54 protein-coding genes (2 of these 54 only partly in view) are annotated in these 57,406 nt (G+C 63.3%); 22 read left to right on the forward strand and 32 right to left on the reverse strand.

Going from position 1 to position 57,406, the window contains the following annotated elements; all coding sequences use genetic code 11:
- A protein-coding gene (locus tag G533_RS0110595; RefSeq protein WP_027949927.1) for an efflux RND transporter periplasmic adaptor subunit crosses the window boundary here: on the reverse strand, positions 1-490 show its start. It extends 530 nt beyond the left edge of the window; 490 of the gene's 1,020 nt are visible here — the first part of the coding sequence; the start codon lies at positions 488-490; its stop codon lies beyond the left edge, outside the window.
- Positions 487-1,674 carry a TolC family protein gene (locus G533_RS0110600; RefSeq protein ID WP_027949928.1) on the reverse strand — a complete coding sequence of 396 codons (1,188 nt, stop codon included), beginning with the start codon at positions 1,672-1,674 and terminating at the stop codon, positions 487-489. Before G533_RS0110600 ends, G533_RS0110595 begins: the two co-directional genes overlap by 4 nt.
- 230 nt (positions 1,675-1,904) lie before the next feature.
- Here G533_RS0110600 and ilvD point away from each other — a divergent pair, with 230 nt between their 5' ends.
- The gene (gene ilvD, locus G533_RS0110605; RefSeq protein WP_027949929.1) at positions 1,905-3,749 is read left to right on the forward strand and encodes a dihydroxy-acid dehydratase; all 1,845 of its coding nucleotides are present in this window, start codon (positions 1,905-1,907) and stop codon (positions 3,747-3,749) included.
- Between the two features lie 166 nt (positions 3,750-3,915).
- On the opposite strand, the gene G533_RS0110610 is transcribed toward ilvD, so the two are convergent.
- The 6 genes from G533_RS0110610 to G533_RS0110635 form a co-directional block, all read right to left on the reverse strand.
- Positions 3,916-4,665, reverse strand: a complete 750-nt coding sequence (locus G533_RS0110610; RefSeq protein ID WP_035527624.1) for a cytochrome b/b6 domain-containing protein — start codon at positions 4,663-4,665, stop codon at positions 3,916-3,918.
- Between the two features lie 85 nt (positions 4,666-4,750).
- Positions 4,751-7,195: a penicillin acylase family protein gene (locus tag G533_RS21570; RefSeq protein WP_051230205.1), complete on the reverse strand. Its 2,445-nt coding sequence runs from the start codon at positions 7,193-7,195 to the stop codon at positions 4,751-4,753.
- Positions 7,196-7,206: 11 nt separating this feature from the next.
- A complete protein-coding gene (locus tag G533_RS21575; protein WP_051230206.1) occupies positions 7,207-8,109 on the reverse strand; it encodes a DUF6279 family lipoprotein in 903 nt (300 codons plus the stop codon).
- Positions 8,106-8,546 carry a VOC family protein gene (locus tag G533_RS0110625; protein WP_027949931.1) on the reverse strand — a complete coding sequence of 147 codons (441 nt, stop codon included), beginning with the start codon at positions 8,544-8,546 and terminating at the stop codon, positions 8,106-8,108. Before G533_RS0110625 ends, G533_RS21575 begins: the two co-directional genes overlap by 4 nt.
- 5 nt (positions 8,547-8,551) lie before the next feature.
- A complete protein-coding gene (locus tag G533_RS0110630) occupies positions 8,552-9,502 on the reverse strand; it encodes a pyridoxal-phosphate dependent enzyme (RefSeq protein WP_027949932.1) in 951 nt (316 codons plus the stop codon).
- Positions 9,503-9,521: 19 nt separating this feature from the next.
- Positions 9,522-10,205 carry a Frag1/DRAM/Sfk1 family protein gene (locus tag G533_RS0110635; RefSeq protein WP_035527627.1) on the reverse strand — a complete coding sequence of 228 codons (684 nt, stop codon included), beginning with the start codon at positions 10,203-10,205 and terminating at the stop codon, positions 9,522-9,524.
- Positions 10,206-10,269: 64 nt separating this feature from the next.
- Between G533_RS0110635 and G533_RS0110640 the strand changes: the two genes are divergently transcribed.
- Together G533_RS0110640 and cuyB are read left to right on the forward strand one after the other, a co-directional pair.
- Positions 10,270-11,616, forward strand: coding sequence for an alanine/glycine:cation symporter family protein (locus G533_RS0110640; RefSeq protein ID WP_027949934.1), 1,347 nt, complete (start codon positions 10,270-10,272; stop codon positions 11,614-11,616).
- A 12-nt stretch (positions 11,617-11,628) separates the two neighbouring features.
- Entirely contained in the window at positions 11,629-12,351 is a 723-nt protein-coding gene (gene cuyB, locus G533_RS0110645) for a cysteate racemase (RefSeq protein ID WP_027949935.1), read from the forward strand.
- Here cuyB and leuA read toward each other — a convergent pair.
- Entirely contained in the window at positions 12,333-14,006 is a 1,674-nt protein-coding gene (gene leuA, locus G533_RS0110650) for a 2-isopropylmalate synthase (RefSeq protein ID WP_027949936.1), read from the reverse strand. The genes cuyB and leuA overlap by 19 nt on opposite strands.
- Before the next feature lie 354 nt (positions 14,007-14,360).
- Here leuA and G533_RS0110655 point away from each other — a divergent pair, with 354 nt between their 5' ends.
- The 6 genes from G533_RS0110655 to G533_RS0110680 all read left to right on the forward strand — a co-directional run bounded on the left by G533_RS0110655 (position 14,361) and on the right by G533_RS0110680 (position 19,214).
- Entirely contained in the window at positions 14,361-14,840 is a 480-nt protein-coding gene (locus tag G533_RS0110655; protein WP_027949937.1) for an EVE domain-containing protein, read from the forward strand.
- Positions 14,837-15,325: an Lrp/AsnC family transcriptional regulator gene (locus tag G533_RS0110660; RefSeq protein WP_027949938.1), complete on the forward strand. Its 489-nt coding sequence runs from the start codon at positions 14,837-14,839 to the stop codon at positions 15,323-15,325. The genes G533_RS0110655 and G533_RS0110660 overlap by 4 nt, the downstream gene beginning before the upstream one ends.
- Before the next feature lie 112 nt (positions 15,326-15,437).
- Complete coding sequence (locus tag G533_RS21580; protein ID WP_051230207.1) at positions 15,438-16,220, forward strand: SDR family NAD(P)-dependent oxidoreductase; 783 nt, start codon at positions 15,438-15,440, stop codon at positions 16,218-16,220.
- 36 nt (positions 16,221-16,256) lie between these two features.
- Positions 16,257-17,495 (forward strand): multidrug effflux MFS transporter, encoded by a 1,239-nt coding sequence (locus G533_RS21585; RefSeq protein ID WP_051230208.1) that lies wholly within the window; start codon positions 16,257-16,259, stop codon positions 17,493-17,495.
- A gap of 56 nt (positions 17,496-17,551) precedes the next feature.
- On the forward strand, positions 17,552-18,559 hold the full coding sequence (locus tag G533_RS0110675; protein ID WP_027949939.1) for a cysteine synthase A: 1,008 nt from the start codon (positions 17,552-17,554) through the stop codon (positions 18,557-18,559).
- Positions 18,560-18,593: 34 nt separating this feature from the next.
- Positions 18,594-19,214, forward strand: coding sequence for an NADPH-dependent FMN reductase (locus G533_RS0110680; RefSeq protein ID WP_027949940.1), 621 nt, complete (start codon positions 18,594-18,596; stop codon positions 19,212-19,214).
- A 19-nt stretch (positions 19,215-19,233) separates the two neighbouring features.
- Here the strand turns inward: G533_RS0110680 and G533_RS23525 are convergent, their stop codons facing one another.
- The 4 genes from G533_RS23525 to G533_RS0110700 all read right to left on the reverse strand — a co-directional run bounded on the left by G533_RS23525 (position 19,234) and on the right by G533_RS0110700 (position 22,187).
- Entirely contained in the window at positions 19,234-20,427 is a 1,194-nt protein-coding gene (locus tag G533_RS23525) for a GGDEF domain-containing protein (RefSeq protein ID WP_144079854.1), read from the reverse strand.
- A 24-nt stretch (positions 20,428-20,451) separates the two neighbouring features.
- The gene (locus tag G533_RS0110690) at positions 20,452-21,111 is read right to left on the reverse strand and encodes a thiol:disulfide interchange protein DsbA/DsbL (protein ID WP_027949941.1); all 660 of its coding nucleotides are present in this window, start codon (positions 21,109-21,111) and stop codon (positions 20,452-20,454) included.
- A 111-nt stretch (positions 21,112-21,222) separates the two neighbouring features.
- Entirely contained in the window at positions 21,223-21,858 is a 636-nt protein-coding gene (locus tag G533_RS0110695) for a c-type cytochrome (RefSeq protein WP_027949942.1), read from the reverse strand.
- Positions 21,859-21,893: 35 nt separating this feature from the next.
- Positions 21,894-22,187, reverse strand: coding sequence for a c-type cytochrome (locus G533_RS0110700; protein WP_027949943.1), 294 nt, complete (start codon positions 22,185-22,187; stop codon positions 21,894-21,896).
- Between the two features lie 116 nt (positions 22,188-22,303).
- On the opposite strand from G533_RS0110700, the gene yihA reads away from it, so the two are divergent.
- Positions 22,304-22,984 (forward strand): ribosome biogenesis GTP-binding protein YihA/YsxC, encoded by a 681-nt coding sequence (gene yihA, locus G533_RS21595; protein WP_035527631.1) that lies wholly within the window; start codon positions 22,304-22,306, stop codon positions 22,982-22,984.
- 156 nt (positions 22,985-23,140) lie between these two features.
- Here yihA and polA read toward each other — a convergent pair whose 3' ends face one another.
- From polA to G533_RS0110730, 5 genes are read right to left on the reverse strand one after another with little or no spacing between them, the layout of a single operon-like run.
- On the reverse strand, positions 23,141-25,873 hold the full coding sequence (gene polA, locus G533_RS0110710; RefSeq protein ID WP_027949944.1) for a DNA polymerase I: 2,733 nt from the start codon (positions 25,871-25,873) through the stop codon (positions 23,141-23,143).
- Positions 25,874-25,894: 21 nt separating this feature from the next.
- On the reverse strand, positions 25,895-26,557 hold the full coding sequence (locus G533_RS0110715) for an SCO family protein (protein ID WP_027949945.1): 663 nt from the start codon (positions 26,555-26,557) through the stop codon (positions 25,895-25,897).
- 13 nt (positions 26,558-26,570) lie between these two features.
- On the reverse strand, positions 26,571-27,470 hold the full coding sequence (gene cyoE / locus G533_RS0110720) for a heme o synthase (protein ID WP_027949946.1): 900 nt from the start codon (positions 27,468-27,470) through the stop codon (positions 26,571-26,573).
- 9 nt (positions 27,471-27,479) lie between these two features.
- The gene (locus G533_RS0110725; protein ID WP_027949947.1) at positions 27,480-28,142 is read right to left on the reverse strand and encodes a redox-active disulfide-containing membrane protein; all 663 of its coding nucleotides are present in this window, start codon (positions 28,140-28,142) and stop codon (positions 27,480-27,482) included.
- Positions 28,143-28,145: 3 nt separating this feature from the next.
- Positions 28,146-28,895: an SURF1 family protein gene (locus G533_RS0110730; RefSeq protein WP_027949948.1), complete on the reverse strand. Its 750-nt coding sequence runs from the start codon at positions 28,893-28,895 to the stop codon at positions 28,146-28,148.
- A 92-nt stretch (positions 28,896-28,987) separates the two neighbouring features.
- Here G533_RS0110730 and G533_RS21600 point away from each other — a divergent pair, with 92 nt between their 5' ends.
- The gene (locus tag G533_RS21600) at positions 28,988-29,242 is read left to right on the forward strand and encodes a DUF2909 domain-containing protein (RefSeq protein ID WP_205622599.1); all 255 of its coding nucleotides are present in this window, start codon (positions 28,988-28,990) and stop codon (positions 29,240-29,242) included.
- A gap of 5 nt (positions 29,243-29,247) precedes the next feature.
- On the opposite strand, the gene G533_RS0110740 is transcribed toward G533_RS21600, so the two are convergent.
- From G533_RS0110740 to coxB, 4 genes are read right to left on the reverse strand one after another with little or no spacing between them, the layout of a single operon-like run.
- Positions 29,248-30,219 (reverse strand): cytochrome c oxidase subunit 3, encoded by a 972-nt coding sequence (locus G533_RS0110740; protein WP_027949949.1) that lies wholly within the window; start codon positions 30,217-30,219, stop codon positions 29,248-29,250.
- 44 nt (positions 30,220-30,263) lie between these two features.
- Entirely contained in the window at positions 30,264-30,824 is a 561-nt protein-coding gene (locus G533_RS0110745) for a cytochrome c oxidase assembly protein (protein WP_027949950.1), read from the reverse strand.
- 30 nt (positions 30,825-30,854) lie between these two features.
- A complete protein-coding gene (gene ctaD / locus G533_RS0110750; RefSeq protein WP_027949951.1) occupies positions 30,855-32,417 on the reverse strand; it encodes a cytochrome c oxidase subunit I in 1,563 nt (520 codons plus the stop codon).
- A gap of 15 nt (positions 32,418-32,432) precedes the next feature.
- Positions 32,433-33,536 (reverse strand): cytochrome c oxidase subunit II, encoded by a 1,104-nt coding sequence (gene coxB / locus G533_RS0110755; protein WP_240472418.1) that lies wholly within the window; start codon positions 33,534-33,536, stop codon positions 32,433-32,435.
- A gap of 371 nt (positions 33,537-33,907) precedes the next feature.
- Between coxB and G533_RS0110760 the strand changes: the two genes are divergently transcribed.
- Together G533_RS0110760 and G533_RS21605 are read left to right on the forward strand one after the other, a co-directional pair.
- On the forward strand, positions 33,908-35,233 hold the full coding sequence (locus G533_RS0110760) for an MATE family efflux transporter (RefSeq protein ID WP_027949953.1): 1,326 nt from the start codon (positions 33,908-33,910) through the stop codon (positions 35,231-35,233).
- Between the two features lie 64 nt (positions 35,234-35,297).
- Positions 35,298-36,521: a cytochrome P450 gene (locus tag G533_RS21605; RefSeq protein WP_051230210.1), complete on the forward strand. Its 1,224-nt coding sequence runs from the start codon at positions 35,298-35,300 to the stop codon at positions 36,519-36,521.
- A gap of 48 nt (positions 36,522-36,569) precedes the next feature.
- Here G533_RS21605 and cuyA read toward each other — a convergent pair whose 3' ends face one another.
- Entirely contained in the window at positions 36,570-37,580 is a 1,011-nt protein-coding gene (gene cuyA / locus G533_RS0110770; RefSeq protein WP_027949954.1) for a D-cysteate sulfo-lyase, read from the reverse strand.
- A gap of 227 nt (positions 37,581-37,807) precedes the next feature.
- Here cuyA and G533_RS21610 point away from each other — a divergent pair, with 227 nt between their 5' ends.
- Entirely contained in the window at positions 37,808-40,102 is a 2,295-nt protein-coding gene (locus G533_RS21610; protein WP_051230211.1) for a TonB-dependent receptor, read from the forward strand.
- A 16-nt stretch (positions 40,103-40,118) separates the two neighbouring features.
- On the opposite strand, the gene G533_RS0110780 is transcribed toward G533_RS21610, so the two are convergent.
- Entirely contained in the window at positions 40,119-40,379 is a 261-nt protein-coding gene (locus tag G533_RS0110780) for a YheV family putative zinc ribbon protein (RefSeq protein ID WP_027949955.1), read from the reverse strand.
- Positions 40,380-40,457: 78 nt separating this feature from the next.
- Here G533_RS0110780 and G533_RS0110785 point away from each other — a divergent pair, with 78 nt between their 5' ends.
- On the forward strand, positions 40,458-41,015 hold the full coding sequence (locus G533_RS0110785) for a gamma carbonic anhydrase family protein (RefSeq protein WP_035527638.1): 558 nt from the start codon (positions 40,458-40,460) through the stop codon (positions 41,013-41,015).
- Positions 41,016-41,055: 40 nt separating this feature from the next.
- Here the strand turns inward: G533_RS0110785 and aroE are convergent, their stop codons facing one another.
- From aroE to G533_RS0110810, 5 genes are all read right to left on the reverse strand, one after another.
- Positions 41,056-41,895: a shikimate dehydrogenase gene (gene aroE, locus G533_RS0110790; protein WP_027949957.1), complete on the reverse strand. Its 840-nt coding sequence runs from the start codon at positions 41,893-41,895 to the stop codon at positions 41,056-41,058.
- Positions 41,896-41,937: 42 nt separating this feature from the next.
- The gene (hemF, locus tag G533_RS0110795; RefSeq protein ID WP_027949958.1) at positions 41,938-42,843 is read right to left on the reverse strand and encodes an oxygen-dependent coproporphyrinogen oxidase; all 906 of its coding nucleotides are present in this window, start codon (positions 42,841-42,843) and stop codon (positions 41,938-41,940) included.
- A 75-nt stretch (positions 42,844-42,918) separates the two neighbouring features.
- Positions 42,919-43,476 (reverse strand): L-threonylcarbamoyladenylate synthase type 1 TsaC, encoded by a 558-nt coding sequence (gene tsaC / locus G533_RS0110800; protein ID WP_027949959.1) that lies wholly within the window; start codon positions 43,474-43,476, stop codon positions 42,919-42,921.
- Between the two features lie 32 nt (positions 43,477-43,508).
- The gene (gene dprA, locus G533_RS0110805; protein WP_027949960.1) at positions 43,509-44,651 is read right to left on the reverse strand and encodes a DNA-processing protein DprA; all 1,143 of its coding nucleotides are present in this window, start codon (positions 44,649-44,651) and stop codon (positions 43,509-43,511) included.
- Positions 44,652-44,725: 74 nt separating this feature from the next.
- The gene (locus G533_RS0110810; RefSeq protein WP_027949961.1) at positions 44,726-45,760 is read right to left on the reverse strand and encodes a LysM peptidoglycan-binding domain-containing protein; all 1,035 of its coding nucleotides are present in this window, start codon (positions 45,758-45,760) and stop codon (positions 44,726-44,728) included.
- 172 nt (positions 45,761-45,932) lie between these two features.
- Between G533_RS0110810 and def the strand changes: the two genes are divergently transcribed.
- From def to G533_RS0110835, 5 genes are all read left to right on the forward strand, one after another.
- Positions 45,933-46,439, forward strand: coding sequence for a peptide deformylase (gene def / locus G533_RS0110815; protein ID WP_027949962.1), 507 nt, complete (start codon positions 45,933-45,935; stop codon positions 46,437-46,439).
- A 1-nt stretch (position 46,440) separates the two neighbouring features.
- A complete protein-coding gene (gene fmt, locus G533_RS0110820; RefSeq protein WP_027949963.1) occupies positions 46,441-47,415 on the forward strand; it encodes a methionyl-tRNA formyltransferase in 975 nt (324 codons plus the stop codon).
- Positions 47,415-48,713, forward strand: a complete 1,299-nt coding sequence (gene rsmB, locus G533_RS0110825; RefSeq protein ID WP_035527642.1) for a 16S rRNA (cytosine(967)-C(5))-methyltransferase RsmB — start codon at positions 47,415-47,417, stop codon at positions 48,711-48,713. Before fmt ends, rsmB begins: the two co-directional genes overlap by 1 nt.
- A gap of 85 nt (positions 48,714-48,798) precedes the next feature.
- On the forward strand, positions 48,799-50,175 hold the full coding sequence (trkA, locus tag G533_RS0110830; RefSeq protein ID WP_027949965.1) for a Trk system potassium transporter TrkA: 1,377 nt from the start codon (positions 48,799-48,801) through the stop codon (positions 50,173-50,175).
- 10 nt (positions 50,176-50,185) lie between these two features.
- A complete protein-coding gene (locus G533_RS0110835; RefSeq protein ID WP_027949966.1) occupies positions 50,186-51,634 on the forward strand; it encodes a TrkH family potassium uptake protein in 1,449 nt (482 codons plus the stop codon).
- A 12-nt stretch (positions 51,635-51,646) separates the two neighbouring features.
- On the opposite strand, the gene G533_RS0110840 is transcribed toward G533_RS0110835, so the two are convergent.
- From G533_RS0110840 to djlA, 3 genes are all read right to left on the reverse strand, one after another.
- The gene (locus G533_RS0110840) at positions 51,647-52,411 is read right to left on the reverse strand and encodes a hypothetical protein (RefSeq protein ID WP_027949967.1); all 765 of its coding nucleotides are present in this window, start codon (positions 52,409-52,411) and stop codon (positions 51,647-51,649) included.
- Complete coding sequence (locus tag G533_RS0110845) at positions 52,408-53,499, reverse strand: endonuclease/exonuclease/phosphatase family protein (protein ID WP_027949968.1); 1,092 nt, start codon at positions 53,497-53,499, stop codon at positions 52,408-52,410. The genes G533_RS0110840 and G533_RS0110845 overlap by 4 nt, the downstream gene beginning before the upstream one ends.
- Before the next feature lie 64 nt (positions 53,500-53,563).
- A complete protein-coding gene (djlA, locus tag G533_RS0110850; RefSeq protein WP_027949969.1) occupies positions 53,564-54,346 on the reverse strand; it encodes a co-chaperone DjlA in 783 nt (260 codons plus the stop codon).
- Positions 54,347-54,470: 124 nt separating this feature from the next.
- Between djlA and glyQ the strand changes: the two genes are divergently transcribed.
- Positions 54,471-55,415 carry a glycine--tRNA ligase subunit alpha gene (gene glyQ / locus G533_RS0110855; RefSeq protein WP_027949970.1) on the forward strand — a complete coding sequence of 315 codons (945 nt, stop codon included), beginning with the start codon at positions 54,471-54,473 and terminating at the stop codon, positions 55,413-55,415.
- On the forward strand, positions 55,412-57,406 hold the 5' portion of the coding sequence (gene glyS, locus G533_RS0110860) for a glycine--tRNA ligase subunit beta (protein ID WP_027949971.1). Its footprint extends 93 nt past the window's final position; the window shows 1,995 of its 2,088 coding nt (coding positions 1-1,995); its start codon is at positions 55,412-55,414; its stop codon lies off the right edge, out of view. The genes glyQ and glyS overlap by 4 nt, the downstream gene beginning before the upstream one ends.

The raw sequence follows: 57,406 nt of genomic DNA on the forward strand, positions 1-57,406 counted from the left end.
CGTCGTCTTGCGGAGGGTCCACCAACTCCATGAAGTGGCGCATGTGCTCGTATTCCAGCTGCAGCGCCAGATAGGTGTCAACGATGGCAACCCACTGCTCCTCCGCCAGCGCCTGTTGCTCATAGGAAGCCCGGTTACGCTCATAGCGCGCCTCGGCACTGCGGTAGCGCCGGTCCATGGCCTCGAACTCGAGCAGGAAGTGGTGAATCTCCGGCCCTTCCAGCACGACGAAGGGCTGCCCGGCCACAACCTGCTCGCCATTGCGTACCAGATAGCGCGCTCGTCGCACGTCCCGCGGCAGCTGAATACTGTACTGGCTGCCCGTGCGATGCATCACCTGCGCCCGTATAGCAGGCCCCGGCACTTCTGTGACGCCGGTCACGGGCGTATAGGCGAGCTGCAGTTCCCCCAAGGCCGACAGCGGCACATCGCTGCTGTAGGCCGCCAGCGGCAACCACAAGACGAGCAGCATCCAAACCGGTCTGATCATAAAGCTAATCCCGCTGTTTGCCGCAGTCGTGCGGCATTATGCTGTATTTCGGCGTCTATCAGGGCCGCTTCGCTGCGTCGCTCAAGCACCTCCAGCAGACGCCGGATAACCAGCTCCACTTCCATTTCGCTGCTGGAGCGCAACGTCAGCAGCTGCGCCTCGATACGCTGGCCGATACGCGCAGACTGCAGCAGCAGTTCACGGCGTTCGCGCAGCCGCTGAGCCTCGGCTGAGAGCGTTATCCACTGCGTGCGAATGCCGGTGCGCAGGCTGTCCCGCTGCAGGCTGAAATCGCGACTGAGCGATGCGCGCTGAACTTCACTGGCTCGGTTGCTGACCTCGATAAAGGTCAACGGCAGGTCGACAGCCACACCGTATTGATTCTCTGTGGGCCCCGGCCCATTCAGGCTGCGCGCTGTCAGCGCCAGGTTCCAATCCGCCGCCGCCGGGTCCGTTAACGCGATGAGTGCCTGCTGCTGATCGCGGCCCAGTTCCAGCAAGGCCAGCTGCGGGTGCTGAGAGTAGTCGGGCTCGGCGGGCAGGGATGCGGTTTCCGCTATCTGCTTGGGTACCGCCGGCAAACCCGTGAGGGCTGAAAAGCCGGCCTGAGCGGCACGTCTCCTGGCCACGCCGTCGGCCACCCTCAGTTCGGCATCGAGCCTTTCCTGCGTGAGCAACAACGCGGCGTAGCCCGGTATGGCGCCGGCGTCCGCCTGCAACGCGGCGCGCTGCTCCAGCTCCAGTATCAGCGCCGCGCGCGCACGCGATTGCTCCAACTGCAGCGTCGCCAACCGATGTTCCCACACCGCATCGCGAATCAACCCGGAAAAAAACCATGCTCGATAACGCTGCTGCACCTGTTGCAGGCTCTGCTGCAACGCCCCGAGATCCGCGTCGACATCGCGGCGCCGGGATGATTTGAACGGCAGGTTCAATGCGATTTCGGTTTCATCCGTGCCCAGTCGCTGGTCACTTTGCAAGCGGCTGGCAGACAGCGACGGCAGCGCCGCCAACACTCCATCATCACCCACGTCCGCGTCCGCCACCTCGGCGCCATACCCGTGATAGCTCAGCGTCGTGCGCAGCACCTCGTTCAATTCGAGGTCGCTGGCGAGCTGTGCCTGGGCAGGTACTGCACACCCCAGGCCACAGCAAACGAGGATAACCGTTACACCCTGACGCATGCCTCCCCGCCTCACAAATCGACCCTTCTTGTGCTCCATTCAAACACCTCTGCGGGGAAACATCCTTGCGGCATATCATGATCTCCGCTGCCCCGGTACCCACCATGTTTACGAAAACGCCCCGCGAACGCAATGCACACTGTCCCCGACAAGGCGATTTTTGTTATTCTGGCGCGCTTGCCAGCGCTGCTTCGGCGGCACACCTGTTGACTGAATCCACCGAGGCCCCCATGCCCGATTACCGCTCGAAAACCTCCACCCACGGCCGCAACATGGCGGGTGCCCGCGCACTGTGGCGCGCCACCGGCATGCAGGACGGTGACTTCGGCAAGCCCATCATTGCCGTGGTGAACTCCTTCACCCAGTTCGTGCCCGGCCATGTGCACCTGAAAGACCTGGGGCAACTGGTAGCCCGGGAAATTGAAGCGGCGGGCGGCGTAGCCAAGGAATTCAACACCATTGCGGTGGATGACGGTATTGCCATGGGCCACGACGGCATGCTCTACAGCCTGCCCAGCCGCGACATCATCTCCGATTCCGTGGAATATATGGTCAACGCGCACTGCGCGGATGCCATGGTGTGCATTTCCAATTGCGACAAAATCACTCCCGGCATGCTGAACGCGGCCATGCGGCTCAATATTCCCGTGGTGTTCGTGTCCGGCGGCCCCATGGAGGCGGGCAAGACCAAGCTCTCGGAACACAAGCTGGACCTCGTTGACGCCATGGTGATCGCCGCTGACAGCGATGCCAGCGATGAGCAAGTGGCCGAATACGAGCGCTCCGCCTGCCCCACCTGTGGCTCCTGCTCCGGCATGTTCACGGCAAACTCCATGAATTGCCTGACCGAAGCGCTGGGGCTCAGCCTGCCAGGCAACGGCTCTACGCTGGCCACACACGCCGACCGCGAGCAGCTGTTCCTGCGTGCGGGCCGCCTGGTCGTTGAGCTGTGCCGGCGCTACTACCAGGAGGACGATGCGAGCGTACTGCCGCGCAACGTCGCCAGTTTCAAGGCCTTTGAAAACGCCATGAGCCTGGATATCGCCATGGGCGGCTCGACCAATACCATTCTGCACTTGCTGGCCGCCGCCGAAGAAGCCGAACTGGATTTTACCCTGCAGGATATCGACCGCCTGTCGCGCCGCGTACCGCAACTGTGCAAAGTGGCGCCGAACACGCCCCTCTACCACATGGAAGACGTCCACCGCGCCGGTGGCATCATGGCCATTCTGGGTGAGCTGGATCGCGCCGGCCTGCTGCATCGCGACTGCCCCACCGTGCACAGCCCCACCCTCGGTGCCGCGCTGGACAGCTGGGATATCGTGCGCACCAGCGATGCAGCAGTGCAAACGTTCTACAAGGCCGGTCCTGCAGGTATCCCCACCCAGGTCGCGTTCAGCCAGGACACACGCTGGCCCAGCCTCGACCTCGATCGCGAGGGCGGCTGCATTCGTAATATCGAGCACGCCTTCTCGCTTGAGGGTGGCCTCGCCGTGCTGTTCGGCAACATCGCCGAGAGTGGTTGCGTGGTGAAGACCTCCGGCGTGGATGACAGCATTCTCGTCTTTTCCGGCCCCGCCTACCTCTGTGAAAGCCAGGAAGGGGCCGTCGAGGACATTCTCGGCGGCAAGGTGCAGGCCGGCGATGTGGTCATCATCCGCTACGAAGGCCCCCGCGGCGGGCCCGGTATGCAGGAAATGCTCTACCCCACCAGCTACCTGAAATCGAAGGGGCTGGGCAAGGCCTGTGCACTGCTCACGGACGGGCGCTTCTCGGGCGGCACCTCTGGCCTGTCCATTGGCCACGTGTCGCCGGAAGCAGCCTCTGGTGGCGCCATCGCCCTGGTCGAGCACGGTGATATCATCGATATCAACATCCCCGAGCGCAGCATCAACGTGCGGCTGAGCGATCAGGCGCTCGCCGCCCGGCGTACCGCCATGGACGCCCGGGGCAAGGACGGCTGGAAACCCGCAGAGAGCCGGCCACGCAAGGTCAGCGCGGCGCTGAAAGTGTATGCCAGCATGGTGACCAGCGCCGACCGCGGTGCCGTGCGCGACCTGTCGCTGCTCGACTGACACGCTTCCGTCCAGAGGTCATCTCGGTGGAAGAGTACGGCCCCAACCTGGCGGCACTGGCCAACAGCTGGTATGCCAGCACCTGCAGGCGCATGACTACCAGCTGTTCGCCCGCGCCGGCTATACGTCTATTTACGTACGCGAGGGTTGAGCCACCGCGCCAGCATCAATCGCGCGGCTCACGGGAAAACACCTTCTGGCCGGAGAACATCGCCGATATCAGGCCACTGCGCTCACGCAACTCGGTGATAACCACCGCAGCGATGTGCAGCGGGATGGCAATCAACAGGCCCCAGAAGCCCAGCTCGTGCAACTCGATAAAGGGCTTGCGGAAATTTCGCATGGCCGCATAGGCATCGGCGTCCAGCAGTGCGCTTTGCGCCGGCTTCAGGCCCGCGAGTTGTTCGCCGCTGGCACCCGCAGGCGCCACCCACTCCAGGAACAAATGGCCGAAGGGCGGGAAATACAGGTCGGTGCCCGCCAGCACCAGCCCGGTGACACATTGGTTAATCAGCAACAGCAGCATCGCGGCGACCATAAGGCGCCCGACCGGGTTGTGCCCGCGGTAGGCTGGTGGGTCGCCGGCGCGCACACCGCGCAGGTAATCCAACAGCGCCCGCCCGTAGCCGCGTCCACCCGGGAGCACAGCCGACCATCGCGCATGGCGGTTGCCGACAAAACCCCAGGCAATGCGCCACAGCAGGTTGATGGCAAACACATAACCGATCCAGACGTGCACGGTTTTCAATGCCACCTTGCCCTCGCCACTGACGCCCAGCGCACCGGCGTTGAAGATGACCACGCCAACGGCGAGCAGGCCGACGATGCAGAGCACGTTGATCCAGTGGAACCAGCGGGTGGTGGCATCCCAGACCGGGTACGCCCTGACTACATCCAGCTTTGCTTGGTCGCTCATCATTACCCCCCGAAAAGGTCCGAAAGGCCTTTATTGTGCACTTCCAATCTGAAGCTTTCCTTAACGCGGGCGGGTTTTCGACCCATTAATCCGGCACCATGCGCGTTTCCGTGCGCGCATGCGCCCTCACCTGCGCCGGACTGAACCACCAGGGCCTGCGCTCACCGTCCGCCCAGAGGTGGGCCTGATCGTTCTGGTGGCGCTGGAAATGCCGCTCGACCACACCACCGGCCAGTATCGCCTCGACCTTGTCCGGGTCGGCAAAATCCACCACCAGCTTCATTGACGCGAAAAAGATCGCGGCAAAGGGCTCTTCGAACGCGTAAATACCGCGGTTGAGCGTTTCGCCGCTGCCGCTGCGCTCTAGCTCAAAGCCGCCTGCCACGCCACTGCCGAAGCCGCGGGGGCGCAGCGGGCTGACAAAGGCCAGGGTGTGTGCGGTACCCCAGCGCCAGGCGGCGGGATCGCTGCCCTGCAGCTCTTCGAGCAGGGCTCGGGCCCGTGGCGCTGCCGCGCGAATGACATCGTCCAGCGTTTCGCGCCGCGCGGGCGTGCCTTTGTCATCAAACCAGTCCGCGTCGGGCGCTGCCAGCAGGGCCTCGAAACGCTGCTGCCAGAAATACCAGGTGCCGAGCATGTCCGCCGCCAGGTCTTTTCCCAGCTCATCGGTGAACGTGCCCAGCGCAATTTCCCGATACAGCGCCTGGTAAATCAGTGGTGCCGGGCTGTCGACACGGTCGACACCGTCCCAACTGGACAGCAATGTGTGCAGATCCGCCTGCGCCGGCTCGTTGGCCAGCGCAGCGAGGATATGTGGCAACAGGGTATCGCTCTGCAGGTTGCGGTCATCCGCCATCAGCGCCCAGTGGTCCGCCACCGTCATCTGGCTCGCCTGGTTGAGCACCTGGCCCATACGGCGATAGCGGTAGTCCGGCGACACATAGTTGGTGTAGTACCAGGGGAAATCGGCTGGCCGGGTATCGTGGTTGGCCGTGCCAACCCAGCCGTCTGCGGGGTTGAATGCACCGGGCATACGCGCCTTGGGAATCCAGCCAACCCAGTCGTCGCTGCCATCGGCGGGTACCGCACGCGGCAGGCTGCCATCGCCGCCGGCGCGCAGGGGCAATGCCCCCGATGCCCTGTGCCCGATGTTGCCCTGGTCATCGGCGAACACGAAATTGAACATCATCAGGTCGATATCCTGCACGCGGGTATCAAACGCCTGCGCATCCGGCGCATCGAGCAGGCCCTCGATACCCAGCTGTGGCGCGTGCTTTTCCCAGGCCGTGGTACGCAGCACCAGCACCCTGTCACCCTCTGAGCCCAGGCCCTGATGGTCGCTGATCACCGGGCCGCGCGTGGTGTAGCGCACGACCAGGGGGTGTTCGCGCATGCCACCCGGGGCATCGCCATCCTTGACCGAAATCAGCTGCTCACTGCGCCGGAGCGGCAGGCTCCGGCCTCCCTCCAGGTAGTGCTCCGGGTTCTCGGGGTCCAGCGTTTCGACATACACGTCCTGCACATCACCGTAGGCATTGGTGATGCCGAAGGCGACATGTTCGGTGCGCCCCAGCAGAAGGCCGGGCAAGCCGGGCAGGGTGGCACCCACAGCCTGGATACCCGGTGCAAACAGGCCCACCGGGTGGAACATGCCCGGCAGGATACGGTTATCCAGATGCGGATCGTTGGCCAGCATAGCGTGGCCCGACGCGCTGCGTGCAGCACTGATCGCCCAGTTATTCGAGCCGATGCCACCGTTGCGGGGCGGCTCCGGCGCAAACAGCAACCGGACGCTGCCAAGGCCGTGCGCGGCACCGGTTGCCGGGGGCCCGGCAGCGATATCGCCGTCGGGGCTGCCCTGCTCGCCGTCGGTTGCGGGTGCGCTGCTGCGGTTGCGATTGCGCATTAACGGCATCAGCTCTGCCGCCCGCTCCGCACCCAGATGATCCGCCAGTTGCTGGGCGAGCATTTCCGCCTTGAAATTGGTGGCGTGGGTGTAGTGGACAAAGTGAATCAGCGCTACCAGGTCCGCCAGCTCCCAGGGGCGCGCTTCCAGCCCGACGACCCCCAGCTCCAGCGGGTGGTCCCCGGCGTGCGCATCAACATAGGCATTCACCCCGTCCACGTAAGGCTGCAACCACGCTCGGCTGGCGTCACTCAGTTGCTGCGTGTGGCGCCGACTGTTGTGCTCAATACCCAGCACGCGCATGCGAATATCGCTGGCGAGGCCCGTCTCACCGATGCTCGCTGCCAGATGCCCCTGCCAGGTGGCGCGGAACAGCTCCATCTGGAACAGACGGTGCTGAGCCGTGACAAACCCCTGGGCACGCAACAGATCCGGCGTGTTTTGAGCAAAAATGTAGGGAATACCCAGCTCATCGCGCAGCACAGTGACGGGAGCGCTGAGACCCGGCAAAGCCAGCTCACCTCCCTGGGCCGGCACCGCAGAGGAACTCACCTGGAACCACACAGCCCCGGCCGCAATAACACCGGCAAAACCCAGCGCCAGCAGGATTCGTCGCAAAAACATGAAAAATCTCCTCAAGCCTCGTCGGCGCTCGTCGCTACCTGGCTGCCGTCGGCAGGGCCCTGCTCTACCAGCGCAATCAGGTCTTCGCGCAACTTGCCAAGCTCACGACGCAAATGGGCATCCTGGCGCTCGGTGCGCGTATTCACCAAATCGATTACCGCAAGCTGGATCACCTCCGTGTTCGCGTCCCAGATGGTGCGGTACTCGATGGAAACACTCTGCCGACGCTGCGCCACGGCCTGGCGCAGTGATGCCTGCCAGTCGGGTTCGCGCTGCAGCAACATATCGAGGCGATCCAGCCAGGCAGCCCGCTCGGCCAACCACACGCTGTCCGAACGCCGCAGGTTCGCGCAGGCCACCGCAAGGCGCGTTTTCTGCTCAGTCTGCAGGCGGCCCAGATAGCGGCGTATATTGTCCTGCAAGCGTTCGCAGGCATCGTCGCGGTAGTGCGCGTCATCGCGTTCCAAGTATTTTTCCTCGTACTCTGCCTGCTGCTCGCGCAGCGCCAGCATGAATTCCTGCAACTGTTCTTCCCGCAGGGCATCACCCAGCACCAGCATCCAGTCCAGCGCCCGGTGCTGCAGCCGGTCCAGCGCCTGCTCGGCGTCCAACGTCAACGCCATGAGCTGGTCACGCGTCACCGGTTGGTCCAGGCTGCGCTCGGCTCGCTCCAGCAACTCGATATAGCGGGGCAGCTCGTCCCGCCGGTGCCAGGCGAGAAACGGCTGCAATTCATCTTCCAGCAGCGCGTCCTGACTGCGGTCAAGACTGACATAATCGCCCAGATACCAGGGCACGAAGAAATCCAGCCGGTTGTAGAAAAACTGCGTGCTACTGCAACCGGCAAGCCAGATGAGCAACAGGCATGCAACCAGCGTACGCGACACCCTGGGCCGCAGCGCCGGGGGTTTCACGGGTAATCAAGCCCGTCGCTGGCAAACAGCATCTCGATATTGCGAAAGGCCTTGAACTCCAGGTAATTGCCAGCGGGATCACAGACAAAGCAGGTTTGCTGCTCGCCACGCCGCTCGGCGAAGCGCACGGTGGGTGCAATCGCAAATTCGATGCCGAGCGCCTTCAGCCTGGCAATCAAGCGCTGCAGGTCATCCCAGGGCAGCACAACGCCAAAGTGCGAGGCGGGCACGTCCTCCCCATCCACCGGGTTGCACGCCAGCGTCGGCATGGCGTCGGCGGCCACCAGGTGCGCCACCAGCTGGTGACCCCAGAAGTCGTAGTCTATCCAGCGCTCGGAGCGACGCCCGCGCGGGCAGCCGAGCAGCTCAGCGTAGAAATGGTCGGCTGCCTGCAGGTCGTCAACCGGAAGGGCGAGATGAAAACGGGGAGAGTCCATGCCAGTCACCAGGGGAGGTTATCGAGGTCGAGATTGCCGCCACTGATGACCGCCACCACGCGGCGCCCGCGGAAGCGCTCCGGGTGGGCCAGCAACGCTGCGAAACTGACCGCGCCAGAGGGCTCCACCACGGTTTTCAGGCGACTCCACTGCAGGCGCATGGCCTGCACAATCTCTGCATCGGACACCGTGAGAATGGTGTCGACATGACGCTGGATAATACCGAAATTGATGGCGCCCAATCCCGCCAGCAGGCCATCGGCAATCGTGCGAGGCGCCACCGACGGTTGCAGCGCGCCGAGGCCAAAGGAACGGAAGGCGTCGTCGGCACCCTCCGGTTCCGCCGCCACCACTTCGACATCCGGGCGCAGATGCTTGACCGCGAGGGCGACACCAGACAGCAGGCCCCCTCCCCCAACAGGCACAACCAGTACATCGAGGTCGGGTACCTGCTCCAGCACCTCCAGCGCCAGCGTACCCTGGCCGGCAATCACGCGCGGGTCGGCGTAGGGGTGCACCACGTGGGCACCGGTGGCCGCCACCACACGCTCCAGCGTCTGTTCGCGTGCCGCAAGCGTTGGTTCACACTCAATGATCAGGCCACCGTAGGCGGCAACCGCGGCCTTTTTCACTGCCGGAGCATTCGCCGGCATGACGATGTGCGCCGCTATGCCACGCTCACGTGCCGCCTGCGCCAGCGCGGCGCCATGATTGCCCGACGAGTGCGTGGCAACGCCTCCTGCCGCTTGCGCCTCGGTCAGGCCAAATACCGCATTGCTGGCGCCGCGTGCCTTGAAGGCACCCACTTTCTGCAGATTCTCGCACTTGAAGTGCACATCCGCGCCGGTGACCTCATTGAGCAACCCGCTACTGATGACCGGCGTGCGATGCACAAGGTCGCGGATGCGCGCCTGGGCCGCGGTAATGGCCGCGAAATCGGGGGCCGTCTCCGTCATGCCCTGCACTCACCGCCGCTCAGGGGCCGGCAACAAACTGCAGACGCCAGCCGGCCCGGCGCCATACCAGGTAGCCGAGTAGAAAATTGGTTTGCAACAACAGGCTCAATATCCATTCAAAGGCGTCCTCCACCGAGTCGTACAATACACCATCCCAGGCCTGCAGCACGACCGTGAGCAGCCCCAGCGCGAGCAGCAGGCAACAGACCCCGTACATACCGGCAGCGAGGCCACTGATGCCCGCCACGCGCCGGGAACCCCGCCGCAACTCGGCGGCGAACAAGAGCTGGGCGAGAAAGGTGAAAGAGAAGAACAGCACCGTGCCAGCGCGCCGCTGGAAGCGCCAGGCATCGCCGGCTTCACCCAGTACGGTGACGTACAGAATCAGGCCCACGCTTGCCAGCAGGCCCAGCCAGAGCATCCAGCGCAGCCGGCGTATGCGGCCGTCAGCACCCTGCAGTGCTCGCAACCACGCGTAGTTGCACCACCAGTAGAGTGCAAGAACAACTGCAGCGGGCAGCATGGTGGCGCGAAACAGGTAGCTGGCCGGCGGCTGCCTGCCCGTGGCGCTGATTGAAGTGCAGCTGTCGAGATAGGGGTTGCACCAGTCCACGTGCCCCTGGCTGGCTGCCAGCAGCCAGGTGAGGTGCACGGCAGCAAAGGGCAGGAGTGCCGCGAGCAGGGCAATGAGTCGCAGGTTCATGCCCCGGAGTTTAGCACCGCCCTGTGCTATTCTGCCGGCTTTTGCCACCCGGAGGGCAGCGTCAATGGAATCTCTGCAACAGCTCGCGGCGAGCTTTGCCAACGCGGTCTGGGGGACACCATTGGTGCTGCTGTTATTAGGCGGCGGGCTGTTCTTTGCGCTCTATTCACGGTTTTTGCCCTACCGGCATTTCGGCCACGCCATCGGCATCATGCTGGGTCGCCACGATACCCCGGGAGAGCCCGGCGAGCTGAGCCACGCCCAGGCGCTGGCGGCAGCCCTTTCCGGTACCATGGGCATGGGCAATATTTCCGGCGTGGCGCTGGCGATTGCAGCCGGTGGTCCCGGTGCCGTGTTCTGGATGTGGATGTCGGCGCTGGTGGGCATTGCAACCAAGTTCTTTACCTGCACCCTGGGGGTAATGTACCGCGGTACCGACAGCGCGGGCCAACTGCAGGGCGGGCCCATGTACATCATCCGCGAGGCCCTGCCGCGGGCCTTCTATCCGCTGGCCATCCTCTTTGCCCTCGCCGGCCTGATTGGCACGCTGCCTATTTTCCAGGCCAACCAGCTCACCGCACTCATCCGGGACAACCTGTTCGCGGGCCAGACACCGGCCAGCGCCAACCTGCTGATCGGCTGCGTCATGGCCACGGTGGTGGGCATCGTGGTGTTCGGCGGGTTACAGCGGGTGGCAAAAGTGGCGGTCACCCTGTTGCCGCTGATGATCATCACCTACCTGGGGATGACGCTGTACCTGCTCCTGCTGCACAGCGACCGGGTACCCGGCTTGCTGGCCAGCATCGTCAATGACGCATTCAACCCGCAAGCGGTGGGCGGCGGTCTGGTGGGGGTCATCCTGATCGGCGTGAGCCGCGGTGTCTTCTCCAACGAGGCGGGTGTGGGCACCGAGGTCATGGCCCACGGTGCCGCACGCACCAACGAGCCTGTGCGGGAGGGCCTGGTCGCCATGCTCGGGCCAGTGGCTGACACGCTGATTGTCTGCACCTGCACCGCGCTGGTCATCCTGCTGGCCGGCACCTGGCAGGACCCCGGCAACCTGTCCGGCATTACGCTCACCGCGAATGCCTTCCGCCAGGACCTGGGCAGCCTGGGCAGCGGCCTGTTGCTGTTCGTGACGCTGATTCTCGCCAGCACCACCATGTTCACCATGTGGTATTACGGCGCCAAGTGTTTCGGCTTTCTGTTCGGCGCGAGGCTGCAGCACTACTACCGCTGGTTTTTCGTGCTGGCGGTCATTTTCGGTGCCAGCGTGAGTATTGATATCGTGTTCAACCTGATTTCCGGCTCCTACGGCCTGATGGCGATTCCCACCATGGTGTCCACGCTGCTGCTGGCGGGCAAGGTGCGAGCAGCGGCACGGGAATACTTCCAGCGACACCCCTACTGAGTGGAGCAGACCGTGGAGAACAGCCAAGCAGCAGCCAGGATTGCCGGCATCATGGGCGGCATGGGGCCCGAAGCCACCGTGGATTTCATGGCGCGCGTACTGGCAGCCACCGACGCAGCCACCGACCAGGAGCACATCCACATGCTGGTGGACCACAACCCGCGCGTACCCGACCGGCACGCGTCCATCAGCGGCAGCGGCCCGGATGCGGCACCCGAGGTGGCTGCCATGGCGCAGCGCCTGGAGCGGGCCGGTGCCGACTTTCTGGTGATGGTCTGCAACACGGCGCACGCGTACACCCGCGAAATTCGCGCTGCGGTCAACATTCCCTTTATCAGCATTGTGGATGTGGTGATGGACGCCGTGCGCAGCCACCCCGGGGACTGCATCGGGGTGATGGCCGCCGACGGCTGCCTGCAGGCCGGGCTGTATCAGCAGGCACTGCTGAGCGCGGGGCGCGAGCCACTGCTCTGGAACAGTGGCGAGCAGGCACGCTTCATGGGCCTGCTCTACCGGATCAAAGCGGGGGAGCGCAGCCCGGAGGTGCGCAGCGGCCTGCAGGCCCTCGCCGCCAGCCTCGAGTTCAGCGGCGCGGACCTGTTGCTCGCCGCGTGCACGGAGATCCCCCTGTTGCTGGGCCCTGCCGATACCGGCGTGACCCTGCTGTCCTCGACAGACCTGCTGGTCGCGCGAACCGTAGCGCTGGCCCGCGGCGACTATGCCGCTGCAGTCTGACCCTGGCTCGCGGCGCGGTTGATCGCGCCGAGAATGCCCTCGAGCGACGCCTGAATGATGTCCGGGCTGCGCCCCACACCGCAGTAGCGCTCGCCGTCGATATTCAGCTGGATATAACACACCGCTTCCGCATCGGCACTCTGGCTGAGGGCGTGCTCGCTGTACTCCACCAACACAATCTGGCGACCCGTGAAGCGCTGCATGGCATCCACGAATGAAGCCACCACGCCATTGCCGGTACCGGTGAGGGCGTTGCGCACCGTGCCCTCGAAGAGCTCGGCCTGCAGCTGGTCGACGCTGTCGGCGCGGCTCACCTGATAGTCGCCAAGGCGCCACTGGCCGGACCCGCTGAGGTAGGTGCGCTGGAACAGGTCGTGAATCGCCTCGGGGGTCACTTCGGATTCCTGCAGCTCGGCAAACGCCTGCACCGCCGCGCTGAAGTCTATCTGCAACCAGCGCGGCAGTTCGTAACCGTAATTACTCTCCAGCACGTAGGCGATGCCGCCCTTGCCCGACTGGCTGTTGATGCGGATTACTTCCTGGTAGGAGCGACCGATATCCGCCGGGTCGATCGGCAGGTAGGCCACCTGCCAGGGCGCCTGCTGCTCGCGCCGGGACAGGCACTTCTTGATCGCGTCCTGGTGGCTGCCGGAAAAGGCCGTGAACACCAGCTCGCCGGCGTAAGGATGACGCGGGTGCACCGGCAACTGGGTACACTCTTTCACCGTCTGGATGATCTCGTCCATGTGGCCGAGCTGCAGCTGCGGATCCACACCCTGGCTGTAGAGGTTCATGGCCATGGTGACGATATCCATGTTGCCGGTGCGCTCACCGTTGCCCATCAGCGTACCCTCGACCCGGTCTGCACCCGCCAGCACACCCAGCTCCGCCGCGGCGACGGCGCAGCCCCGGTCGTTGTGGGTGTGCAGGGAAACCAGCAGGGCCTCGCGATTCTGCACATGGTCGCAAAACCATTCGATCTGGTCCGCGTAAACATTGGGCGTACTCATCTCCACCGTCGCCGGCAGGTTGATGATCACCGGATGCTCCGGCGTGGGCTGCCACACGGCCGTCACCGCATCCACCACTTCCACCGCAAAATCCAGTTCGGTACCGGTGAAGCTCTCCGGCGAATACTCGAACACCCACTCGGTTTCCGGGTAGCGCGCCGCCACGTCGCGCACCAGCTCGGCGCCCTTGACCGCAATATCAATGATCCCCGCACGGTCCAGGCCAAACACCTGTTCGCGCTGTACCGTCGAGGTGGAGTTGTAGACGTGCACAATGGCGCGGCGGGCGCCGCGCAGCGCCGCAAAGGTTTTCTCGATCAGCTCCGGGCGCGCCTGGGTCAACACCTGGATGGTGACGTCGTCGGGAATGCGTTTGTTCTCGATCAGTTCACGGCAGAAGTTGTAGTCGTGACTGGATGCGGACGGAAAACCAACCTCGATTTCCTTGAACCCTATCTTCACCAGCTGATCCCACAGGCGGGATTTCTGCCGCCCGGTCATCGGCTCGATCAGGGCCTGGTTACCATCGCGCAGGTCAACGCTGCACCAGCGTGGCGCCCCGGTAATCTGGCGGTCGGGCCAGCGGCGCGACGCCAGGCGCACGGGTGCGAAGGGCGGGTATTTGCGATGATCGAATTGGCTCATGGCCTCTGTCCTCTGTCCATTTTGCCGCGTACGGCGAATACAGGCGGCTGTGCATCCGCGGGTCGCGCAGGGTCGTGTCCTGCCGGACCAGCTCTCGTGGAGCCCCGTGCCTGCAACGAGCGTCCCCGGTAAGGACACTCCGCAGCGGCAACAGATGCTGCATCAGCCGAGTGCGTAGTATAAACCCTGCGGGTGGGCGAATTGCTGCAAAAATGCGTATCCACACGCGGTATATTGGCGTATAGATTCAAATATTATAATATTAATAGTGATAAACACCATATTATGCGCGCCAGCGGGTGGTATAGGCGATTGCAAACACACACCGGCTAGAGCGGAGAGGAGGGTAGCAACATGGCCTGCTGGCTATTGAAAACGGAGCCGGACACCTTCAGCCTGGAAGATCTCGCAGCGCGCCCGGCACAAACCGAACCCTGGGACGGCGTCCGCAACTATCAGGCGCGCAACTTCCTGCGCGATGGCATGCAGGCGGGTGATGACGTGCTTATCTACCACTCCAGCTGCGCGGTACCGGCGGTCGTGGGCCTGGCCGACGTTGTGGGCCCGGCGCGGCCCGACCCGAGCCAGTTCGACCCTGCCTCGCCGTATCACGATCCGCGCAGCGAGCGCGACAACCCGCGCTGGGTGCTGCGCGATATTCACTACCGCAGTCACCTGCCACGGCCGCTGCCACTCGCCGAGCTCAAGCGCCACGCCGCCCAATTCGAGGGCTTCGCCCTGCTGCACCGCAGCCGATTGTCAGTCATGCCCGTTGCAACTAAACACTACCGTCTGATCCTGAAACTGGCGGCGACACCGGGGGAGAGCGCGTGAAGCTGGACCGTATCGATCGCCGTATCCTGGATGTTCTGCAGCGGGATGGCCGTATCAGCAATCTCGACCTCGCCGAGCGCGTTGGGCTGTCGGCCACACCCTGCGCACGCCGGGTGAAACGGCTGGAGGACTCGGGCCTGATTCTCGGTACCGTCACCCTGCTGGACCAGTCTCGCCTGGGGCTTAAACTGACGGCCTACATCGGCATCAGCATGGATCGCCACACTCCGGACCGCTTCGACGCCTTCGAAGCGCAGGTACGCGACTTCCCCGAAGTCATGGAGTGCTCCGTTGTGACCGGGCAGAGCGCCGATTACCTGCTGAAAGCGGTGATACCGGACATGCAGCACTACGAGCGCTTCCTGCTCGGCAAACTCACCCGTATCCCCGGTGTTACCGGTGTGCATTCCAGTTTTGAGTTGCGACGAGTGGTACAGAACACCGTGCTGCCGCTGGACCACGTGGAGAACGACACCGAGGTCTGAGGCCCGCCGGCAGTGGCCGCGTACCGAATGGCCACTTCCCCTGGCCAACCTGGCTCTTGCCCCGGCTTTACGATTGGACGCATCATGGGGCAGCCAGCAAGGGAGCCGTGCCATGCTTGATATGCAGAACAAAGTGGCCCTGATCACCGGCGGCGCGAGCGGCATGGGGCGCATCATCGCTCTGCGCCTGGCGGCACGCGGTGCCAGGGTAGTCATCTTCGACGTCAATGAGGCAGGGCTTGAGGCCACCTGCGCAGAACACGAGCAGATTCATGCTCTGCGTTGCGACATTGGCGACCTCGACGATGTCGAAAAGAAGGTCGCGCAGGTCGAACAGGAAACCGGGCCGATCGACCTGCTGGTCCACGCCGCCGCACTGATGCCCAGCCACAAGCTTGTGGACCATACCCATGCGGGCATGGAGCGCCTGTTCCGCATAAACTATTTCGGCACCACCTACATGATTCGCAGCGTGCTGCCGTCGATGCTCGCGCGTCGCAGCGGCCGTATCATCGCCTTTGGCTCGGTCGCAGGCTATGCGCTGGTCACCCACATGGGCGGCTACTGTGCCACCAAATCAGCGGTGAATACCTATGTGGAAATCCTGCAGAACGAACTCCGCGACTCCGGTGTGAAGGTCCATCTGGTCTGCCCACCGCCGGTCAATACACCCCTGATCGACCAGACACTGGCGACCGACAGCCCCGCCAGCCTGATTGAAGCGAAGAAGTCGGGGCGGCTTTCCGATCCGGAAAAGATCGTCACGGCGATCGAGAAGGGCGTGGCGAAAAACCGCGACATTATCTACCCAGGGGAGGCGCGCCTGCTGATGCTCTGGCATGCGCTGCTGCCGCGCCTGTGGTGGAAAACGGTGCTGAAGTTCGAGAAACAATGACCCGATCGGCGGTGCGCATGATAGCATCGCCGACCCATGAGCTCCCGACACCTCACCGCTGACTCACCCTGGCTGTTAGCCCTGCTCGCAACGCTGGTCGCCCTCGGGCCACTCAGTGTCGACATGTATCTGCCGGCGATGCCGGCCATGCGTGTTGCCCTGGCTACCGATGTAGGCAGTGTGCAACTCACCCTGAGCGCCTACCTCGCCGGCTTCGCGGTGTTTCACCTGTTCTGCGGACCACTGGCAGACCGTTATGGCCGCAAGCCCGTCATCACCGCCGGCACGCTGCTGTTCATTGCGGCCTGCGTGGGCTGCAGCCTGGCCACCACGATAGACGAGTTGCTCACCTACCGTTTCCTGCAGGGCATTGGCGCCTGCGTTGGCCCGACGCTTGCGCGCACCATCACGCGCGACCTGTTCGGGCCGCGCCGCGCCGCCCGCGCGCTGTCACTCATTGCCATGCTGATGGCACTGGCGCCTGCGGTAGCACCGAGTCTCGGCAGCCTGCTGATGCTGCTCTTCCCCTGGCGCAGTATTTTCGTGTTTCTGGGGCTCTACGGCGCGCTGATACTGATCGTACTCCATCGCTACCTCGGGGAATCACTGCCGGTACGCCAGAGCCTCCATCCGGGCACCATCGCGCGCAACTATGCGGTACTGCTGCGCAGTGGACGGTTCATGGCTGTCGTGGTGAGCAGCTCTTTCGTCTACGCGGGCATGATGGTCTACCTCGCCTCATCCGGTTTCGTCTACATCGAAATGCTGCAGCTGCCGGTGAAGTACTTCGGGCCTATCTTTCTCACCACGGTCGCCGGCTATATCGCAGGCAGCGCCGTAAGCGCGCGGCTGTCCAGTCACCTCGATTCCGTCCGGGTGCTGCTGATCGGAACCGTCGTCGTTGCGGTCGCCAGCGTCAGCATGGCGGTTGCCGGCACGCTCTTCGACACCCGCGTTGCCGCGCTGGCAATACCCATGATGCTCTACACCGCGGGCATGGGCCTCACACTTCCCCATGCCATGGGCCTGGCACTGCAACCCTATCCGCACATGGCGGGCACCGCCTCGGCGCTGCTCGGCTTTATCCAGATGGCTGTATCCGCCGTCGCCGGAGGCCTCATAGGCCTGTTCCTGCACGACTCGCCGCAACCTATGCTGCTCGGCATACTGCTGCTGGGCCTGACCGGGCTCGCTCTCGCATTACTCGCAAGCCGTCTACACGCGCGCGCTCGCGATATCGGGCAAGCACAGCACAACGACCCGCAGGAGCACTGACCGCCTGTAGCGGCTGTGGCATACTGCGCCTTCTTGTTTCAGTGGAGAAACCGGCCGTGGCCAGCGCTGCAGATGTCACCCAGCTCATCGGCAACACGCCGCTCTTGTACCTGCGGCAGGTGTCGGAGCGCACCGGTTGCCGTATTTTTGGCAAAGCCGAATTCATGAACCCCGGTGGCTCGGTGAAGGACCGCACGGCACTCGGCATCATTCGCGCGGCGGAAGCCAGCGGCGAGCTGCGCCCGGGCGGTCGCATCGTCGAGGGCACCGCCGGAAATACCGGCATTGGATTGACCCTGCTGGCCAACGCCCTGGGCTATACCAGTACCGTGGTGATGCCCATCAGCCAGAGCCGCGAGAAAATCGACACACTGGAATTGCTCGGTGCCGATTTACATCTCGTCCCCGCCACGTCCTACAGTGAGCCCGGGCACTATATCCACACCGCCCAGCGCCTGGCAGAAAAATTCGCCAGCAGCGAGGCCGCAGGCGCGGTGTGGGCCAGGCAGTTCGACAACCTGGCCAATATGGCAGTACACCGCGACACCACCGGCGAGGAAATCTGGCAACAAACGGAGGGCGAAATCGACGGGTTCATTTGCGCCGTGGGCACCGGCGGCACGCTGGCGGGGGTTTCCCAGGCACTCAAGGCGCATCGCGAGAGCATCACCATCGGTCTCGCTGACCCGCAGGGCGCTTCGCTGAGCCAGTATTTCAACTGCGGCGAACTCACGCCCAGCGCCGGCAGCTCCATCATGGAAGGCATCGGCATCAACCACATCACCGGCAACGTGGCACAGGCCAGAGTGGATACCGCCTTTACCGTAACCGATGAGGAAGCATTGCCACTGCTATTCGACCTCCTGCAGCACGAAGGGCTGTGTCTCGGTGGCTCGGCCGGTGTCAACATTGCCGGTGCGGTGAAGCTCGCCGAACAACTGGGGCCCGGGCACACCATCGTTACCATCCTCTGTGACTACGGCAACCGCTACCAGAGCAAACTCTTCAACCCCGCGTTCCTGCATAACAAAGGCCTGCCGGTACCGCCCTGGCTGGATATCTGACCAACGCAACCCCCTGAAAACACGGAGACCCCACATGAAACTGGGCATTATCAGCGGCAGTCATCGACCCGATTCACAGAGCGCCAAGGTGGGCCGCTACATCAAGCACACCCTGCTCGAGCAGAAGCTCTGCGACGACGTCTGGTTTCTGGACCTCGGTGGCAACCCGCTGCCGTTGTGGGAAGAGGGCGTATGGGACCCTGAGGACGCCCGCTGGCAGGGCATTCTCGACCCGCTGCGCACCGAGCTGCACAGCTGTGACGGCCTCATCGTTATCGCACCGGAATGGCACGGGATGGTGCCAGCCGGCCTGAAGAACTTTCTGCTGTTATGGACATCGGGCGGGGAGCTGGCCCACAAGCCGGCGCTGATCGTCACCGTGTCCGGCTCCATCGGGGGCGCTTACCCCGTGGCAGAGCTGCGCATGAGCGGCTACAAGAACAACCGCCTGTGCTTCATACCCGAGCACCTGATCGTGCGCAACGTCAACGGCGTATTCAACGCCGACGACAAGGACAACGACCAGGACCCGCACACCTACCATCGCGACCGGCTCATCTACTGCCTGGAGCTGCTGCGGGAATACGCGTTGGCCATGCGTCAGGTGCGCGCCAGCGGCAAAGGTGCCCTCGACGTTTACCCAAGCGGCATGTAAGACAGGCGGAGCGGGGCACTCACTGCGCGGGGGCCCACACCTCAACACGGTCCCGACCGTTGTCCTTGGCCCGGTAGAGGGCCTCGTCCGCGCGACTGAGCAGCAGGTCGATGGTATCGCCCTGCCGCGCCTCGGTAATGCCCGCACTGAAGGTCACGCTCACCGCGCTGCTGCCGGCGTGCAATGCGGTTCCGGCCACCGCAAGCCGCGCCCGGTCGAGTAATACCCGCGCTTCCTGCGGAGAGGTGTCCGGCAGCAACAACACGAACTCCTCGCCGCCGTAACGTGCCAGCACATCCGTCTCCCGCAGCTGGCCCTGCCAGGCATCGGCAAAGTGGCGCAGTGCCTCGTCGCCGAAACTGTGGCCGTAGCTGTCGTTGAGGCGCTTGAAGTGGTCCAGGTCAATCATCGCCAGGCACAGCGAATGCTTTTGCCGCAGGGCGCGTGCCAGGTCGCGCTCAGCCACCGTGCGAAAAGCGCGACGGTTCAACAACCGGGTCAGGTCGTCGCGGGTGGCGAGGTACTCGGCGCGGATCTGGTGGGTGCGCCCCACAGCCAGAATGCGCTGCATGGTCATCAGCGTAACGCCGACGAAACCCATTACCAGCGCAGGAATACCAAAATTGTAGGGCAACAGGTAACTGTAGGACTTCAGGGGGAACACATAGGGTTGGCCCTGCCACCAGTCGTGGTAGCCGTGGAAGCCGCGCAACAACACCACCGCGCTGTAAAGCAGCAGGCTGACACCGACGAGCAGCTGGGCGGGGCGCGTTGCCGAATCCTCCCGGCTCTTGAACAGCAGCCAGATAGCCTGCACCGGTAGCAGCCCGGCGATGGTGGAGTAGACCCCCATCAGGAAGTCTGAGTTACCGTTGGTTACCCAATAGTGGACATTGAAGGCCACCATCACCCCGACGCTCACAGGCACAATCCACCACGGCAGTGGTCGCCCCATGAAGTGGAAGATGCCAATCAGGAAAAGCGCCTCACCGGCAAGCTGGCCTGCGTTGCCCAGCACGTTCAGCACCGGGCTGCCGGTGGCAATAAAGCCGAAAAAGAGGACGATGCCGGCGATCAGTGTCCAGCTACCGGCCATCCAGAATACGGGGCCGGCGTAAGGGCGCGACACATACCAGAGCGCGGTGGAGGATATCGCCACTGCCAGCAGCAGGCATACGCCCAGCAGCATTGGCGAGTAGTAAATGGCCTCCACGGCGCCCCCGTTACGCCTCCCGGGTCAGGAAGCGGCGTTGGATGCGGGCTGCGCGGCGCGCTCTTTCTCTATGAGGAAGTCAGCCAGTTTCAGCATGTTCGCCTGGCTTCCCGCCTTGCGAATGCTGATACGGTATTTGCCGTTGACCATCATTTCAGGCGTACCGGTGATTTTCGCCGCCCGGGCGCGGCTGTTGGCCTGGCGCACCTGGCTGCTCACACCGAAGGAAGAAAACGCCTTGTCGAAATCATCGCCGCTGACACCGTTCGAGGTGAACAGCTTGCGGATTTCGGCTTCCGACCCCAGGCGCTTGCCGTCGACATTCATGGCCTGGAACATCACCGTGTGCAGCGAGTCGAGAACGCCCAGCACATCGGCGGTGTAGTACATGGCTGCATGCAGTTCCATGGGCTTGTTCCAGACGGCGGGGGAGCCTTTGAAGTCGACATCATCCGCCAGGGTATCCTTCCAGTGGCTGATCAGCGGGTCGAAGGTGTAGCAGTGGCCGCAGCCATACCAGAAGAACTCGACCACTTCGATCTTGTCCGGGTCTGCCGTGCGCAGTGCCGGCACGATCAGGTCATAGTGCGTGCCTTCCTGCCAATCGGTGGTAGCGGCATCCTGGGCTGTGGCTGCGAGCGGGGCCAGCAGCACGAGAGCAAGAGCGAGAAAACGCGTAAACATGAGATTCTCCATAGTCAGGTTACCGTCATCAGACCACGATTCCGACGGACTGTTCTACTCCGGATAAAAAAGGTGGCTCTATGGCCACCTTTTCAACTACTGCTGGAGGACTTACTTCAGGCCAGCCGCATAGCTCGCCACGGCTTCGATTTCCATGTCGCTGAGGCCGAAGGCGTTGCTGCGCATGATTTTGGTGTCGCCATCATTGGTGCGCCCCTCCGGGTCTTCGTAGCCTTTGCGATAGGCACGCAACTGCGCCGCGATGTACTCGGGGTGCTGGCCGTGCAGCGCGGGGTAACCCGCCAGGGAATTACCCTTGCCATTCGGTGAGTGGCAGCCACTGCAGGCGGCCACCTTGCGCTCGGCGATCCCGGCGCGATAGACCTTCTCACCCAGAGCCACCAGCGCCGGATCTGCCTGGTTACCCGTCACCGCCTTGCTCGCATAGTACGCAGCGATATCCGCCAGTTGCTGATCGGTCATGTCGTCAACCTGGCCGGCCATGGTGGGAATGGGGCGGGCGCCGTCGCGAATGTCCATCAGCTGCTTGAGCAGATAGCGCTGCCCCTGGCCTGCCAGTTTGGGGAACGTGGGCACCGGGCTGTTGCCATCGGCGCCGTGGCAGGCACTGCAGATCTGAGTGAGTGGCTCACCGGCAGCGGCATCGCCTTTGAGGAACGGCGTAGCCGCACCGGCAGTGTGTGCAAAACCCACCAGGGCTGCACAGAGAACAAGGGCTTTCTTCATGACACTTCCAGACAGGAACGTAGAGTAACGGCGCCTTACTGCGCCGGCGTGGACATGTACGTGATCAGGGCTGCATAGTCCTCATCCGTGCAATCAAAGCACATGCCCTTGGGCGGCATGGCGTTCAGGCCATTCTTGACGGACGTTACCAGTGCATCCATGCCTTTCTCCATTTTCGGAGCCCAGGCGGCAGCATCACCGGTTTTAGGCGCACCGGCAACACCGGCGTTATGACATACAGCACAACTCTTGTTGTACTTGTCCATGGGCGGCTCAGCCATTGCGCCGGCGGCAACAACCATGGCGCCAACTGCCAACAATTTTTTCATGCTACACCTCTGCTGCTTGCTGCGGGGTTAGTCGGGACGCGGAGATTTCCGTCGGTCCCGGGAAAGCTGTGGCATTATATACGAGATACCCCATGCAAAAAAGGCAAGCGCACCTCATGCAGTCAACCCCCCCGGACCGGCCCGACTACCGCAGCGCCGGCTTCCTGACCAGCGCCAGCCGGCTTTCCCAGTGCCCCGAGGACGCGGGCTGGGAAGTGGCCTTCGCCGGTCGCTCCAACGCCGGAAAATCCTCTGCAATCAATAGCTTAACTGGAAATCCAAAGCTTGCGCGCACGTCCCGCACCCCCGGGCGCACGCAGTTGATCAATTTTTTCAGCCTCAGTGAGACGCAGCGCCTGGTCGACTTGCCCGGCTATGGCTTCGCCAAAGTCCCCCTCGCCGTGAAACAGGAGTGGACCAAACAGCTGGAAAATTACCTGCAAAAACGCCAGAGCCTGCGCGGGCTGATTCTGCTCATGGACGTGCGCCATCCACTGCAGGCCTTTGACCAGCAAATGCTCAACTGGGCAGTGAGCGCCGGGATGCCGGCCCACATCCTGCTTACCAAGGCGGACAAACTCAAGAACGGCCCCGCACGCGCGACCTTGCTGCAGGTACAGCGGACACTGCAGGTGCACGGCGACAGCGTGACCGTACAGCTCTTCTCCGCCCTGAAGCACAGTGGCCACAAGGAACTGGTTGCGGTGTTGAACGCCTGGCTGACCGACATCAGCGTGTACGCTGACGAGGAGCACGAGGCAGGCGAAGAAGGCGAAGAGGACGAATCCGGCGCATAAAAAACCCGGCTGCCCGTAGGGGGACAGGCAGCCGGGACAGCTTGGGTCTCTGGGGAAGAGACTTGCCCCGCGAGTGGCTCATGGGGAGGAGCCTGCGGAGCAGTAGCAGCATGCTACGGATAGTGAGACCGGGTTCGCTGTAGAAAGTTCCACCCGCTAGTGCGCTTCATCCCAATTTTTTCCGGAACCCGCTTCCACCAGCAGCGGCACGGCGAGTTCAGCAGCGTCGCTCATCATCCCGCACAGAGTGTCGCAGACCTGCTCGACCGCATCTTCGGCCACTTCCAGCACCAGCTCATCGTGCACCTGCATGATGGTGCGGGCATCCACATCCGACCCCTGGAGCCAGCTGTCCACCTGCAGCATGGCACGCTTGATAATGTCCGCGGCTGTGCCCTGCATGGGGGCATTGATCGCTGTGCGCTCGGCGGCCTGCGCGCGCATCTTGTTACGGGCGTTGATTTCCGGCAGGTACAGCCTGCGTCCGAACAGCGTTTCCACGTAGCCCTGCTCGCGGGCGCTGGCGCGCGTGCGGTCCATGTAGTCCTGCACCCCGGGGTAGCGCTCGAAATAGCGGTCGATGTAGTCCTGCGCCTCGTGGCGCCCCAAGTGCAGTTGTCGTGCCAGCCCGAAGGCTGACATGCCATAGATCAGGCCAAAGTTGATGGCCTTGGCCTTGCGCCGCTGTTCCGCGGACACGGCATCCAGGGCCACACCAAACACCTCCGCGGCGGTGGCGCGGTGTACATCCAGCCCCTCCCGAAACGCATGCAGCAGCCCGGCATCGCAAGACAGGTGCGCCATGATGCGCAGCTCAATCTGGGAATAGTCCGCGGCCACGATGCGGTAGCCCGGAGGCGCAATGAAGGCCTGGCGAATACGTCGACCTTCCTCGGTGCGGATCGGAATATTCTGCAGGTTCGGATCGGAGGAGGACAGGCGGCCCGTGGCCGTCACCGCCTGGTGATACGAGGTGTGGATACGCCCCGTGCGCGGGTTCAGCAGCTCCGGCAGCTTATCGGTATAGGTGGATTTCAGCTTGCTCAGGCCCCGGTACTCGAGCAACACACGCGGGAGTGGGTAATCAAGGGCGAGTTCCGCCAACACCTCCTCGGCGGTTGACGGCGCACCGGTCGGTGTTTTGCGCAGCACCGGCAACTCCAGCCGTTTGAACAGTATCTCACCAAGCTGTTTGGGTGACCCGAGGTTGAAGGCCTCGCCGGCCAGGTCATGGGCCTCCGCTTCCAGCTGCTGCAGGCGCTCACCCAGCTCGCGGCTCTGCTGCTGTAGCAGCTCCCGCGACACCAGCGCACCCGTGCGCTCGATACGTGACAGCACCGGCACCAGCGGCAGCTCGATGGTGGTGTACACCGCGGCCGGCCCCTCCAGCTCTGACAACCGGGGCCACAGCGCCTGGTGCAGGCGCAGGGTGATATCCGCGTCCTCTGCCGCGTAGGGGCCGGCATCCTCCACCTTGACCTGATTGAAGGTCAGCTGTTTAGCGCCCTTGCCGGCAATATCCTCGAAATGGATGGTCTTGTAGCCGAGATACTTCAGCGCCAGGCTGTTCATGTCGTGACGGGTCGCGGTGGAATCCAGCACATAGGACTCGAGCATGGTGTCGTGGCGAATACCGCGCAGGTTGATGCCGTGGTTGGCCAGCACACTGGCATCATACTTCAGATTCTGCCCGACCTTCGCGCGCTCCGGGTCCTCCAGCAAAGGCCGCAACATGCCCAGCACCTCATCCCGATCCAGCTGCGCCGGCGCGCCCAGATAATCGTGGGCCAATGGCACATAGGCGGCCTCACCAGGCTCTACCGCAAAGGAAACGCCCACCACCTGCGCCTCCATGTAATTGAGGCTGGTGGTCTCGGTGTCGAAGGCAAACAGCTCCGCTGCCTGTAACTGCGCCAGCCAGCCCTCCAGCGCCGGCATGTCGGTCACTACCTCCCAGTGGGTATCCGGCTGTGGCTGAACGTCGGAATCAGCGGCTTCGCCCCCCTCAACGTTCCCCAGCAGCTCCTCAAGCCAGCTGCGAAACTCCAGCCGGGTGTACCACTCGCGCAGTGCGGCGTTGTCCGGCTCGCCGTTGTGCAACGCCTGCACCGATTCCTGCAGCGGCACATCCAGCTTGATCGTCGCCAGCTGGTAGGACAGATAGGCGCGCTCGCGCTCCGCCTCCAGCTTGGCCGCCATGGTCTTGGCACCGCGGAAGTCCAGGGTCGCCACCTGATCCAGCGCCGCATAGATGTCATCCAGGCCACCCAGTCCCTGCAACAGGGCCAGTGCGGTTTTTTCCCCCACACCCGGTACGCCGGGAATGTTGTCCACCTTGTCGCCCATCAGCGCGAGGAAATCGATAATACGGGAGGGCGGTATACCAAATTTTTCTTCCACGCCGGCCTCGTCCAGCCGCGTATCGGTCATGGTATTGACCAGCGTGGTGTGCGCATTCACCAGCTGTGCCATGTCCTTGTCACCGGTGGAAATCACCACCGGCCGGCCGCACTCGGAGGCCTGGCGGGCGAGGGTACCGATCACATCATCAGCTTCAACACCGGGTTCACAGATCAATGGCAAACCCATGGCTCGCACAATGGCATGGATCGGTTCTACCTGGGCGCGCAGCTCGTCCGGCATGGGCGGCCGCTGGGCCTTGTATTCGGCGAACAGGTCGTCGCGAAAGGTCTTGCCCTTGGCGTCGAAGACCACCGCCACCGGGCTTTCCGGGTAATCCTTGAGCAGACGGCGCAGCATGCTGATAACGCCCTTCACCGCACCGGTGGGTTCACCGGTGGAGGTGTTGAGGGGTGGCAGCGCGTGAAAGGCCCGGTAGAGATAGGAGGAGCCGTCCACCAGGACGACAGGCGCGGTGGTATCAGCCATGACGGCCTCCTGTTGCAGGGCTCAATGGTCCCAGAGGTAGCGGATGGAGCGGTAGGTCAGCTTCATTTTCGCCAGATCCAGCGGGGCCTTGAAGAACGCATGGTAGTCGCCGCGGGGGTTGATCAGGACCACGTTCGCGCTGTGGTCCACCAGATAGTTCTCGTCCTGACCGGGCACCTTTCGAAACGGCGTATTCAGGGCCGTGGCAAAGCGGTGGATATCGAGAAACTCGCCGGTAACACCGACAAACTCGGGGTTGAAGAAGGGCACATAGCTGGCGAGCTGTTCCACCGTGTCGCGGGCGGGATCCACCGACACCATGACCACCTCGGTGTCTTCCACTTCCGTGCCTTCAAGCGCTTGCACAAACTGGTCGAGGAACGCCATGGTGGTGGGGCAGATATCGGGACAGTAGGTAAAACCGAAGAAAATCAGCGTCCACTGGTTCTCGAGGCTCGCCGGCACAAAAGGTTGGCCGCGGTGGTCAATCAGCGCGAAATCACCCATGTCACGGGGTGTTTGCAGCAGAAACGCGCCGTTTGCCTGCATGTCGGCTGCCGTCATCACACGTGGCTGGTTGATGCGGTTCACGAAACCGGCAACGATCACCAGAATAAACACCAGCACCCCGATAACGGTCCAGCGAATACCGCGGCTCTGGCTGGGTGTCTTGCTGTCGCTCATGGTGGGTAGATCCTCAGGCAGCCGTCATGGGAAAAACATAATGGTCCACCAGCATGACCACGAACAGGGCCATCAGGTAGATGATCGAGTACTTGAAGGTTTCCATGGGCGCGGCCGGGTTGCGATTGCGCATCAGCTCAATGGCCCAGTAGAGGAAACCGCCGCCGAGTACCACGGCGCCCAACAGGTACAGCGGCCCACTCATGCGGGTCACAAAGGGCAGCAGGGTAATCAGGAACATGAGAACGGTGTACAGGAGGATATGCAGGCGCGTGAAAGCATCGCCGTGCGTCACCGGCAACATCGGTATATCCACCGCCGCATACTCTTCCTTGCGGTGGATTGCCAGGGCCCAGAAGTGCGGCGGTGTCCAAGCAAAGATAATCAGCACCAATAGCAGCGCGTGGCCGTGGATCTCCCCGGTAACGGCGGTCCAACCGAGTAGCGGTGGTGCCGCGCCGGCAAGGCCGCCGATCACGATATTCTGCGGCGTGGCACGCTTGAGAAACAGGGTGTAGACAAAGGCATAACCCACCAGTGAGGCAAAGGTCAGCCAGGCGGTCAGGGCATTGATCCAGATAAGCAGTATGGCCATGCCGGCCCCGCCCAGCACCAGGGCGAACGCGGCGGCCTGCAAGGTACCGACCCGGCCCTGGGCCATGGGGCGCTTGCTGGTTCGCGCCATGCGCTGGTCAACCCGCTGGTCGACAAGGTGGTTCACGGCTGCCGCCGCCCCGGCGCAGAGGGCAATGCCGAGATTTCCCAGAATGAGCGCGTCCAGCGGCACCATACCGGGCACCGCCATGAACATGCCGATTACCGAGGTGAGGATCATCAGCAGGACAACATTGGGCTTGGTCAGCTCCTTGTAGTCCCGCCAGGTGGCTTTGGCTGTTGCGGCCATGTCAGTCATTACGCTGGTTCAGTCCCCGGAGTTTTTCAGCAGGAATTTAAGATCAGAGATCACGTCTTTGTAACTGTCGCTGGCATCATACGTCATCATCACCCAGCCGGCAGGGTCTACCAGATACCAGAGGTCGTCTTTGGCACGGGTTTCAGGGAACAGCTGAGGCCAGCTGGCGCCGTCCAGGCGGGCGACAACCAGCCCACCGTGCTCCTCCGCGAGCAGGCCCGCAAAATCCGCCGGCGCCGGCTTGTTGTCGCTGAGGTCACTCACCCCCAGAGCCGTGTCCGCGGGTGCGCGGTCCGTTATCAGCATCCGTCGCACACGCGGGAACTCCTTGCCCAAAGCGAGATGAATCTGGCGCGTCAGATACAGCTTGCGCTCGCAGGCAGCAGCACACTCGGCACCTTCCTGCGTCACCAGCAGGGTCCACTGATGATCGACGTTGCTCCAGGGCAGTGCTGTGCCGGTGGGCGATAGCAGCCCGGCTTCGGCAAGGGGCCGCGGCGGATCCAGCAGGGTGCCGCGGTTTGCGGTACCGAGCATGCCCACGATATCCAGTTCGCCGCGCGCCACAAACCACCAGAGCCACGTCGCCGCCAGTACCATAATCACAGGAATACCGGCGATAAGCAGGATCACCAGACGGCTGTTGTTCGCTCCCGCTGTGGGTTCCTGCATCGGTCAATCCTCTCGGCGTGTAATGAGCTGCCACAGGTTGGAGCTGCGCAGCAGAAAAAAGAGCAGCAACACGGCGGCCATGGTAAACCACTGCACCGCATAGCCCTGGTGTTTTTCCGGGCTGGCGTTGACCACAGGCCAATCTGCAGTGAGCGCCGCCGGCTCGTTGGGGTCAATACGCACCAGCCAGGGATACAGTTCGGCATCACTGATGGTGGCAATCAGTGGCTGCAGGGCCTGCATGTCCACGGCCTGGATGCGCACCGGCCAGGGCGGCGCCAGCCGCTGCTCGGCCAGCAGGTACGGTGCACCGGGAGAGACATACAGGTGCCCGGTGACACTCGAGACACCCGCTGGCTCGGGAACATCAGGAAGCGTCAAGCGCGCGGGGTCGCTGGCTACCCAGCCTCGGTTGACCAGCACCAGCCGTTGCGTGTCCGCCAGACGGAACAGGCCGACCACCTCATTGCCATACCTGCCGCGATACATGCGGTTGTCCAGCAACAGGTAGTAGCCGGGCAGGAACTCACCGCGCAAGTGAACGCGACGGTAGGCCAGTGCTTCCGCCGGCTCCGCGACGAGGTCGCTCAGCCCCACGGGCGCTTCACTCTGACGCTGCGCCCAGCGGGTCTCCAGCTCGCGCTTTTCTTCCGCCCGCTCCAATTGCCAGAAGCCCAGAGCTACAAGGGCAGGAAAGAGCAGGGCGGTAAACAGCGTAATCCGCCACTCCAGGTCCAGTTTCAATGCCACCATGCCTCAACCCCGTTCAGTTAATGTAGCGCCGTATGCAACAGCCATGGAGGCTGCTGGTTTATACTGCTGCGTTTCTGGAAAGGAGCAGGACATTGTTGAAGTTGATGATCGTCGGTTTGATGCTGGCGCTGCTGGCCAGCCTGGGTAGCGGATTCTACTTCCTGATGGTGGATCAGGGCGACAAAAACAGCCGCCGGACCTTCCATTCGCTGGGCGTGCGCCTGGGCCTCGCGCTGACCCTGGCGGGTCTGGTGGTTTACGGCGTGGCCACAGGCAAGCTGGGCCACCGCAACCCCTGGGACGCCGGACCTCGTCCGGCCGCCCAGGCGCAGGAAACCGCTGACTGAGCTCCCTACAGGATGTAGACGAACAGGAACAGAAACACCCAGACCACATCGACAAAGTGCCAGTACCAGCTTGATGCTTCAAAGCCGAAGTGATCATCGGCGGTGAAATGACCGCCCCTGACCGAGCGCAGCCACTGGATCAACAACATGGTCATACCCATGATCACGTGGAACCCGTGGAACCCGGTCAACATGAAGAAGGTGGAACCGTAAATACCGGAGTTCAGGGTCAGCCCGAAGTGCGCGTACGCCTCATAATATTCCAGCGCCTGCAGGGCAACGAACAACATGCCCAGCGCTACGGTGATGCCCAGCCAGATGTTGAATTTGCGCTTGTTGCCGTCGAGCAGGCCCATGTGCGCAACGTGCACGGTGAAGCTGGATGACAGCAGCACGATGGTGTTCCACATCGGCAGCCAGAGATACCACGCCGCCGCCTCGCCGAACGCCATGCTCTGCTCGTAGCTCTGGAAGGTGCCCATGTTGGCAACAGGCTGGTTGGCGACCCCGCCCACAGCTTCCTGCGGCGTCAGCGGCATCGGCCACTGGTAGTTGAAGCCTTCCCAAAGCAGGTGGTTCATGCGCCCGCCTTCGCCTTCACCGGCGAGCCACGGGCCTACCAGCGTACGCACATAGAACAGCGCGCCGAAGAACGCGAGGAAGAACATGACCTCGGAGAAAATGAACCAGAACATGCCCAACACATAGGACTTCTTCAGCTGGGCGCTGTTCATGCCCGCCAGGTTTTCCTTGATCGCCATGCGGAACCAGCCGAACAGCGTGGCGGAGAAAAAGAACAGGCCAAACCAGAATATGCCCCAGGAGCCGGTGGTTGCACCATCGCCAAAGGTCATGTCGTTCATCACATTGGCGGCCCCGAACGTGCTCGAGATAAGACCTATCGTCGCGCACACCGCCAGTTTGCTTTTTTCCGGTACGTAGTACTTCTCGTACTCTGTTGAACTCTGGGTTGTCATTGTGTTTCTCCGTTGTATATCACCCGGCCCCCCCGGACCGCGTGTCAGCGAGCAGCGATTGAGCCGCCCACCATATCTGTGACATCAAAAATCGTGTAGGACAGCGTGATGGTGTGAATGTCGCTGGGCAGGTCCCGGTCGATGATGAACTGCAGCGGCATTTCCGCCGAGCTGTCGCCATCCAGTGGTTGCTGGTTGAAGCAGAAGCACTCTGTCTTGTGAAAGTAGGCCGCGGCTCGCGACGGCGATACACTGGGAATCGCCTGCGCCACCATCGCCTGTGGCAGCGGGTTGCGTGCGTGGAACACCGTGTCGTTACTCGCCCCCGGATGTACTTTCATCATGGTCACCGAAGGGCCGAAGTCCCAGGGCATGCCCTCGTTGTTGGTGGCCACGAACTGAATGGTCACCGTACGCGACTCATCGACGCCGGCCTGCACCGATGTGTAGGCCTCGCCGTTGGTTTTGCCATTGATGCCGAGCGCATCACAGAGCACGTTGTAGAGTGGCACCATGACCACGAATACGAAGGCAAACATGATCACAGCGGTCGACGCCAACTTGACGACAGTATCGACAACCGGGTTACTACTCACTCTCAACATGCGACGCTCCTCAATCCCGACGACAGGCCGTTAGCGCACCTGCGGCGGCGTTTCAAAGGTGTGGTAGGGCGCCGGCGTGGCAACCGTCCACTCCAGGCCTTCTGCGCCTTCCCAGGTTTTCGCTTCACTGGTGGGCTTGCCCGCAACAATGGTGGCAATCACGTTGTACAGGAACAGGATCTGCGAGGCACCGTAGATGAAGGCGCCAATGCTGGACATCATGTTGAAGTCAGCAAACTGCAGTGCGTAGTCCGGAATCCGTCGCGGCATACCGGCGAGGCCGACGAAGTGCTGCGGGAAGAACGTGATGTTGAAGCCGATGAACGATATCCAGAAGTGGGTCTTGCCCATGGTTTCGTTGTACATGCGGCCACACCACTTGGGCAGCCAGTAGTACACCGCAGCGCTCATGGAGAACACCGCACCGGCCACCATCACATAGTGGAAGTGCGCGACCACGAAGTAGCTGTCGTGATACTGGAAGTCCGCGGGCGCAATGGACAGCATGAGGCCAGTGAAGCCGCCAATGGTGAACAACACCAGGAAGCCCATGCAGAACAGCATCGGGGTTTCGAAGGTCATGGCACCGCGCCACATGGTCGTCACCCAGTTGAATACCTTCACCCCGGTGGGTACGGCAATCAGCATGGTGGCGTACATGAAGAACAGTTCACCGGCTACCGGCATGCCGACGGTGTACATGTGGTGAGCCCACACGATAAACGACAGGAAGGCGATGGCGGCGGTGGCGTAGACCATGGAGTCGTAGCCGAACAGGGGCTTGCGGGCAAAGGTCGGGATGATCTGCGAGACCACACCGAATGCCGGCAGAATAATGATGTACACCTCGGGGTGACCGAAGAACCAGAAAATGTGCTGGAACAGCACCGGGTCACCACCGCCGGCGGCGGAGAAGAAGCTGGTGCCGAAGTGAATATCCATCAGCATCATGGTCACGGCGCCCGCGAGTACCGGCATCACCGCCACCAGCAGGAATGCAGTGATCAGCCACGTCCAGACGAACAGCGGCATCTTCATGTAGGTCATGCCGGGGGCACGCATGTTCATCACGGTGGCGATGATGTTGATCGACCCCATGATGGACGACAGCCCGAGCACGTGAATGGAGAAAATGAAGTAGGTGACCGAAGGCGGCGCATAGGTGGTCGACAACGGCGCGTAGAACGTCCAGCCGAAGTTGGGCGCACCGCCTTCCATGAACAGCGTTCCCGCCAGAATCAAAAACGCCGGCGGCAGGATCCAGAAGCTCCAGTTGTTCATCCGCGGCAGCGCCATGTCCGGCGCACCGATCATCATCGGAATCATCCAGTTGGCGAGGCCGACGAAGGAGGGCATGATCGCCCCGAACACCATCACCAGACCGTGCAGGGTGGTCATCTGGTTGAAAAAGGCGGGTTCTACCAACTGCATGCCGGGCTGGAACAGCTCGGCACGGATAATCATGGCAAACGCGCCGCCCAGAATGAACATGGAAAACGAGAACCACAGGTACATGGTTCCGATATCTTTGTGGTTGGTGGTGAACAGCCACCGGCTAAGGCCCTTGGCAGGACCGTGATGATGATCGCCCATCGTTAACTCCTCCAATTAGCCTTTTTTGTGGTTGTACACATCAATGGGCTGCACCATATCACCCATATTGTTGCCAAAAGCGTTGCGCTGATACGTGATCACCGCCGCCATCTCCACATCGTTTATCTGCCCACCGAAGGCCTGCATCGCAGAACCCGGCACGCCGTTGATACCAATTTCCAGGTGACCACTGACGTCACCCATGGCGACTGCGCTGCCGGCAATTGCGGTACCTACACCACCCTCACCGTTGGCACCGTGACAGGCCAGACAGTTGCGCTCGTACACCGCTTTACCGCGGGTCATCAGTTCGTCCAGCGTGAAGGTCTGTGCCATCAGGTCGCGGATTTCGGCGGCTTCGGCCTTTTTGGTTTCCAACCAGCCGGCGTATTCATCCTTGCTCACAACATTGACGACCACCGGCATAAAGCCGTGGTCCTTGCCGCACAACTCGGCACACTGGCCGCGGTAAATGCCCTCGGTGCTGGCGCGGGTCCAGGTTTCATTGATAAAGCCGGGAATGGCGTCTTTCTTCACCGCCAGCTCAGGGACCCACCAGGAGTGGATAACGTCGTTGGCGGTCACCAGAAAGCGCACCTTGGTATCAACCGGGATCACCAGCGGCTCATCCACTTCCAGCAGGTAGTGCTCGCCCTTGTCCGCGGTGTTGTAGATCTCGCCCTGCGGCGTGCGCAGGTTACTGAAGAACGACACATTCTCGCCGTTCTCGTCGAGGTATTCGTACTTCCACTTCCACTGGTAACCGGTGATCAGGACGTCCATTTCGGCATCGTCGAAATCGTAGATTTCCAGCAGGGTCGAGGTGGCGGGTACCGCCATACCAATCAAGATAAGGAAGGGGACGACCGTCCAGGCAATTTCCACCTTGGTGCTCTCGTGGAACGTGGAGGGTGTCACGCCGCGCGATTTACGGTGGTAATAAATGGAATAGAACATTACCCCGAAGACCAGCGCGCCGATAATGACGCAGATCCAGAAGATCAGCATGTGCAGGTCGTAAATGCTCTGGCCGATTTCGGTGGCGCCGGGTGCCATATTCACCTGGTTTACCTTGTCACCCGCAGCTGCAGCACCGGCACTTGCCAGGCCAAGCAGCATGAGCACAGGACCAAGCGCCAGCTCACGCAGTCTGTTCGCTTTCAACAACATTTCCCGTGTCTCCCTCATTTTCACAATCTCTCCCCCAGCCGGTGGAGCACTACTTTCTTCCTGCAGACACGCCGTGCAGCGTGCTTTCCAAGCGACCACAGGCACGTTGCGCCAGGGGGCCGCAGCCCTTCATCAGGGGAAGGGAGGAGTGGGGTAGATGCTTGTTCCAGCCAATTTTCAAGCCCCTGCGACCAAGTGCCGCATCTCGAGCCGCCGCGATTATAGCGAAACTCTTGAGCAAAAAATACTAAGATGCTGATTTTGTGAGGGTTTGCCGACTGCCCGTGAAGACGGCGCCGGGAGCCGCCAGAGCGCTAGATATGGGTACCGCGACATCGCTTGACCACAAAATATGGCAAATCGCCTGGCCGGCAATTCTGTCCAACATTTCCATTCCCCTGCTCGGGTTGGTCGATGCAGGCATACTGGGGCACCTGGACGACACGCGTTATCTCGGTGCCGTGGCCATCGGCAGCGCGCTGCTCTCCTTCCTTTACTGGGGTTTCAGCTTCCTGCGCATGGGTACAACCGGGCGCGTCGCCCGCGCGCTGGGTGCCGGCAGCGAGGCGCAAGCCAGCCTGGAGCTCTACCGCGCCAGCGTGCTCGCCCTGGCGCTGGCGGGGCTGGTCTGGCTGCTGCACCCGCTCTGGTTGCATGCGGGGCTGGCACTGATGGCGCCGGACGCCACGCTGCTGCCCCTGGCGGACAGCTATGCCCGTATCCGTATCATCAGTGCGCCGGCGGTGCTGGTAACCTATGCCATCATCGGCTGGTTCATCGGCCACGGTGATACCCGCTGGCCCATGTGGGTGCTGATCGTCACCAATCTGACCAATATCGCACTGGATGTCCTGTTCGTGGTCGGCCTGGGCTGGGCCAGCGACGGCGCCGCGCTGGCCACCGTGCTCGCCGAATACACGGGGCTAGGCCTCGCACTGCTTGCGGTGCGCCGACGCCTCGCGCCTGCTGCGGCGCCGGGGCGAGGAGAACTGCTGGACGTGCGCGCCTATGTTTCCCTGATGCGCAGCAACAGTCATCTCTTCGTGCGCACCATTACCCTGCTCGCGGCCTTTGCCTTTTTCACCAGCATGGGGGAAAAGCTGGGTACAGCCACGCTGGCCGCCAACGCGCTGCTGATGCAATTGCTCCTGCTGACCTCCTATGCCCTTGATGGCTTCGCCTACGCCGCGGAGAGTCTGGCGGGAAATCGCGCGGGGGCCAAGGACCCGCGGGGGTTCTATCAGGTAGTACGCCGCTGCGGCCTGTGGTGTGCCGGCTCCGCACTGGCCCTGAGCATCGCGTTTCTGATCGTGCAACTACCCCTGTTCCGGCTGCTGACCAGCCTGCCGGATGTACTGCGGGTGCTGGACCAGCACCGACTGTGGCTGGTGCTACTGCCCCTGGTTGCGGCGCCCACCTACCTGCTGGACGGCGTGTTTATCGGTACCGGCGAAACACGGCCCATGATGCGCACCATGCTCGCCAGCGCCCTGCTGGTCTACCTGCCGGCCTGGTATGTCACCCAACCCTGGGGCAACCACGGCCTGTGGCTCGCATTCACCCTGTTCAATGCCGCGCGGGGCCTTACCCTGTACGGCAGCTACCGACGCCTGTCGGCAGGCGGTGGCTGGTTCCGATGCGACTGAACCTACAGGTGTATGCTAGTCTCCGCGTGATTGCGCCCTTGAGACATAAAAACGAGTAACCACCATGACCTCCTGCCCATACCGCGACCGCCTGCTGCATCTCGACAATTTCGCAGAGGGCACACCGCGAGAAGCAATCGCCGCACTGCGCCGGGAGCACCGCGTTGTATGGCAGGAGGACGAGCACGCAGCGGGGGGGCACTGGCTGGTGCTGCACAAAGCCGACATCGACACGGTGCTGCGCGATCCGGCGACATTTTCCAGCAGCTTCGGCCCGCTGCTGGAGGATTTTCCCGAGGAGCTTCTGGCACTGCAGCGCCAGGCGATGACCTTCCTCGATCCGCCGGAACACCGCTCACGCCGTGCCCTGGTCGACTACGCCTTTCGGCCCGGTGTGCTTGAGGCGCGCCGCGACATGATGCAGGCGAAAGTGACTGCCATCATCGACAACATCATCGATCGCGGCGAGTGTGAATTTGTCAGCGAGGTGGCCATGCACCTGCCGGTACACGTGATGTTCACTCTGCTTGGCGTGCCGGAAGCGGATTACGCTTACCTGGTCCCCACGATCAACGCTGTAACCCTGGCCAACGATCCGGACTACGCGGGCAGTCGCGAGGAGGGCTGGACCGCGTCGGCGCAGATGGTGGCGTGGGCGGCAGCCTTTGCCGCCACGCGCCGCGGACAACCGGGCAATGATATGACCAGTGAGCTGCTCGCAGCGGACATCGACGGGCGCAGTCTCAGCGATGAAGAGTACGGCGTGATTTTTCAGGGCCTCATGATCGGCGGTACGGAAACGACACGCAACACGCTGTCGTGGCTCATACGTGAGCTCATCCGTCACCCCGAGCAGCTGGCCTTGCTGCGCGCGGACCCAACACTGATACCGGCGGCAGTCGAGGAAATACTGCGCTACCGCAATACCGTGGTCTACACCCGGCGCACCGCCATGCGCGATGTCGAGCTGGCCGGCCAGCACATTGCCCAGGGCGGCAAGGTCGTATGCCTGCTGGCATCAGTAAACCGAGACCCGGACTGCTTTGACCAACCGGATACCTTCGACATCACCCGCGACCCGGCACAAACCCGGCGCGCCATGCGCACCTTTGGCTTCGGGGTGCACGTCTGCCCCGGGCAGCATCAGGCGCGCCTGAATCTGGAAATGATGACGCGGGAAATTCTCGCGCGCATGGGTGACCTCAGGTTACTCGAAGAGCCCACGCACTTCCGCTCCAACTTCATGGACGGCTTCAAGCGCATGCCCCTGGGCTTCAGCAAACTGTAGCGGTCGTTCCCGCCGACAGGCCCCTGTGGCGCAAACACGGCGCGGGGTTCAACGGTAACTGGCGAAGCCAAACGCGGCGCGATAGCCAAACAGCGCCTGGCTGCCCCCGGTGTGCAGAAACACCACGTTGTCATCCGCGGCGTAACGGCCCTGACGCACCAGGTCAATGAGGCCCGCCATGCCCTTGCCGGTATACACCGGGTCGAGCAGGATGCCCTCCAGTTCCGCGAGCAGCGCAATCGCCTCCAGGGTACCCTCCGCGGGAATGCCATAACCGGCGCCCACATAGGCGCAGTTCACCTGCACATCTCCGGCCGTCACGGTTTCCCCCAGGCCCATCAGGGCCGTTGTCTGGTTGGCCAGCGCGAGTACATTGCGGTGCTGGGTGGCCTCCGGCGCCCGCACCCCGATGCCCAGCACCGGAATGCCGCTATTGCTGGCGACCATGCCGGCCACCAGCCCCGCCTGGGTCCCGGCACTGCCCGTGCCATGCACCAGTTCACGCACCTGTAAACTGCGCTCATTGGCCTGAACCAGCAACTCCAGAGCGGCGTTCACATAGCCCAGTGCGCCGATCGCATTGGAGCCGCCGCCCGGAATCACGTAGGGCCGGGCTCCCTCTGCCTGCAGGCGTTGTGACTCGGCGGCCATCGCGGCATTCATATCGGTGCCGCCCGGGTGCAGGGCAAGGTGCGCGCCGAACAGCTCGTTCAGCAGTACGTTGCCGTTGTAGTTGTAGTCGGGATCTTCGCTGGCAGTGCGATCCTCCAGCAGAATGTGGCAGGCCAGCCCCAGCCGGGCGGCAATCGCCGCGGTCTGGCGCGCATGGTTGGACTGGGTGGCACCCTGGGTAATCACGGTATCCGCTCCCTGCGCCTGCGCATCCGCCAGCAAAAACTCCAGTTTGCGCGTCTTGTTGCCGCCGCCGGCCAGACCGGTGCAGTCATCACGTTTGATCCAGAGACGAGGGCCACCAAGGTGTGCACTCAGGCGCTCCAGCGGCTCCAGCGGTGTGGGCAGGTGTGCAAAATGCAGTCGCGGAAAGCGGGACAAATGCATGGCTATGGGTCCAGTAGGAAAACGTATCGGCGATATTAAACGGGCTTGTGCGCAAGCGCCAATGAGCTGCGATACCCTCCAGTACACCACGCTGTCCACCACAGGACAATATCCGCGCCCGGGCGCTGCTGCACTCCACGGAGTGCGCCATATTTCGCTGCGGTCTGCTATTATCCGCGGCAGCAGATCACAACAATTCCCTTTGTCCAGATAACAAGGTACGCCCCATGCTACAAACCGCATTCAAACCCCGCCTGACATTTGCCGCACTGCTCGTGCTTTCAGTCAACGCCACCGCACAAGGTGTCGGTATGCTGGAGGAAGTGGTGGTTACCGCGCAAAAGCGCACCGAGAGCCTTACCGATGTACCCATTTCCATTGCGGTCATGAGCAGCGAAGCGCTGCAGAAAACCGGTGTGCGCCAGGTGCGTGAGCTGGCTGAGTTCATCCCCAACATGAGCATTTCCGGCGGCAACGACAGCGCGACCGCGGTGCGCATCCGCGGCGTGGGTGCAAACACGCGCAATATCGGTTTCGACACCCGTGCCGGCGTCTACGTGGACGGCGTGTATATGGGGCAGTCGCCGGCACAGAACATCGAGATTCTCGACCTCGAACGCGTGGAGGTGGCGCGCGGTCCGCAGGGCACACTGTTCGGCAAGAACACGGTGGCGGGCGCCATCAGCATGGTCACCAAGAAGCCGACCCAGGAGCAGGAGCTTCTGGTCACCGGGGAAATGGGCAACTACGACTCCTATCGCGTCTCCGCCATCGCCAACCTGCCGCTGGGCGAAAATGCGGCGGCGCGCTTCTCCGTGGTCGATCACAATCGCGACGGCTTCATCACCAACGTTACCACCGGCACGCAGCACAACGAGCGCGACGGCACTGCGGTGCGTGGGCAGTTTGCCTTCGGTGGCGAACACTACGACGTCAACATCGCCGGCGACTATCTGGAATCGGACCGCGTATCCTCCTGGGGTGTGGCCATCTCCGATTGGTCGGGCAGTGTACCGAATACCGTATCGCCCAATGATTTCCGCATCGACAACAACATCGACAACTCGGAAGAGCGGGAGATCTGGGGTGTATCGGCCACGGTCAACGTTGACCTGGGCAGCGATTACCGCCTGACCTCGATTACCGCCTACCGCGATACCTGGGTTGACCGCGGCCAGGATACCGACCACTCTTTTCTGAATCTGCTGCGGGTGGAGTACCCGGATGCCTATGAGCAGACCACACAGGAGTTTCAGATTTTCTCACCCGACAGTGGTCGCCTGAAGTACGTTGCCGGCCTCTACCTCTATGATGAACAGGCCAGTTCGTCGCGTCGCGCCATTATCGGTGACGAAATCGGCATCGTGTTCGAGGGCCTGGCACCGCCACTGGCGCCTTTCGGCGCGCAATTTGACGGCGCGGGCGTGGGCACCTTCGCCGACGTAGACACGCGCAGCTATGCGGTGTACCTGAACGGCACCTACGACCTCACCGAGCGGCTGACACTTGGCTTCGGTGCGCGCTACACCGAAGAGACACGCGAGGTGGATTTTGACCTGATCGGCGATATCGTCGACCTCGGCTTCCTGCAGGTGCCCGGCGCCGCCATCTTTGGCGTTGCGGTGGGCCCCGTGGTCGGTGACCAGACCGTTGCCAACTTCCAGGACGAAAACGACTACGACGACTTCTCACCGATGATCAGCCTGAGCTACGCCCTCGGTGATGACAGCAACATCTACCTGAAGTATTCCGAGGCCTTCAAGAGCGGGGGCTACAACGTGGACTTTGTCACCACCAGCGCGCTCACCGACGGTATCGATTTCGATCAGGAAACCGTCGAGGCCTGGGAGATCGGCCTCAAGGGCACCGCCATGGAGAACCGCCTGCGCTACAACCTGGTGGCGTTCCAGATGGACTTCGAGGACTACCAGTTGAACCAGTTCGTGCAGCTGGACAACGCCACTTCCGCCATCACTATCCGCAATGCTGCGGAAGTGCGCTCGCGGGGTGTGGAAGCGGAGCTGACCTATTTCCCCAGCAACAGCCTGATGCTGCAGGGTGCGCTGGGCTACAACGACGCCGAGTTCGAATCTTTCCCCGGTGGCTCAAGCGCACGCAACCCGGCCGGCATCGGTGCCGACCTGGCGGGCAACAAGCTGCCTGACGCGCCGGAGCTGACCGCGGCCTTCGCCATCCAGCATAACCTGGCGCTGCCAGACCTGGGTGCCGAGTTCGTTACCCGCGTGGACTGGACCTACACCGACAGCTTCTACGCCACCGAGGACAACGTCTCCTTCGCGCGCCCGGGCAGCAGCCTGGTGTGGGGTGAGATCGACAGTTACTCGCTGCTCAATGGCCGCATCGGCATTGAGGCGGACACCTGGTCCGTGTTCCTGTGGGGCCGCAACATCCTGGACGAAGGCTACGAGGAAACCTGGACGTCTGACTTCCTGGGCACCGTCGGCCGCTTCCCCGGCGACCCACGCACCGTCGGTGTTGAGGTCTCCTACCGCTTCCTCTAAACCTTCGCGGGCAGGCTCACTCCTGCCCTTTGTCACTGCCTGACGGGTCGAGAATCCGCACGACCGCCGCCTGCGTTTCCACACGCCGCGCGGCGGGGCGGCTCACCCGGGTGGGCGGCTCGACGGTGCCGCCGTCTTTGGGGCGCGGATCGCTGAACCCACAGGCGACGCATTCCCTCAAGTCACTCTCACGATCCACGACTATCGTGTCCATGGCGCTGCAGCGCGGGCAAACCGCGCCCGCTATAAAGCGCCTGTTCTGCGCTGGTGTCGACATACGAGTTTCCGGGCCAGCATCGGCTGGCGGGCTGTTGAGACAGCCGCTATTGTAGCAGGATCGAACAAGGAGCTTATTATGCCTCACGACACCACAACCAGCCTGCGCAGCTTCGGCGGCCACACCCCCAGTCTCGGACAGCGTGTACTGATAGACCCCAGCGCCGTGGTATTGGGAGACGTCGAGCTGGGCGACGATGTTTCCGTCTGGCCACAGGCGGTGATCCGGGGCGACATGCACCGCATTCGCATTGGCGCACGCACCAGTGTGCAGGACGGCAGCGTGTTGCACATCACCCACGCCGGACCCTACAACCCGGATGGCTGGCCACTGCTGATCGGCGCGGATGTCACGATCGGCCACAATGCCACCCTGCACGGCTGCACCATCGGAGACAGGGTGCTGGTAGGTATGGGTGCAACGGTGATGGACGGCGCGATAGTGGAGAGCGAGGTCGTGATCGGCGCCTGCGCGCTGGTCACACCCGGCAAAACGCTACGCAGCGGCTACCTCTACGCCGGCAGCCCCGCGCGCGAGATGCGTGCGCTGAGTGACAAGGAGCTCGACTACTTTCGCTACAGCGCGGCCAACTACGTACGCCTCAAGGACCAGCACCTGGCCGAGCTCGCGCGCTGATTCCCGGCGCCGGGCAAGAAGGCTGGCCGCCCGCAATGCCTCAGGCGGCTGCCAGCAAATGCCTCATCTGGGCAATAACCGGCTGGGTGGCAGGGCGCACCTGGCGCCAGCGGTAAAACGATTCCGCCGCCTGCTCGACCAGCATGCCCAGCCCGTCCGCGACGGCCCAGGCCGTATTCTGTGCCGCCCAACGCATGAAGGGGGTGGGGGCAGCCCCGTAGAGCATGTCGTAGCAACAACTGCGCACGGTCAACTGGATATCCGGCAGCGCGGGCATTTCGCCTGACAGGCCGGCACTGGTTGCATTGATCAACACGTCCACCGCCAGTCCGTCCAGCGCCTCCAGGCCGCCGCCCTGCACCGGGCCGAGGTCGGCAAACGCATCCGCCAGTGCTTCCGCCCGCGCCGCGGTGCGATTGGCGATCAACAGGGCGGCGGGACGTTCGCTCAGTAGCGGTTCCAGCACACCGCGCACGGCACCGCCGGCGCCGATGATGGCGATGCGACGCCCTTGCAGTTGCCAGCCGAGATTGGCCACCATGTCGCGTACCAGGCCGATGCCGTCTGTGGTTTCGCCAGAGACTGCGCCATCGGCGCCGACACTGAGCGTGTTCACCGCACCGGCCCGCCGCGCGCGCTCGGTGAGGGTGTCGGCGAATGCGCAGGCTTCCTGCTTGAACGGTACGGTAACGTTGAGGCCTTTGCCGCCACCGTCGAAAAAGCAGCGGGCAGAGCGGGCAAAGTCATCCAGTTCCACGCGCACGGCGCGGTAGTGCAAGCGCTGGTCGCACTGCTGTGCAAAAGCGGCGTGGATGGCCGGCGACTTGCTGTGCTTGATGGGGTTGCCGAAAACGGCGTATTTGTCGGGCTGCGCAGTCATAATGCGTCTGTCCACCGCGTTGTCAAATGGGCCTGTGAGGCGTTATTCATGCAACCAGTCCCGGTGCTGCAGATAGTAGTCTGTCAGCTCGGCTTCCGGAGACCCCGCTTCGGGCTGGTAGTTGTACTCCCAACGCACCAGCGGTGGCAGGGACATGAGAATGGCTTCGGTGCGCCCGTTCGACTGCAGGCCGAACAGGGTGCCGCGATCAAATACGAGGTTGAATTCAACATAGCGGCCACGGCGATACAGTTGGAACTGCCGCTCCCGCTCACCCCAGGGCTGGCCCTTGCGACGCTGCACAATCGGCAGGTAAGCAGGCAGGTAGGAGTCGCCCACGGCGCGCATGAACCCGAAGCAGCGCTCAAAGCTACCTTCACTCAGGTCGTCGTAAAACAGCCCCCCCACACCCCGCGGTTCCTGGCGGTGTTTGAGGTAGAAGTACTCGTCGCACCAGCGCTTGTAGCGAGGATACACATCATCCCCGAAGGGCGCGCAAGCGTCTGCCGCCACCTGGTGCCAGTGCCTGCAATCCTCGCGGTTACCGTAATAGGGTGTGAGGTCATAGCCACCGCCAAACCACCAGACCGGTTCGGCGCCGTCTTTCTCCGCCACGAACAGGCGCACGTTGGCATGCGATGTGGGTACGTAGGGGTTCTGTGGATGAATCACCAGTGACACACCCATGGCCTGATAGCTGCGCCCGGCGAGTTCCGGGCGGGCCGCCGTCGCAGAGGGCGGCAAGTGCTCGCCCATCACGTGGGAGAAATTGACGCCGGCTTTCTCGAATACCGCGCCATCGCCGAGCACCCGGCTGCGGCCACCGCCGCCCTCGGGCCGCTGCCATTCGTCGGTGATAAAGCCGGCGGCACCGTCCTCCAGCGCCAGCGCTTCACAGATACGATCCTGCAGCGCCAGCAGGTAGGTCTTGACGTCTTCAACGTGCATGGCGGTAAGGTCCTCCCGTTCGGCGCGGCCATTATACGCATGCCACCGGCTGGCTTGCACCGGCACGACCAACCCTCAGGAGCGCAGCACCCGGTCTGTCTGCAGGTCGCGAATCACCGAGGGCCGCAGCGCGCCACCCAATGGGCCGGGCAGGATGCCGTCCAGCTGGCCGCGAAAATACCGGTGGACCTGGAAGAGGGACAGGGCAGGGCGGCTGCCGCCGGGATTAGCGGAGGTCGACACCAGCGGTCCGCCCCAGGCGGAACACAGCGCTACCATGCCCGGATGGGCCGTCACCCGCACCGCCACAGTGTCGCGGCCACCGTGCACCCAGGCCGGCACCAATCCATGGTGGGGAATCAGCCACGTAGTGGGGCCGGGCCAGGAAAGCGCCAGTTTCTGCCGCTGGGCTTCGGTGAGCGCGCCCAACAGCGCGCCAACCTGCTGCAGGTTCGCCGCAATCAGGATCAGCCCTTTCTCCACCGGCCGCTCCTTGATCTCCAAGAGGCGGGCAACCGCATGCGGATTGTCAGGATCGCAACTCAGGCCCCAGACCGCTTCGGTCGGACAGGCAATCACACCCCCATCGGCAAGAGCGCGCACGGCGGCATTGAGCTGCAGGTCAGAGGGCATGTGATGTGACTCCTGTGATAGAGGGGCGAAATTTAGCGACTCTCCCCGGGGGTGGCAAGCCCGGACTGGCAGCGCAGGTAGCGCCCCGCCTCCCGCAGCACGCTGCCCTGCGCTTCCAGCGTCGACAGGGCGGACAACACCTCGGAAAGCGGCCTGCCCGAGGCCGCGACGAGCGTGTCGACATCCACGCCTTCGGCACTCATCAGCGCCAGCAGCCAGTGCGGCGCCGACGGCGGTGCGACCGCGGGAGGCGTCGGGGACAGCGACGGACGGGCGTCGAACAGTGGCCCGAAATTCTCGACCACATCCTCAATGCCCTGCACCAACACCGCGCCATCGCGCAACAGATGCAGGCAGCCGCGGCCACCCGCGTGCCCGGGAAACCAGGGCAGCGCAAACACCTCGCGTCCCTGTTCCAGGGCGGTATTCGCCGTAATCAGGGAGCCGCTGGGCAGTGCGGCCTCGACCACCAGCACACCGAGCGAGAGGCCACTGATAATGCGGTTGCGGGCCGGGAAGTGGCCCGGCAGGGGCGGTGTCAGCGGGGGAAATTCGGTCACCAGACAACCGGTCTGCAACAGTTCCGTGGCCAGCGCGGCATGTCGCCGCGGGTAGACCGCCTCAATACCCGTTGCCATCACGGCCACCGACGCGCCGCGGGCTTGCAGCGCGCCGCGATGCGCTGCGGCGTCTATGCCCAGCGCCAGCCCGCTGGTCACCGCAAGGCCAGCCGCCACCGCATCCGCCGCCAGCTCAGTTGCCGCACGCAGGCCGACGGCGCTGGCCTTGCGGCTGCCCACCACCGCGAGCTGCGGCATCGTGAGCGCGTCAAGTTGCCCTCGGGCGTACAGAAATGGGGGCGGGTCGCTGATCGTTGACAGCAAAGGTGGATAACCCGGTTGCCCCAACACCAGAACCCGCGCGCCAAGCGTCCGCAGCCGGTCGTGCTGCTGATCCACATCCACCAGCGCCTGCGGGTGCCTGCCCCGGCGGCGGGCCAGCGTAAGGTCCTGCACCGCCGCGGGGGTGGCACCCGCGGCGACCAGTTCCGGCGGGCTGGCCTGTAAAAGCGCTTCAGGGGAGCCGAAGTGCTGCAGCAGGGCCCTGAGTTGACGGCGCGGAACATGCGGGAGGCTGTGCAGCAGAAGGCACAGAAATGCGTGATCGGTATCCATACATCATCCTTGACGTAGTCTCCGTTGTCGGGGGTATTGCCTGGCGGCGGTCAATCCGTGACCACCGCGCTTACTCAGGGATTTTTCACCCTGTCCATGACTTTCAGCGGCCGGTTGGCGCGCAGCACCAGAGCGTAGCTCGCTTTCTCGAACACCTCAAAGACCATCAGCAGGCCCGCGCGCGTATCGGGCAGGGTCACGTTCTGCCGCGCCACTTCATCGAAAACCAGGCCGCCCACCTGGTAGATGGCAAGCACATGCCCAACCTCAAGGCCTTCGCGCTCACCGCGGTTCAGCACCACGATGTCGCCCTGACCGATCTGGCTGACACCGCCATCCACCGCGATCATGTAGCCATCATCAACCTCCACGCCCGGTGCCCGCGGCTGGAAGGTGGCGTCCAGTACCTGCTCGCGCTGCGGCAGCAGACGGTCGGCGATACGCACTTCCTCCGTTACCCGGGTCACGGTGAGCTCGGTGACTTCGTCGCGGTTGCTGCTGACCAGCCTGGCGTTACCAATATCCACTGCCTGGTAGCCGAGCAGTTCGCCGGTGACCGGATCGCTGTAGGTATCACCCGAGCGGAAAATTCCGAAGGTGCGCTCGCCGTCCGGGAACGGGCCGCGGCCATACACGCGGTCACCGGGGGCAGCGATCAGGCGGCCCTGGTCACCCGCCACCACGTAGGCTGAATTGTTCAGTGCGTCGGCATCGAGAATGCGGTGGCCTTTTAGGAACGCACCAATCTCGTCGAGGGGAATGATGGGGATCGCCAGGTCCAGCGGGCTGACCCGCACGCCCGGGTCCAGTTTCACGTCGCGGCCGCGGCGCAGCTGCAGCCGGGGCTCGCCGTTTACCCAGGTCAGGTAGAGTTCGTCGCCGGGGTAGATCAGGTGCGGGTTATCGATTTGCGGGTTGACGTCCCACAGCTCGGGCCAGCGCCAGGGCTGACGCAGGTACATACCCGAAATGCCCCACAGCGTGTCGCCGCGCTTGACCACATACACATCGGGAACGTCTTCGTTGAGTTCTACTGCCGCGCTGGACAGCGCGGCGAAAAACAGGCTCCCGAGCAATACGAGGCACACCGTGAATGACTTCGCTCTCATGATTCGTTCCAGCCCGTCCCTGTTATCATCCGCCCGCCGCCAACACGGCACTGGGCACCACCTTGCCAGCAGCGATATACTAGGCACAGTTTGCGGCGGGCATGGGTCCGTGGCAAGCCCCAATGTGACTAATTCACCATTGCTCGGTTGAGCCCCGAAGGCAGCTAACTCCATGGCAGTACTCGACATTCTGGAATTTCCTGACCCCCGCCTGCGCACCCGCGCCACGCCCGTGCCGGACGTGACGGACGCCACACGGGCACTGGTGGATGACCTGTTTGAGACCATGTACGCAGCCCCGGGCATTGGCCTGGCGGCGACGCAGGTGAATGTGCACCAACGTGTGCTGGTCATAGATGTGAGCCAGGATCACAGCGAACCGCTGGTTTTCATCAACCCGGAAGTGACGGTGCTGGACGCTGAACTCGGCGAATACGACGAGGGCTGTCTGTCGGTGCCCGGGTTCTATGAGACGGTACAGCGCCCCCAGCGCATCTCGGTGACCGCACTGGACCGCAAAGGCGACACCTTTACACAGGAACTGGACGGCCTGTTGGCGGTCTGCCTGCAACACGAAATCGACCACCTCGACGGCAAGTTGTTTGTGGACTACATCTCCCCGGTAAAACGCCAGCGTATTCGCAAGAAGCTGCAGAAAGAACAGCGGCGCCAGGCCTGACGTGGCCAGCACACCCTTGCGGATACTCTTTGCCGGCACGCCGGACTTCGCCGCCATACACCTGCAGGAGCTGCTGCACAGCAGCCATGAGGTGATCGGCGTCTACACGCAACCAGACAGGCCGGCGGGGCGCGGCAAGAAGCTGCAGGCCAGCCCGGTCAAGCAGCTGGCGCAACAGGCGGGCGTGCCCGTGCGCCAACCGGCCAGCCTGCGCAACCCCGACGCACAGGCCGAGCTTACCGGATTTGCCGCAGACGTCATGGTGGTGGTGGCCTACGGCCTGATTCTGCCGCAGGCCGTGCTCGATGCACCGCGCCTGGGCTGCCTCAACGTACACGCGTCCCTGCTGCCGCGCTGGCGCGGCGCTGCGCCCATTCAGCGGGCGATTGAGGCGGGTGATGCGGAAACCGGCATTACCATCATGCAGATGGATGCCGGCCTGGATACCGGTGCCATGCTCGCCACGGCGCGCTGCCCCATCGACGAAACCACCAGCGCCGCCAGCCTGCACGACCAACTTGCCACGCTCGGTGCACCCCTGTTGCTGCAGGTACTGGACGACCTGCCCACCTACCTGGCGGCCGGCAGCGCACAAGACGACAACCTCGCCACCTACGCGCACAAGATCGACAAGGCCGAGGGCGCACTGGACTGGTGCCTGCCGGCACCCGAGCTTGCGCGCCGGGTGGCGGCGTTCAACCCCTTCCCCGTGTGCTACGGCGTGCTGAACGGCGAGCGCGTGCGGGTCTGGGCCGCCAGCGCGGCAGCGGCTGCCACCGGCGCGGAACCGGGCACCGTGCTCGGCGCCAGTCGCGCGGGCATTGAGGTGGCCTGTGGCAGCGGCAGTCTCATGCTACACACCTTGCAACTGCCCGGCGGGCGCGCGCTGCCCGCCGCCGACATGCTCAACGCACACGCCGGGCTGTTCGCCGCCGGAGCCCGGTTTCAGCCGGCCCCCGCACAGGCCGCGGGCTGATGCCGTTGGATACCCGGGCAGCGGCGGCGCGGGCGATCGCCGGGGTGCTGCAGGGCGGCTCACTGAACACACTGCTACCCGCCGCGCTGGAGACCGTCAGCAGCCGTGACCGCGGCCTGCTGCAGCAACTCTGCTACGGCACCCTGCGGCTCTACCCGAGGCTGCAACCCCAGCTGCAGGCCCTGCTGAGCAAACCGCTGCGCAGCAAGGACAACGACATCCAGGCACTGCTGTTACTCGGGCTCTATCAGCTGGAAGATACGCGCATTCCGGACCACGCCGCAGTGGCCGCCAGCGTGGGTGCCACCCGCGCCCTGCAGAAAGACTGGGCGCGCGGCCTGTGCAATGCGGTGCTGCGGCGCTTCCTGCGCGAGCGCAACAGCCTGGCCGACGCACTCGACCCGGCGGCGCGATCGGCCCACCCACAGTGGCTCTACAGCGCGTTGCAGAAAGACTGGCCGGAACACGCCGAGGCCATCATGCTGGCCAACAACGAGCAACCGCCCATGGTGCTGCGCAGCAATGCGCAGCGTGTTTCCCGTGAGCAGTACCTGCAACGGCTCACAGACGCGGGGTTCGCCGCGCAAGCCGGGCTGCTGGCGCCGGAATCCATTTATCTCGATGTGCCCGCCGATGTCGGCCTGCTGCCCGGTTTTGCCGAGGGTCTGGCCAGCGTGCAGGACGAGGCAGCACAAATGGCCGCGCTGCTGCTGGCACCCGCCAGCGGCACACGGGTACTCGATGCCTGCGCCGCGCCGGGCGGCAAAGCCTGCCACCTGCTCGAGCGCCAGCCGGACATCGCGCTCACGGCAATGGATGTCGACAAGGCGCGGCTGGCGCGTGTGCGCGACAACCTGCAACGCCTGCAACTGCAGGCCGAAGTCGTTCAAGGCAACGCGGCAGAACCGCCTGCAGACATGCCTGTGCAGCACTTCCAGCACATTCTGGTCGACGCACCCTGTTCCGCCAGTGGTGTTATTCGCCGTCACCCGGATGTAAAGCTGCTGCGGCGGCCCGAGGATATCCCCGCACTCGCCGCCCAGCAGTCGGCCATCCTCGACGGCCTGTGGCCGCTACTCGTCCCGGGTGGCACGCTGCTGTACGTCACCTGCTCGGTACTGGAAGCCGAAAACAGCGCCGTGGTGCAGGCGTTCCTGCAGCGCACCGGGGACGCAGAGCTTCTGCCGCTGCAGCTGGGCATCCCCCGCGCCGCAGGCAGCCAGATATTGCCCACCCACAACGGCCCTGACGGCCTGTTTTTCAGCCTGTTGCGGCGGCACGGCGAAAGCCTGCGCTAGAGTGCAGTATTCCACCCCCTGCACCCTTACATTTTCCGGGGCTTTTCATTAAGGTGGCGGGAATTTCAGGGGGACAGCCCCAAGCATGAAAATCATCATACTGGGCGCAGGCCAGGTTGGCGGCACCCTCGCCGAGCACCTGGCGAACGAGCAGAACGACATCACCGTGGTCGACACCGACGGCGACCGCTTGCGCGAACTGCAGGACCGGCTGGACATCGGCACGGTCAATGGCAGCGCCTCCCACCCCGACACCCTGTACCAGGCCGGCGCCGACGACGCCGACATGCTGATCGCCGTCACCAACAGCGACGAGATCAACATGATGGCCTGCCAGATCGCACACTCGCTGTTCAACACGCCCACCAAGATCTCACGCGTGCGCGCGCCCAATTATCTGGCACACCAGGAAAAGCTGTTCACCCCGGACAACATCCCCGTGGATGTGATCATCGGCCCGGAGCAACTGGTGACCAAGAACATCGTGGAGCTGATTGCCAACCCCGGCGCGCTGCAGGTGCTGGACTTTGCCGATGGCCGTATTCAGCTGGTGGCGGTGCGCGCCTTCCACGGCGGCCCCATCGTCGGCCACGAGCTGCAGGACATCCGCACACACATGCCGAAGGTGGACACCCGGGTGGCGGCCATTTTCCGCCGCGACCGGGCCATTATTCCCGAAGGCAACACGGTGGTGGAAGCGGATGACGAGGTGTTTTTCATCGCCGCCCGCAAGGACATCCGCAAGGTGATGTCCGAACTGCGCAAGATCGACAAGCCCTACCAGCGCGTGATGATCGCCGGCGGCGGCAATATTGGCGCCACCCTGGCGCAGAGCATTGAACGCGACTACCAGGTGAAGGTGATCGAGCAATCCTACCCGCGCTGCCGGGTGCTCTCGGAGTCGCTCAAACACGCCATCGTGCTGCACGGCAGCGCGTCTGAACCCGGCCTGCTGACCAGCGAAAACATCGAATCCACCGATGTGTTCTGTGCGCTCACCAACAACGATGAGTCCAATATCATGATGTCCATGCTGGCCAAACGCATGGGCGCCAAAAAAGTCATCACCCTCATTACCAACCCCGCCTACGCCGACCTGGTGGGGGACGAAATCGACATCGCCATTTCACCCCAGCAAATCACCATTGGCAGCCTGCTCACCCACGTACGGCGCGGCGACATCTCCAACGTGCACTCCCTGCGCCGTGGCGCAGCGGAAGCGATTGAGGTGACCGCACGCGGCGATGCCTACTCCTCGCGGGTGGTGGGGCGGCGACTGGAGGAAATCAACCTGCCGGACGGCGTCACTATTGGCGCCATTGTGCGCGGCGACGAGGTGTTGATTGCACACCGGCATGTGCTGGTGGAAACCGATGACCACGTGGTGCTTTTCCTCACCGACCGCAACCGTATTTCCGCCGTGGAAAAGCTGTTCGCGGTCGGTTTCGGCTTCTTCTCCTGAGGCCCGCTGCGTGCACCTGAGCGTAACACTGCGCATTCTGGGCATGCTGTTGATGCTGTTCAGCAGCACACTGCTGGTGCCCATGGGCGTTGCCCTGCTGGACGACGACCACACCATCTCCAGCTTTGCCAGCGCCCTCGCACTGACCTTCAGCGCCGGGTTACTGAGCTGGCTGCCGGTGCAACACGTGCGCCACGAGCTGCGCATTCGTGACGGTTTCCTGGTGACCTCGCTGTTCTGGACGGTACTCGGCCTGGCCGGCTCACTGCCGTTCATGCTGACCGCAGGGCTGGAACTGAGCGCCATGGATGCGATCTTCGAGTCGATATCCGGGCTCACCACCACCGGCGCGACGGTCATCACCGGTCTCGATGCGCTGCCGCGTTCAATTCTCATCTACCGTCAGTTGCTGCAGTGGCTGGGGGGCATCGGCATCATCGTGATCGCCGTGGCGGTATTGCCCATGCTGGGTATTGGGGGCATGCAGCTGTACCGCGCGGAAATCCCCGGTCCTACCAAGGACCGCAAGCTGACACCGCGCATCGCGGAAACTGCCAAAGCCCTGTTTTTCGTTTATCTCGGCCTGACAGCGGTGTGCGCACTGGCCTTCTGGGCTGCGGGCATGACTGGCTTCGACGCGGTGGCACACGCATTTTCCACCGTGGCCATTGGCGGCTTTTCCACCCACGATGCCAGCATGGGCTACTTCCAGAGCAATACCATTCTGCTCATTTGCAGCCTGTTCATGGTGATTTCCGCAATGAATTTCGGCCTGCACTTCCTGTCCTGGCGCCGGCGCAGCCTGGCGGGCTACCGGCAGGACTCGGAATCACGCTTTTTCCTCGGCGTCCTGCTGATCGGGGTCGCCGTCACCTGCAGCTACCTTATCCTCAGCGACACCCTGTCACTCAGCGACAGCCTGGTACACGGCCTGTTCCAGACCATTTCCATCACCACCACCACCGGCTTTGCCACGCAGGACTTCGCCACCTGGCCCACCTTCCTGCCGGTGATGCTCATCATGTTTTCCTTCATGGGCGGCTGTGTGGGCTCCACGGCCGGCGGCATCAAGGCCGTGCGCCTGATGTTGATCGCCAAACAGGGCGTGCGCGAGCTCAAGCAACTGGTGCACCCGAAAGCCATCATTCCGCTGAAGATCGGCAAGCACCGGGTGGAAGCCTCGGTAGTCAGCGCCGTGTGGAGTTTTTTCGCGGTTTACATGTTCGTGTTCGTGACCGTGATGCTCGCCCTGCTGGGCACCGGCATGGACTTCCTCACGGCATTTTCCGCGGTGGCGGCGTCGATCAACAACCTCGGCCCCGGGCTGGGGGACGTGGCGGCCAACTATGCGAGCATTACCCCCGTGGCCAAGGGCCTGCTGTGCCTGGCCATGCTGCTGGGACGCCTGGAGATTTTCACCCTGCTGGTACTGTTCACACCGATGTTCTGGCGCCTGTAGAACGGCCTGCGTTCAATCGAAGACATTCAGCAAGCGCCGCAACAACCCCAATACCAGGTAGAAAAACCCCAGCGGCAACAAGATCGACTTGAGCACCAGCGACATCAACAGGTTGATCAGGCTGGCGGCGAACTCGCTGACCTGGTCGCCCAGTGCCTTGATCCGCTGACGGACGTCCAGCGCGTTCAGGCCGCGTGCGGAACCATCAGCCAGGGAACTCGCCGCATCCAGCTCGCCGTGAAAACCCTGCACGGCCTGATACTGCGCCGTTTCATTGTCCTTGAGGAAGACGGTGTCGACCCAGCCGTTGGCCAGCACCACCAGCACCAGTGCGAAGCGCAGCACCGCCATCACCAGAAAGACGCGCCAGGCGATCGCGGCCTGGCGCGGTGTGCCCCACAGGGCCGACACCAACCCCACCGCACCCAACAGGGTCAGCAGAATGTTGAAGCTGATGTGCGATACCACCACCAGCAGGATTTTCTGCAGGGCGAGGGCACCGAGCGCCACCATCATCACCGCCGAAAAGCGCTCAATCAGGTCGTTCACCGGGTCCAGCAACTCGCCCACTGTGAAGGTGAGCAGGAACGCATTCACCTCCGTACCCTGCAGCAGCGACACCAGCGCATTGATGCCGCGTGCGGTCGCATAAATGGCACCGGACCCCACCAGTGCGGCGTCGAGATAATCCGCGGAAACCCGGTCGAGCGCACCGCTCCAGGCCAGGGCGCACAGCGCCGGCACGGCCAGCAACAGGGCCCAATGGCAGCGCGTCACAGGGTGTGCTCGCCGGGCACCGGTACTTCCTCAGTACGAACCTGCTTGGCTTCGGTGATCGAGCTCGCCAGGGCCTGGTCTTCCCGCGTGGCCTCCAGTCCTTCCTGATCGGCACCACGAGCCGGCGTGAACACCAGCTCGGTGAACAGCGCGAAGTGGTCGGAGCCGATCGATGGCAAACGCCGCAGGGTGCGCAGCGTGAAATGCTCGCTGTGAAACAGGTGATCCAAGGGCCAGCGGAGGAAGAAATAGTCGGCGTGGAAGGTATTGAACATGCCGCGCCCCACGCGGGGGTCCAGCAGGCCGCTGATGGCCCGGAACAGGCGAGTAGTGGCAGACCAGGCCACGTCGTTGAGATCACCAGTGACAACCACCGGCAAGCGGCTGTCCACCACGCTGCGCGCCACCATGACCAACTCTGCATCGCGCTCGGCCGACTCGGGGTTCTCCGTGGGGCTGGGGGGTGCGGGGTGCAGGAAATGCAGCCGCACCTTGTCGCCGGAACGCAGGGTGACCACCGCGTGCATTGAGGGAATGCCGTCTTCAACCAGATATTCGATGCTCGTATCGTCCATGGGCAGACGGGAGTACACGTGCATGCCGTAAAAGTTGTCCAGCGGACACTTCAGGCTGTGGGGCATCACCGGCTCCAGCACGTCAAGCTGGTCCTGCCACCACTGGTCCGACTCCAGCGTTACCAGCACATCCGGTTGATATGCTTGCACGAGCTGCAACAGGGGCTGTGCGTTGCGGTTGGTCGCCAGCACATTGGCCGTCATGATGCCCAGCCGCACGCTGGGGTCGTCATTGCGCGAAGATTTGACCTCTTTGCGCCAAAGCGGGGTGTAGGGCGCGATCCACCAGAACTGCCAGAGCAGGCAGGCCGCGGTCGCCGCCAGCAACCCCCAGCTCAAGGGCGCGGAGAGCGAAAGTAGCGTGCACTGCGCCAGCAAGAGCAGCACGGCGGCAACCGCCAGCAGCAGGCGCGGAAAGTCCATTCCGCGGACCAGCCAATGCGGGTGACGCCACAGCGGCAGCAGCGTCGCAATGAGCAGTAGCAAGGTCCCGGCAGCGATGGTCGTGGTCATGGCAGCTATCTCACATGGTTGAGCATGGCGCAGGGTACCCGTACAGCGCGCAGTCCCGGCCGGCCTATTTACGCGAGCGTGTAATCAATTCGTACGCCGCGGTGATTTCCTGGGACTTTTCAGTGGCGACCTTGAGCATATCGTCCGGTACGCCCTGGGCGATAAGCTTGTCCGGGTGATTTTCGCTCATCAGCTTGCGGTACGCTTTCTTCAGGTCGCGATCATTCACCTCCGGGCTTACCCCCAGCGCGGCATAGGCCGCCTGCAAGCGGTCCGGCCCGGCGGTCTGGGCACCACCCTGATGGAACTGGCCCTGCGCCTGTGCCATGCGCAGCAGCTGCTCAACGTGGGCCGGGCTGAAGCCCAGCAACCCGGCGATGTTGTCGAGCACGCGCCGTTCCACAGCTTCAATGCCATGGTCCACCACCGCGAGAGACACCAGGAACATGAGCAGGGTCTGGCGCAGCGCCATCTGGCGGCCGCAAACGGCCTGAAACCCGGCCACACAGGCCGCCACATCAAACGCCGGTTCCGCGCCGCGCTTGAACAATTCAATGGCGCGCTGGCGCTGGGCATTGGTCAGGCCCATCTGCCGGATGATCATTTCGGTGTGATCGACTTCCCCCTGGGAAATCCGTCCATCGGCCTTGGCCAGGTGACCCAACAGCAGGAAGATGGTCTCGAAAAACCGGTCCTTGATGCGCGCGATATTCTCGGGCGAATGCGCTTCCATAGTGCGCCGCAAGCCGCGGTCAAACTGGTGGCCGAGAAACAGGCCAACCAACAGGCCGATGGGACCACCAAGCAGCAGGCCGAGCAGGCCCGCCACCACTTTGCCGTAAAACATACTGCTCCTGCGGCCGGCTCGCTGCGCCGGCGTGACTGACGAGAACAAGGAAGCCCGCATATAATGCGGGCTGAAGTGGCTGTATACTACCCAGCTTTTTTGCGAACCGCGAACAGGTGTTGCCGTGTCTCCAGCTCCATTGTCCTTTCAGGACCTGATTCTCACCCTGCAGCAATTCTGGGCCGAGCAGGGTTGCGTGATCCTGCAGCCACTGGATATGGAGGTGGGTGCAGGCACGTTTCACCCGGCTACTTTCCTGCGCGCCATTGGCCCCGAGAGCTGGAACGCCGCCTACGTTCAGCCGAGCCGGCGGCCCACCGATGGCCGCTACGGCGAAAACCCCAACCGGCTGCAGCACTACTACCAGTTGCAGGTGATCATGAAGCCCTCGCCGGCGTCCTTCCAGGAACTGTACCTGCAGTCGCTACAGGCACTGGGTATCGACACCGGTATACACGATGTCCGTTTCGTCGAGGACAACTGGGAATCCCCGACGCTGGGCGCCTGGGGCCTGGGCTGGGAGGTCTGGCTGAATGGCATGGAGGTCACCCAGTTTACCTATTTCCAGCAGGCCGGCGGCCTGGAGTGCTATCCCGTGAGCGGCGAGATCACCTACGGACTGGAGCGCATTGCCATGTACCTGCAGGGCGTGGACAGCATTTACGACCTGGTGTGGACCCGCGGGCCTTCCGGCACCGTGAGTTACGGTGACGTGTTCCACCAGAACGAAGTGGAGATGTCGCGCTACAACTTCGAGGAAGCCGACACAGACTGGCTGTTCGCCCAGTTCGACCACTGCGAGGGTGAGGCCCAGCGCCTCATCGACGGCAATCTGCCCTTGCCCGCGTACGAGATGGTGATGAAGGCATCGCACACGTTCAACCTGCTCGATGCACGCCACGCCATTTCCGTCACCGAGCGGCAGCGCTACATTCTGCGCGTGCGCACGCTGGCGCGGGGTGTGGCACAGGCCTACTTCGATGCGCGCGCCGCGCTGGGCTTTCCTCTGGCCGAGGAGGCACTGCGACAGGAAGTACTCGCCAACACCCGGCAGGAGGCACAGGCATGAGCCAGACGGACACACTGCTGGTAGAACTGGGTACCGAAGAGCTACCCCCCAAAGCACTCAGAGCGCTGGGCACGGCCTTCCGCGACGGCATTGTTGGCGGGCTGGCACAGCGCGGCCTTGAACACGGTGCAGTGCAGTGGTTTGCCTCACCGCGCAGGCTGGCGGTACTGATTGACGCGGTGGCCCTGCAGGCGCCCGATCGCGAGCAGGAGATTCAGGGGCCGCCAGCCGACAAGGCCCGGGACGAGCAGGGCAACTGGACACCGGCCGCCCTGGGTTTCGCCCGCAAGCAGGGCCTGGAACCGGACGCACTCTCGGTGGTGGACACACCCAAGGGGCCGCGCTTGTGCCTGCGCACCACGCTGCGCGGGGCGCAGTTGCGCGCTGACTTCAATGACATCATTCACGCGAGTATCCGTGAGCTGCCCATTCCCAAACGCATGCGCTGGGGTGCCAGCCGGGTGGAGTTTGTACGCCCGGTACACTGGGTGGTCGCCATGCTGGGCAGTGAATGCGATTTCGGTCCGGTGCTGGGCCTGCCGACCGGCAACACAACCCGCGGGCACCGTTTCCACAGCAGCGGCGAGATCCGCTTGCAGCGCCCGCAGGAGTATGCGGAAAAACTCGCCGCGGCGAAGGTGATCGCAGACTTCGATGAACGCCAGGCAATGATCCGCGCGCAAATCGAAGTGGAGGCGAGTGCACTGCAAGCGCACGCGGTTATCGACCCCGACCTGCTCGACGAAGTCACCGGGCTGGTGGAATGGCCGGTCGCCCTCACGGGCAACTTCGAGTCGCGATTCCTCAGCGTGCCTGCCGAGGCGCTGGTGTCCTCCATGAAAGAACACCAGAAATATTTTCACCTGGTAGACGCCGACGGCGCCCTGCTGCCGCACTTCATCACCCTCTGCAATATCGAAAGCACTGACCCGGCACAGGTGATTGCCGGCAATGAAAGGGTGATCCGCCCCCGCTTGAGCGATGCCGCCTTCTTTTTCGAAACCGACAAGAAGCAGAGCCTGCATTCCCGGCTCGACGGGCTGCGTACCATCGTCTTCCAGCAAAAACTGGGCTCGCTGTACGATAAATCACAACGCGTAGCGCGACTGGCGGGGGAACTCGCTGCCCTGCTGGGCGGCAACGCGGCGGATGCACAGCGTGCAGGCCTGCTGTGCAAAGCCGACCTGGGCACGCAGATGGTGCTGGAGTTTGCCGATATGCAAGGCATCGCCGGGGCCTATTACGCACGCCACGACGGCGAATCCGAAAATGTGGCCGCCGCGGTGGAGGAGCACTACTGGCCGCGCTATGCAGGCGACCGCTTGCCAACCGGGCTTACCGCCGCGGCGGTGGGCGTAGCGGACCGGCTGGATACCCTGGTGGGTATTTTCGGTATCGGCCAGCCGCCCACCGGCTCGCGCGACCCCTTTGCACTGCGGCGGGCGTCACTCGCGGTGTTGCGTATTCTGGTGGAGAAAGAGCTGGACCTGGATTTGCGGTCCTGCCTGGCACTGGCGGCAGACGGCTACGCCCCGGGTACGCTGCTGGAAGGCACCGCGGACCAGGTGCTGGATTACATGCTGGAGCGCTTCCGCGCCTGGTATGAGGAGATGGATATCCCCGCGGAGGTCTTCCGCGCAGTGAGCGCCAACAAACCCGGAAGACCCCTTGATATACAGCGTCGGGTGCTGGCCGTACACGCTTTCAGCCGCCTGCCCGAAGCGGCAGCGCTGGCGGCGGCCAACAAGCGGGTAGGCAACATCCTGGACAAGCTGGAGGCTGGATTTGCCTTCGGCGAAGTCCGTGACGACCTGCTGCAGGACCCGGCCGAGCAGGCACTGGCGGAACGTCTGGCCACACTCGGCAGTACCAGCGAAGCACACCTGGCGGCGGGCGCATACAGCGAAGCGCTGTCCTGCCTGGCCGCGCTGCAGGGTCCCGTGGATGCGTTCTTCGACGACGTAATGGTGAATACCGAGGACGCCGCCCTG

It is taken from the genome of Haliea salexigens DSM 19537 (genome assembly GCF_000423125.1).
Classification (GTDB): Bacteria; Pseudomonadota; Gammaproteobacteria; order Pseudomonadales; family Halieaceae; genus Haliea; species Haliea salexigens.

Excerpts from the sequence above, each read along its gene's own strand:
- G533_RS0110810 (WP_027949961.1), bottom strand. The coding sequence starts at position 45,760 with ATGAGAGCGAAGTCATTCACGGTGTGCCTCGTATTGCTCGGGAGCCTG.
- aroE (WP_027949957.1), bottom strand. The coding sequence starts at position 41,895 with ATGACTGCGCAGCCCGACAAATACGCCGTTTTCGGCAACCCCATCAAG.
- G533_RS0110680 (WP_027949940.1), top strand. The coding sequence starts at position 18,594 with ATGAAACTGGGCATTATCAGCGGCAGTCATCGACCCGATTCACAGAGC.
- G533_RS0110730 (WP_027949948.1), bottom strand. The coding sequence starts at position 28,895 with ATGGTGGCATTGAAACTGGACCTGGAGTGGCGGATTACGCTGTTTACC.
- G533_RS0110725 (WP_027949947.1), bottom strand. The coding sequence starts at position 28,142 with ATGCAGGAACCCACAGCGGGAGCGAACAACAGCCGTCTGGTGATCCTG.
- G533_RS21570 (WP_051230205.1), bottom strand. The coding sequence starts at position 7,195 with ATGTTTTTGCGACGAATCCTGCTGGCGCTGGGTTTTGCCGGTGTTATT.
- ctaD (WP_027949951.1), bottom strand. The coding sequence starts at position 32,417 with ATGGGCGATCATCATCACGGTCCTGCCAAGGGCCTTAGCCGGTGGCTG.
- G533_RS0110625 (WP_027949931.1), bottom strand. The coding sequence starts at position 8,546 with ATGGACTCTCCCCGTTTTCATCTCGCCCTTCCGGTTGACGACCTGCAG.
- G533_RS0110635 (WP_035527627.1), bottom strand. The coding sequence starts at position 10,205 with ATGAACCTGCGACTCATTGCCCTGCTCGCGGCACTCCTGCCCTTTGCT.
- G533_RS0110745 (WP_027949950.1), bottom strand. The coding sequence starts at position 30,824 with ATGTTGAGAGTGAGTAGTAACCCGGTTGTCGATACTGTCGTCAAGTTG.
- tsaC (WP_027949959.1), bottom strand. The coding sequence starts at position 43,476 with ATGCCCTCTGACCTGCAGCTCAATGCCGCCGTGCGCGCTCTTGCCGAT.
- G533_RS0110715 (WP_027949945.1), bottom strand. The coding sequence starts at position 26,557 with ATGAGCGACAGCAAGACACCCAGCCAGAGCCGCGGTATTCGCTGGACC.
- G533_RS21585 (WP_051230208.1), top strand. The coding sequence starts at position 16,257 with ATGAGCTCCCGACACCTCACCGCTGACTCACCCTGGCTGTTAGCCCTG.
- polA (WP_027949944.1), bottom strand. The coding sequence starts at position 25,873 with ATGGCTGATACCACCGCGCCTGTCGTCCTGGTGGACGGCTCCTCCTAT.
- dprA (WP_027949960.1), bottom strand. The coding sequence starts at position 44,651 with ATGGATACCGATCACGCATTTCTGTGCCTTCTGCTGCACAGCCTCCCG.
- G533_RS21610 (WP_051230211.1), top strand. The coding sequence starts at position 37,808 with ATGCTACAAACCGCATTCAAACCCCGCCTGACATTTGCCGCACTGCTC.
- G533_RS0110785 (WP_035527638.1), top strand. The coding sequence starts at position 40,458 with ATGCCTCACGACACCACAACCAGCCTGCGCAGCTTCGGCGGCCACACC.
- G533_RS0110760 (WP_027949953.1), top strand. The coding sequence starts at position 33,908 with ATGGGTACCGCGACATCGCTTGACCACAAAATATGGCAAATCGCCTGG.
- G533_RS0110780 (WP_027949955.1), bottom strand. The coding sequence starts at position 40,379 with ATGTCGACACCAGCGCAGAACAGGCGCTTTATAGCGGGCGCGGTTTGC.
- G533_RS0110700 (WP_027949943.1), bottom strand. The coding sequence starts at position 22,187 with ATGAAAAAATTGTTGGCAGTTGGCGCCATGGTTGTTGCCGCCGGCGCA.
- G533_RS0110690 (WP_027949941.1), bottom strand. The coding sequence starts at position 21,111 with ATGTTTACGCGTTTTCTCGCTCTTGCTCTCGTGCTGCTGGCCCCGCTC.
- yihA (WP_035527631.1), top strand. The coding sequence starts at position 22,304 with ATGCAGTCAACCCCCCCGGACCGGCCCGACTACCGCAGCGCCGGCTTC.
- G533_RS0110695 (WP_027949942.1), bottom strand. The coding sequence starts at position 21,858 with ATGAAGAAAGCCCTTGTTCTCTGTGCAGCCCTGGTGGGTTTTGCACAC.
- G533_RS21580 (WP_051230207.1), top strand. The coding sequence starts at position 15,438 with ATGCTTGATATGCAGAACAAAGTGGCCCTGATCACCGGCGGCGCGAGC.
- def (WP_027949962.1), top strand. The coding sequence starts at position 45,933 with ATGGCAGTACTCGACATTCTGGAATTTCCTGACCCCCGCCTGCGCACC.
- djlA (WP_027949969.1), bottom strand. The coding sequence starts at position 54,346 with ATGTTTTACGGCAAAGTGGTGGCGGGCCTGCTCGGCCTGCTGCTTGGT.
- rsmB (WP_035527642.1), top strand. The coding sequence starts at position 47,415 with ATGCCGTTGGATACCCGGGCAGCGGCGGCGCGGGCGATCGCCGGGGTG.
- ilvD (WP_027949929.1), top strand. The coding sequence starts at position 1,905 with ATGCCCGATTACCGCTCGAAAACCTCCACCCACGGCCGCAACATGGCG.
- coxB (WP_240472418.1), bottom strand. The coding sequence starts at position 33,536 with ATGCTGCTTGGCCTGGCAAGTGCCGGTGCTGCAGCTGCGGGTGACAAG.
- G533_RS0110640 (WP_027949934.1), top strand. The coding sequence starts at position 10,270 with ATGGAATCTCTGCAACAGCTCGCGGCGAGCTTTGCCAACGCGGTCTGG.
- G533_RS0110655 (WP_027949937.1), top strand. The coding sequence starts at position 14,361 with ATGGCCTGCTGGCTATTGAAAACGGAGCCGGACACCTTCAGCCTGGAA.
- G533_RS0110600 (WP_027949928.1), bottom strand. The coding sequence starts at position 1,674 with ATGCGTCAGGGTGTAACGGTTATCCTCGTTTGCTGTGGCCTGGGGTGT.
- cyoE (WP_027949946.1), bottom strand. The coding sequence starts at position 27,470 with ATGACTGACATGGCCGCAACAGCCAAAGCCACCTGGCGGGACTACAAG.
- G533_RS0110630 (WP_027949932.1), bottom strand. The coding sequence starts at position 9,502 with ATGACGGAGACGGCCCCCGATTTCGCGGCCATTACCGCGGCCCAGGCG.
- trkA (WP_027949965.1), top strand. The coding sequence starts at position 48,799 with ATGAAAATCATCATACTGGGCGCAGGCCAGGTTGGCGGCACCCTCGCC.
- G533_RS0110740 (WP_027949949.1), bottom strand. The coding sequence starts at position 30,219 with ATGACAACCCAGAGTTCAACAGAGTACGAGAAGTACTACGTACCGGAA.
- leuA (WP_027949936.1), bottom strand. The coding sequence starts at position 14,006 with ATGAGCCAATTCGATCATCGCAAATACCCGCCCTTCGCACCCGTGCGC.
- G533_RS21605 (WP_051230210.1), top strand. The coding sequence starts at position 35,298 with ATGACCTCCTGCCCATACCGCGACCGCCTGCTGCATCTCGACAATTTC.
- G533_RS0110610 (WP_035527624.1), bottom strand. The coding sequence starts at position 4,665 with ATGAGCGACCAAGCAAAGCTGGATGTAGTCAGGGCGTACCCGGTCTGG.
- G533_RS0110845 (WP_027949968.1), bottom strand. The coding sequence starts at position 53,499 with ATGACCACGACCATCGCTGCCGGGACCTTGCTACTGCTCATTGCGACG.
- cuyA (WP_027949954.1), bottom strand. The coding sequence starts at position 37,580 with ATGCATTTGTCCCGCTTTCCGCGACTGCATTTTGCACACCTGCCCACA.
- hemF (WP_027949958.1), bottom strand. The coding sequence starts at position 42,843 with ATGCACGTTGAAGACGTCAAGACCTACCTGCTGGCGCTGCAGGATCGT.